This window comes from Pseudomonas sp. FSL W7-0098 (assembly GCF_005930585.1).
GTDB classification, from domain to species: domain Bacteria; phylum Pseudomonadota; class Gammaproteobacteria; order Pseudomonadales; family Pseudomonadaceae; genus Aquipseudomonas; species Aquipseudomonas bubulae.
In genome coordinates, this window is sequence record NZ_RXHW01000017.1 from 1 (window position 1) to 50,720 (window position 50,720).

47 protein-coding genes, 1 tRNA gene and 1 pseudogene are annotated in these 50,720 nt (G+C 58.8%); 41 read left to right on the forward strand and 8 right to left on the reverse strand.

The window, feature by feature from the left end; genetic code table 11:
* The first annotated feature begins 21 nt into the window (after positions 1–21).
* The 8 genes from FHL07_RS22860 (at position 22) to FHL07_RS22895 (ending at position 10,258) form a co-directional block, all read left to right on the forward strand.
* Positions 22–97 (forward strand) — tRNA-Gly (locus FHL07_RS22860).
* A gap of 185 nt (positions 98–282) precedes the next feature.
* Positions 283–1,224 (forward strand): fatty acid desaturase, encoded by a 942-nt coding sequence (locus FHL07_RS22865; protein ID WP_095027219.1) that lies wholly within the window; start codon positions 283–285, stop codon positions 1,222–1,224.
* Between the two features lie 18 nt (positions 1,225–1,242).
* Positions 1,243–2,034: a phosphate/phosphite/phosphonate ABC transporter substrate-binding protein gene (locus FHL07_RS22870; RefSeq protein WP_130871948.1), complete on the forward strand. Its 792-nt coding sequence runs from the start codon at positions 1,243–1,245 to the stop codon at positions 2,032–2,034.
* A 130-nt stretch (positions 2,035–2,164) separates the two neighbouring features.
* Positions 2,165–2,713 (forward strand): sigma-70 family RNA polymerase sigma factor, encoded by a 549-nt coding sequence (locus FHL07_RS22875; protein WP_138738942.1) that lies wholly within the window; start codon positions 2,165–2,167, stop codon positions 2,711–2,713.
* The gene (locus tag FHL07_RS22880) at positions 2,710–3,729 is read left to right on the forward strand and encodes an ABC transporter substrate-binding protein (RefSeq protein ID WP_095003134.1); all 1,020 of its coding nucleotides are present in this window, start codon (positions 2,710–2,712) and stop codon (positions 3,727–3,729) included. Before FHL07_RS22875 ends, FHL07_RS22880 begins: the two co-directional genes overlap by 4 nt.
* 21 nt (positions 3,730–3,750) lie before the next feature.
* Positions 3,751–4,602 carry an ABC transporter permease gene (locus tag FHL07_RS22885; protein WP_095003135.1) on the forward strand — a complete coding sequence of 284 codons (852 nt, stop codon included), beginning with the start codon at positions 3,751–3,753 and terminating at the stop codon, positions 4,600–4,602.
* Complete coding sequence (locus FHL07_RS22890; protein ID WP_138738943.1) at positions 4,599–5,420, forward strand: quaternary amine ABC transporter ATP-binding protein; 822 nt, start codon at positions 4,599–4,601, stop codon at positions 5,418–5,420. Before FHL07_RS22885 ends, FHL07_RS22890 begins: the two co-directional genes overlap by 4 nt.
* Positions 5,421–5,533: 113 nt before the next feature.
* Positions 5,534–10,258: a dermonecrotic toxin domain-containing protein gene (locus FHL07_RS22895; RefSeq protein ID WP_138738944.1), complete on the forward strand. Its 4,725-nt coding sequence runs from the start codon at positions 5,534–5,536 to the stop codon at positions 10,256–10,258.
* 5 nt (positions 10,259–10,263) lie between these two features.
* Here the strand turns inward: FHL07_RS22895 and FHL07_RS22900 are convergent, their stop codons facing one another.
* Entirely contained in the window at positions 10,264–10,890 is a 627-nt protein-coding gene (locus tag FHL07_RS22900; protein ID WP_138738945.1) for an alanyl-tRNA editing protein, read from the reverse strand.
* 88 nt (positions 10,891–10,978) lie between these two features.
* On the opposite strand from FHL07_RS22900, the gene FHL07_RS22905 reads away from it, so the two are divergent.
* The gene (locus tag FHL07_RS22905; RefSeq protein ID WP_095003170.1) at positions 10,979–11,920 is read left to right on the forward strand and encodes a LysR family transcriptional regulator; all 942 of its coding nucleotides are present in this window, start codon (positions 10,979–10,981) and stop codon (positions 11,918–11,920) included.
* A gap of 211 nt (positions 11,921–12,131) precedes the next feature.
* Here FHL07_RS22905 and FHL07_RS22910 read toward each other — a convergent pair whose 3' ends face one another.
* Both FHL07_RS22910 and FHL07_RS22915 read right to left on the reverse strand, forming a co-directional pair.
* Positions 12,132–12,548, reverse strand: a complete 417-nt coding sequence (locus FHL07_RS22910; RefSeq protein WP_083369822.1) for a PA2817 family protein — start codon at positions 12,546–12,548, stop codon at positions 12,132–12,134.
* Between the two features lie 63 nt (positions 12,549–12,611).
* Positions 12,612–15,059, reverse strand: coding sequence for an acyl-CoA dehydrogenase (locus FHL07_RS22915; RefSeq protein ID WP_138738946.1), 2,448 nt, complete (start codon positions 15,057–15,059; stop codon positions 12,612–12,614).
* 151 nt (positions 15,060–15,210) lie between these two features.
* Here FHL07_RS22915 and FHL07_RS22920 point away from each other — a divergent pair, with 151 nt between their 5' ends.
* The 3 genes from FHL07_RS22920 (at position 15,211) to FHL07_RS22930 (ending at position 17,679) form a co-directional block, all read left to right on the forward strand.
* Positions 15,211–15,837: a glutathione S-transferase gene (locus tag FHL07_RS22920; protein ID WP_095003140.1), complete on the forward strand. Its 627-nt coding sequence runs from the start codon at positions 15,211–15,213 to the stop codon at positions 15,835–15,837.
* Between the two features lie 133 nt (positions 15,838–15,970).
* Positions 15,971–16,903 carry an ABC transporter ATP-binding protein gene (locus tag FHL07_RS22925; protein WP_095003141.1) on the forward strand — a complete coding sequence of 311 codons (933 nt, stop codon included), beginning with the start codon at positions 15,971–15,973 and terminating at the stop codon, positions 16,901–16,903.
* The gene (locus FHL07_RS22930; protein WP_095003142.1) at positions 16,900–17,679 is read left to right on the forward strand and encodes an ABC transporter permease; all 780 of its coding nucleotides are present in this window, start codon (positions 16,900–16,902) and stop codon (positions 17,677–17,679) included. The genes FHL07_RS22925 and FHL07_RS22930 overlap by 4 nt, the downstream gene beginning before the upstream one ends.
* Before the next feature lie 46 nt (positions 17,680–17,725).
* Here the strand turns inward: FHL07_RS22930 and FHL07_RS22935 are convergent, their stop codons facing one another.
* Positions 17,726–18,241 carry a DUF2062 domain-containing protein gene (locus tag FHL07_RS22935; protein ID WP_095003143.1) on the reverse strand — a complete coding sequence of 172 codons (516 nt, stop codon included), beginning with the start codon at positions 18,239–18,241 and terminating at the stop codon, positions 17,726–17,728.
* A gap of 133 nt (positions 18,242–18,374) precedes the next feature.
* Here FHL07_RS22935 and FHL07_RS22940 point away from each other — a divergent pair, with 133 nt between their 5' ends.
* The 8 genes from FHL07_RS22940 to FHL07_RS22975 are packed head-to-tail and all read left to right on the forward strand — an operon-like array spanning position 18,375 to position 25,321.
* Positions 18,375–20,591: a DNA internalization-related competence protein ComEC/Rec2 gene (locus FHL07_RS22940; RefSeq protein ID WP_178084406.1), complete on the forward strand. Its 2,217-nt coding sequence runs from the start codon at positions 18,375–18,377 to the stop codon at positions 20,589–20,591.
* A gap of 48 nt (positions 20,592–20,639) precedes the next feature.
* Positions 20,640–21,275, forward strand: coding sequence for a MotA/TolQ/ExbB proton channel family protein (locus FHL07_RS22945; RefSeq protein ID WP_095003171.1), 636 nt, complete (start codon positions 20,640–20,642; stop codon positions 21,273–21,275).
* Entirely contained in the window at positions 21,272–21,700 is a 429-nt protein-coding gene (locus FHL07_RS22950; protein WP_095003145.1) for an ExbD/TolR family protein, read from the forward strand. The genes FHL07_RS22945 and FHL07_RS22950 overlap by 4 nt, the downstream gene beginning before the upstream one ends.
* Entirely contained in the window at positions 21,700–22,710 is a 1,011-nt protein-coding gene (gene lpxK, locus FHL07_RS22955) for a tetraacyldisaccharide 4'-kinase (RefSeq protein WP_095039425.1), read from the forward strand. The genes FHL07_RS22950 and lpxK overlap by 1 nt, the downstream gene beginning before the upstream one ends.
* Positions 22,711–22,731: 21 nt before the next feature.
* Entirely contained in the window at positions 22,732–22,917 is a 186-nt protein-coding gene (locus FHL07_RS22960) for a Trm112 family protein (RefSeq protein ID WP_086796064.1), read from the forward strand.
* Positions 22,914–23,678: a 3-deoxy-manno-octulosonate cytidylyltransferase gene (kdsB, locus tag FHL07_RS22965; protein WP_095019638.1), complete on the forward strand. Its 765-nt coding sequence runs from the start codon at positions 22,914–22,916 to the stop codon at positions 23,676–23,678. Before FHL07_RS22960 ends, kdsB begins: the two co-directional genes overlap by 4 nt.
* The gene (murB, locus tag FHL07_RS22970; RefSeq protein WP_095003148.1) at positions 23,675–24,694 is read left to right on the forward strand and encodes a UDP-N-acetylmuramate dehydrogenase; all 1,020 of its coding nucleotides are present in this window, start codon (positions 23,675–23,677) and stop codon (positions 24,692–24,694) included. Before kdsB ends, murB begins: the two co-directional genes overlap by 4 nt.
* 15 nt (positions 24,695–24,709) lie before the next feature.
* Positions 24,710–25,321 (forward strand): transglycosylase SLT domain-containing protein, encoded by a 612-nt coding sequence (locus FHL07_RS22975; protein WP_169917138.1) that lies wholly within the window; start codon positions 24,710–24,712, stop codon positions 25,319–25,321.
* Between the two features lie 69 nt (positions 25,322–25,390).
* Here FHL07_RS22975 and rne read toward each other — a convergent pair whose 3' ends face one another.
* Positions 25,391–28,654, reverse strand: a complete 3,264-nt coding sequence (gene rne, locus FHL07_RS22980) for a ribonuclease E (RefSeq protein ID WP_138738947.1) — start codon at positions 28,652–28,654, stop codon at positions 25,391–25,393.
* A 720-nt stretch (positions 28,655–29,374) separates the two neighbouring features.
* Here rne and rluC point away from each other — a divergent pair.
* The 3 genes from rluC to FHL07_RS23000 are packed head-to-tail and all read left to right on the forward strand — an operon-like array spanning position 29,375 to position 31,999.
* Positions 29,375–30,337: a 23S rRNA pseudouridine(955/2504/2580) synthase RluC gene (gene rluC / locus FHL07_RS22990; RefSeq protein WP_095003150.1), complete on the forward strand. Its 963-nt coding sequence runs from the start codon at positions 29,375–29,377 to the stop codon at positions 30,335–30,337.
* Entirely contained in the window at positions 30,324–30,989 is a 666-nt protein-coding gene (locus tag FHL07_RS22995; protein ID WP_095003151.1) for an HAD-IA family hydrolase, read from the forward strand. Before rluC ends, FHL07_RS22995 begins: the two co-directional genes overlap by 14 nt.
* Before the next feature lie 20 nt (positions 30,990–31,009).
* On the forward strand, positions 31,010–31,999 hold the full coding sequence (locus FHL07_RS23000) for a S49 family peptidase (protein ID WP_095003152.1): 990 nt from the start codon (positions 31,010–31,012) through the stop codon (positions 31,997–31,999).
* Positions 32,000–32,141: 142 nt separating this feature from the next.
* Here FHL07_RS23000 and FHL07_RS23005 read toward each other — a convergent pair whose 3' ends face one another.
* A complete protein-coding gene (locus FHL07_RS23005) occupies positions 32,142–32,720 on the reverse strand; it encodes a Maf family protein (protein WP_095019640.1) in 579 nt (192 codons plus the stop codon).
* A 105-nt stretch (positions 32,721–32,825) separates the two neighbouring features.
* Between FHL07_RS23005 and FHL07_RS23010 the strand changes: the two genes are divergently transcribed.
* The 16 genes from FHL07_RS23010 (at position 32,826) to FHL07_RS23085 (ending at position 46,069) form a co-directional block, all read left to right on the forward strand.
* Positions 32,826–33,353, forward strand: a complete 528-nt coding sequence (locus FHL07_RS23010; protein WP_016779948.1) for a YceD family protein — start codon at positions 32,826–32,828, stop codon at positions 33,351–33,353.
* A gap of 13 nt (positions 33,354–33,366) precedes the next feature.
* Complete coding sequence (rpmF, locus tag FHL07_RS23015; protein WP_003442519.1) at positions 33,367–33,549, forward strand: 50S ribosomal protein L32; 183 nt, start codon at positions 33,367–33,369, stop codon at positions 33,547–33,549.
* 4 nt (positions 33,550–33,553) lie between these two features.
* Positions 33,554–34,564: a phosphate acyltransferase PlsX gene (gene plsX, locus FHL07_RS23020; RefSeq protein WP_095003155.1), complete on the forward strand. Its 1,011-nt coding sequence runs from the start codon at positions 33,554–33,556 to the stop codon at positions 34,562–34,564.
* Between the two features lie 126 nt (positions 34,565–34,690).
* Positions 34,691–35,629: an ACP S-malonyltransferase gene (fabD, locus tag FHL07_RS23025; protein WP_095019641.1), complete on the forward strand. Its 939-nt coding sequence runs from the start codon at positions 34,691–34,693 to the stop codon at positions 35,627–35,629.
* A gap of 16 nt (positions 35,630–35,645) precedes the next feature.
* Complete coding sequence (fabG, locus tag FHL07_RS23030) at positions 35,646–36,389, forward strand: 3-oxoacyl-ACP reductase FabG (protein ID WP_016779951.1); 744 nt, start codon at positions 35,646–35,648, stop codon at positions 36,387–36,389.
* A 191-nt stretch (positions 36,390–36,580) separates the two neighbouring features.
* On the forward strand, positions 36,581–36,817 hold the full coding sequence (gene acpP, locus FHL07_RS23035; protein WP_016779952.1) for an acyl carrier protein: 237 nt from the start codon (positions 36,581–36,583) through the stop codon (positions 36,815–36,817).
* 111 nt (positions 36,818–36,928) lie between these two features.
* Positions 36,929–38,173 (forward strand): beta-ketoacyl-ACP synthase II, encoded by a 1,245-nt coding sequence (gene fabF / locus FHL07_RS23040; RefSeq protein WP_029611296.1) that lies wholly within the window; start codon positions 36,929–36,931, stop codon positions 38,171–38,173.
* On the forward strand, positions 38,173–38,991 hold the full coding sequence (pabC, locus tag FHL07_RS23045) for an aminodeoxychorismate lyase (RefSeq protein WP_138738948.1): 819 nt from the start codon (positions 38,173–38,175) through the stop codon (positions 38,989–38,991). Before fabF ends, pabC begins: the two co-directional genes overlap by 1 nt.
* Before the next feature lie 3 nt (positions 38,992–38,994).
* On the forward strand, positions 38,995–40,089 hold the full coding sequence (gene mltG, locus FHL07_RS23050; RefSeq protein ID WP_095024456.1) for an endolytic transglycosylase MltG: 1,095 nt from the start codon (positions 38,995–38,997) through the stop codon (positions 40,087–40,089).
* A gap of 12 nt (positions 40,090–40,101) precedes the next feature.
* Entirely contained in the window at positions 40,102–40,734 is a 633-nt protein-coding gene (gene tmk, locus FHL07_RS23055) for a dTMP kinase (protein ID WP_095024457.1), read from the forward strand.
* Positions 40,727–41,713, forward strand: a complete 987-nt coding sequence (locus tag FHL07_RS23060) for a DNA polymerase III subunit delta' (RefSeq protein ID WP_138738949.1) — start codon at positions 40,727–40,729, stop codon at positions 41,711–41,713. Before tmk ends, FHL07_RS23060 begins: the two co-directional genes overlap by 8 nt.
* 33 nt (positions 41,714–41,746) lie before the next feature.
* Positions 41,747–42,529, forward strand: coding sequence for a TatD family hydrolase (locus FHL07_RS23065; RefSeq protein WP_095039428.1), 783 nt, complete (start codon positions 41,747–41,749; stop codon positions 42,527–42,529).
* Positions 42,530–42,975: 446 nt separating this feature from the next.
* On the forward strand, positions 42,976–43,617 hold the full coding sequence (locus FHL07_RS23070; RefSeq protein WP_019827947.1) for a TetR/AcrR family transcriptional regulator: 642 nt from the start codon (positions 42,976–42,978) through the stop codon (positions 43,615–43,617).
* 125 nt (positions 43,618–43,742) lie between these two features.
* Positions 43,743–44,711: a GTP 3',8-cyclase MoaA gene (locus FHL07_RS23075; protein WP_138738950.1), complete on the forward strand. Its 969-nt coding sequence runs from the start codon at positions 43,743–43,745 to the stop codon at positions 44,709–44,711.
* 173 nt (positions 44,712–44,884) lie between these two features.
* A complete protein-coding gene (locus FHL07_RS23080) occupies positions 44,885–45,490 on the forward strand; it encodes a DUF4823 domain-containing protein (RefSeq protein WP_095019647.1) in 606 nt (201 codons plus the stop codon).
* A 15-nt stretch (positions 45,491–45,505) separates the two neighbouring features.
* Complete coding sequence (locus FHL07_RS23085) at positions 45,506–46,069, forward strand: DUF1285 domain-containing protein (RefSeq protein WP_095003164.1); 564 nt, start codon at positions 45,506–45,508, stop codon at positions 46,067–46,069.
* A gap of 46 nt (positions 46,070–46,115) precedes the next feature.
* Here the strand turns inward: FHL07_RS23085 and FHL07_RS23090 are convergent, their stop codons facing one another.
* Entirely contained in the window at positions 46,116–47,180 is a 1,065-nt protein-coding gene (locus FHL07_RS23090) for an NAD(P)-dependent alcohol dehydrogenase (protein WP_095003165.1), read from the reverse strand.
* Between the two features lie 179 nt (positions 47,181–47,359).
* On the opposite strand from FHL07_RS23090, the gene FHL07_RS23095 reads away from it, so the two are divergent.
* On the forward strand, positions 47,360–48,253 hold the full coding sequence (locus tag FHL07_RS23095) for an AraC family transcriptional regulator (protein WP_138738951.1): 894 nt from the start codon (positions 47,360–47,362) through the stop codon (positions 48,251–48,253).
* Between the two features lie 155 nt (positions 48,254–48,408).
* On the opposite strand, the gene FHL07_RS23100 is transcribed toward FHL07_RS23095, so the two are convergent.
* On the reverse strand, positions 48,409–50,073 hold the full coding sequence (locus FHL07_RS23100) for an electron transfer flavoprotein-ubiquinone oxidoreductase (protein WP_095019830.1): 1,665 nt from the start codon (positions 50,071–50,073) through the stop codon (positions 48,409–48,411).
* Positions 50,074–50,619: 546 nt separating this feature from the next.
* Between FHL07_RS23100 and FHL07_RS23105 the strand changes: the two are divergent.
* A pseudogene (locus FHL07_RS23105) lies at positions 50,620–50,720 on the forward strand (electron transfer flavoprotein subunit beta/FixA family protein); the annotation flags it as partial.

Genomic DNA, 50,720 nt, shown 5'->3' on the forward strand with positions numbered 1-50,720 from the left:
CCCCTAGGGGACGCCATTATTGCGGGAATAGCTCAGTTGGTAGAGCACGACCTTGCCAAGGTCGGGGTCGCGAGTTCGAGTCTCGTTTCCCGCTCCAAATTTTGTTTTTTGGAGCAACGCAGTTTCAAAAAACACACAGAAAGCAGCCTTCGGGCTGCTTTTTGCGTTTCCGGGGTTTGCTTTTCGACCCGTACGCAAACACCTCTAAGCTCATAACCAATCGATCTGCAAGAAAACTGCGACTGGCGCAACAAGGATTCAAACCTGTTTTGAGTTCATCAGATGTCGCATTATTTCGATAGCGCCCAACAACGGGACATCCAGGCCTTGTCCCGTACCTTCACCGGTCGAACCCAGTGGCCTACCTGGTTATTGCTGCTTGCCGTTCCCACCGCCTGGTTTGCGTTGCTGCTGGGCAGCCCGGTGCTTGGCGCTGGCTGGACGATTGTGCTGCTGATCCCGGTGGTGGTGCTGTGGATGTCGGTGCAGCACGAACTGCTGCACGGCCACCCCACAGGTTCCAGCAACCTTAACAAGGTGCTGGGCTACGCACCTTTTGCGCTGTGGTACCCCTATACCCTCTATCGCGACAGCCATTTGCAGCATCACCGCGATCATGACCTGACCTTGCCCGGCATTGACCCCGAAAGCCGCTATTTAAGCCAGGCTCACTGGCAGGGCAGTTCCAGTCTGCTGCGTGGTTTGCTCTGGCTGAACAAAACGGTGCCCGGACGCCTGCTGCTGGGCCCGCCCCTGGCATTGTTTGGCATGGCCAGGGAGGAGTTGCATCGCCTGCGCAGCGGCGAGCGGAAAGCCTGGTGCATGTGGCTGACCCACGGTTTTTTCACGATGCTGATGTTTGCCTTCATCGCGTACTGCAGCGAACTGGCTGTTTGGCAGTATGTATTTCTGGTTACCGTGCCGGTTTTGTCAGTGGGCATGGTTCGTTCCTTTTATGAGCACCGTCCCGCATCCCGGCCGGAACAGCGAACGGTACTCAATGAAGCCGGTTGGCCCTGGACCTGGCTGTTCCTGAACCTCAACTTGCATCTGGTGCACCATGATTTACCGGGTTTGCCGTGGTTTTACATGCCCAGGGTCTACCGTGCGCGACGAGAGCAGTGGCAGCAGCGCAGCGGCGGTTTTCTGGTGCAAGGCTACGGTGAACTGATTCGCCGTCACGCGGTGCAGGCGATTGATAGCCCGCAGCATCCGTTCAGTTAATTTCACAAGGTGCCTTCCATGTCTGGCCGTTATGCCGAATTGGCAATGTATGTAGCCCCCCAGCAGGTCAGCGAAGCCAATGAACGCTGGTTGACCCGTGTTCTCGAGCTTTTGCAGCATACCCGTGGCGATGCCCGGGGCCTTGGCCTGCTGGAGTTGTTCAGGGCCCCCGAGTTGTTGCTGAGCCAGACCTGCGGTTATCCGCTGTTGACCCAGTTGCGCGGTCAGGTGCAATTGGTCGGTCGCCCGCATTACGAATGGCCCGACAGCAATGGGGGGGAGCATTGCAGTGTGATTGTCAGCCGTGATGCAGATCCGCGCCGCGATCTGGGCGCTTTCGAGGGCAGCCGCGGGGTGATCAATGATCAGCACTCCAACAGCGGCATGAATCTATTGCGCCATCGCCTTGCGCCCCTGCAGCGCGGTGGGCGCTTTTTTGCCTCCGTGGCCGTCAGCGGCGCGCACCGGCAAAGCCTGCGCTGGGTGCGCGAAGGTTGGGCCGACCTTGCCGCCATCGACAGCGTGACCTATGCCTACCTGGCCCGCTATGCGCCGGCAGAAGTTGCCGGGCTGCGGATTGTGGCGCGTACGGCCTCCAGCCCGACCTTGCCTTACATCACTGCGCTCAGTGCCGGACGTGACGGCGCAGGGCAGATTCGCCAGGCAATGAATACGGCCTTGGAGCAATTACCCGAAGTAGCTCTAACCTTGGGGCTGCGGGAAGTTTTACCAGCCAGTGAAGCGGATTATCAGATGGTTCTCGATTATCGGCAGGAAGCGGCTGAGTTCGGGTATGACGTGTTGCAGTAGTGGAGCCATACTTAATAGCTGAAACGAATAAACAAATGTTTTTTTAGTATTTAAATTGCATAAAACCATTTGCTAGGATCACCGCACCGGATCACCGGACATACCGTTCTGTTTAATTCCTGGAGCCCCTATGTCCGGCGCCGACATCGCTCACCGCGACCATGTGAGCCAGCTTTATCGCACCCACTATTTGTGGCTGCATGCACGTTTGTGCCGTTACCTCGATTCCAGCAGCTACGCTGAAGACATCGCGGCCGACACGTTTGCCCAGCTTTTAAGCGCACCTCAGGGGCAGGTCATCCGCGAGCCGCGTGCGTTGTTGACGACTATCGCCCGGCGTCTGATCTTTCAACTGTGGCGTCGCCGGGATGTGGAACGGGCCTATCTGATGAGCGTGCAACAGCAAGAACCCCTTCATTTCCCCTCGCCAGAGACCCTGGCCCAGGCAATTCAAGCCTTGCAGATGATTGATGCCCGGCTCGATGGTTTGCCCGACAAGGCAAGGGAAACCTTCGTTCTATCACGGGTCAATGGCCTGACGTATCCCGAAATCGCACAACAGCTGGGCATATCCCGGCGCAGCGTGAGTGACTACATGGTTCGCGCCCTCAAGCGTTGCGCCATGCACGCCACCGCGCAACCCACCTACCGCCCCTCCATAACAAGAGAATCCGCATGAATAACTTGAAAAAATGGCTCGGTGGTCCGCTGCTGGCCTGTGCATTGATCACCCAACCGGTGCTGGCCGAGCAGAAGGCACCGGTTCACTTTGGTGATATCACCTGGGAAAGCGGCAGCCTGATTACCGAAGTGCTGCGCCTGATTACAGAGAAAGGCTACGACGTGGCGACGGACACATTGCCCGGCAGCACAGTCAGTCTGGAAGCCGCACTGGCCAAAAATGATATTCAAGTGATTGGTGAAGAGTGGGCAGGGCGCAGCCCGGTGTGGATCAAGGCCGAAGCCGAGGGCAAGGTGCTGGGGCTGGGCGATATCGTCAAGAACGCCAGCGAGGGCTGGTGGGTGCCGGAGTATGTGATCAAGGGCGACCCTGAAAAAGGCATCAAGGCGCTGGCCCCGGACTTGAAGTCGGTCAACGATCTGGCACGCTACAAAGATGTTTTCCGCGATCAGGAAGACCCTTCTCGCGGTCGCTTTCTAAATAGCCCTACCGGCTGGACCTCTGAAATCGTCAACAGCCAAAAGCTCAAGGCCTACGGGCTGGACAAGGACTTCGTGAACTTTCGTACAGGCTCCGGCGCGGCGCTGGATGCCGAGGTCAGCTCATCGATCAAGCGTGGCAAACCGGTGTTGTTTTACTACTGGTCTCCAACCCCGCTGATTGGCCGCTACAAACTGATAAAACTCGAAGAGCCTGCCTTCGATGCCGAAGCCTGGAAAACCCTGGCCGACGCCAACAATCCCAACCCCAAGGGCACCCGCTCCTTGCCGGCGAAACTGGCGATCGGCGTGTCGACCCCGTTCAGCAAGCAATACCCGCAACTGGTCGAGTTCTACCAGAAGGTCGATTTTCCGATCGATTTGCTGAACACAACCCTGGCGCAAATGAGCGAAAAACGCACCGAACCGCGTAAGGCGGCGCAGGCCTTTTTGCGCGAGCAACCGCAGATCTGGCATGCCTGGGTTACTCCTGAAGCGGCGGCCAAGGTCGATGCGGCGCTTAAAGCGAATTAATTCCTTGAACAAGAGCACCGCATGTTTCCTGAAAATCTGACGTTTTCCATCGCAGGATGGGTCAATGATGGCGTTGATGCGCTGGTGAGCAACTACGGCGATGTGTTTCGGCACATCTCCGACACGCTGCTGTGGGCCATCATCCACCTCGAAAACCTGCTGCGCCTGACCCCGTGGTGGCTGATGCTGATCATCGTCGGCGCCATTGCCTGGCATGCCACGCGCAAAATTTTCAGCACCTTGCTGATTGTCGGCCTGTTGTTCCTGGTAGGTGCTGTTGGCCTGTGGGACAAGCTGATGCAGACCCTGGCGCTGATGCTGGTGGCCACAGTGATTGCTGTGCTGCTGGGCATCCCGCTGGGGATTCTGGCCGCCCGCAGCAACCGTCTGCGTTCGGTGCTGATGCCGCTGCTGGATATCATGCAAACCATGCCCAGCTTCGTGTACCTGATCCCGGTGCTGATGCTGTTTGGCCTGGGCAAGGTGCCAGCGATTTTTGCCACTGTGATTTATGCCGTACCACCGCTGATCCGTCTGACCGATCTGGGCCTGCGCCAGGTCGACCGCGAGGTGATGGAGGCGATCAATGCCTTTGGTGCCACGCCGATGCAACAGTTGTTCGGTGTGCAATTGCCGCTGGCCATGCCCAGCATCATGGCCGGTATCAACCAGACCACCATGATGGCCCTGTCGATGGTGGTGATTGCCTCGATGATCGGTGCACGCGGTCTTGGCGAAGACGTGCTGGTAGGCATTCAGACCCTCAACGTCGGTAAAGGGCTGGAAGCCGGGCTGGCTATCGTGATTCTGGCGGTGGTCATCGACCGCATTACCCAGGCTTATGGCCGACCTCGGCATGGGGATCAGAAATGACCGTCAACAAAATTGAAGTACGCAACGTTTACAAGGTGTTCGGCAATCGCGAAAAGGCCGTGCTGGCGATGATCCGCGCGGGCAAGAGTAAAGACCAAGTGCTGGCCGAAACAGGCTGCGTGGTGGGCATCAATGACATTTCGCTATCGATCAGGGCGGGAGAGGTTTTTGTCATCATGGGCTTGTCCGGGTCAGGCAAGTCCACGCTGGTGCGTCATCTCAATCGGCTGATCGACCCCAGCAGTGGTCAGATCCTGGTCGACGGAGAAGACATTCTGGATTACGACATGCCTGCCTTGCGCCATTTTCGTCGGCACAAGATCAGCATGGTGTTTCAGAATTTTGGCCTGCTGCCTCACCGCAACGTACTGGATAACGTCGCCTATGGCCTGAAAGTCCGGGGCGAGAGCGTCGCGCAATGCCAGCAGCGGGCCCTCCACTGGATTTCCGTGGTCGGCCTGCAAGGTTACGAGCAGGTGTTCATTCATCAGCTGTCGGGCGGCATGCGTCAGCGCGTCGGCCTGGCACGGGCATTGGCCACCGACACCGACATCATCCTGATGGACGAAGCTTTCAGTGCCCTGGATCCTTTGATCCGTGCAGAGATGCAAGATCAGTTGCTGGAATTGCAGCGCACTTTGCAAAAAACCATCGTGTTTATCACCCATGACCTGGACGAAGCGTTGCGCATTGGCAATCGTATTGCCGTACTCAAGGACGGGCAGTTGATCCAGGTCGGCAGCCCGCAAGAGATTCTGCAGGCTCCGGCAGATGACTACGTCGGTCGTTTCGTCCAGCGCCAGCGCACCAGTGCCTGATCCTGTACATATCCAGATACCGCCTGTAATGCGGATTCATTGCGTTTAATCAGCCGATCCGGTTCTGCCTCTCGCGGGCGTAACCCTCGTCTAATTCAACGCGATGAACTGTCATGAAAACACTTTCGACCACCCCTGATGCCATGATCCGCTACTCGGCCCTGAGTAGCTTTGCGGGTCACAGTTTTGCCCTGCGCCCGACGTTTCAAGGTGTCGTTGCCAGCTGGTTCAAGCAAGCGCTACAGGATAAATACCCGGCCCTGAACGTGGATTTTACGCAGCTCGCTATCGCTGAGCCATTGAGCCATGAGAACTCACCGGGCATGCCCAGGCGCTATCGTTTCATGGCCGTTGCGGATGTGATGATTCAGTGCTTTATCGACTCAACGCCGGTGGTGCTTATCCAGGGGTTTCACCGCCTGAGCGTCGATAAAAACGAACTGTCTGCGCATCCATTGGCGGTGAACATGGCGGAGCTGCAAAGCATCATCAACGACCATTCGGGGTTATTGATTGCGGCCTATCAACAGGCGTTGGCCGAATTCTGGAGTGACAGGCAAAACGGCTCATTGGCCCCGCTTCAATGGTTGAGCGAAGTGTTACGGATGGCCCTGGGGGGTGCCGCCCTGATGCAAAACCGCGTGCCTGCCTTGCCTGCCGATCAGGCAGTCGTGCTGGCGGTGGTTGCATCCTTCCCTGACAGGGACAATCGGGCCAGAGGAACCCTCGAAACCCCGGTGCACGCCTATCTGGTCAATATCGACGGTACAGAGAACAACGTTCGGCGGCGCTTTCAACTGCCGGGTGTGGTGCTGATCACCCGGCAAATGCCCGATCACCTGATTGTGCTCGGTTATTCACTGGAGCACGGGGTTGAGTCCTTCAGCTCGGTACAGGCGTTCGCTACCTGCATGCTGACTCGTGTGTTGCAGGTTGCCCCCGTTCGGTTGTTGAGCTGGAGTCTGCATGAGCCCGAGGGGGACTTTATCACCGGCCTGGCCCGCACCTTGCTCGACCAGCAGTTGCGCAACATGGTGCGTGTGGGGCAAGCCGCTCAGGCAGGCAAATGGAGCGTCGGGCGACTGGAGCAGGTGCTGGACGAAGCGGCTGCGATGTTCCCGTTTTTCAGCGAGCAGGAACGCCCGCACCTGGAGAATGTGATCTCCGTATTGCCCGAGTGGCTCAAGCAGGCCAGCTCCGTGGATCAACTGGACTACAGCAGGTTGATGAGCGCAGAAGTGATCTGGCAGCGCCAGACCCGGGGCCGCACCTTTCTGGACGGTATTGATGCATTGCCGGTGTACGCCGAGAAAATGATCAGGCAACGCATCGAGCGCGATCATCCGCGGTCAGGCCTCGATATCTCGCACATTGAGATACATGACGTGGGGGTCGAAAACTTGCAGCTGCCTGTTTTCAGCGACGATGTGCTGTCTTTTGTCGAGTTTGTCCTTGGCTACAGAGGCGGCTGGCCAGTCGGCCTGATCGCGGTCAAGGATCGCACAGGCGCCCCAGTACCTGACTGGTTGACCAGTGGCTACGTGAAAAGCCTTGTGGATGAGCTGGATGTGGGAGTGGGCTATATCGCGCTACTCAAGGGTTACCTGGTGGACGACGACAAGCAAGTCATGCAGCGCGAGGCGTTATATGCGGCCCAACTGAGAATTCAATTGCCGCTGTTGGCCCTGGAGAAAAAAATCAGGGGGCAAGCCGGTTTTACCCCGCAGGGCTTGCATGTGGTCACCCAGGTCATGCGCCACGACGCGCAACGGTCGGTCAGCCATGACTATGTGTGCGTGCGGCCCCTGGGCTTTTACGCCTATGAAGGGGCCAGAGTTGATACGGCGGCGAACATGTTTGTCTTCGGCTCGCTGAATATCCAGACAGGGCCCTTTATCCTGTACCGGCCTTTTGCCCCTGAACCCTTGTTGGAGTATGCCAGCTGGCCCGCATTGTTTGACGCCATCAAGCATCCGGGTGAGCTGCAAGAAAGCATATTGACCTGGCTGGACGATGACGCCCGTGGTTATTACGCCGACGGCGGTTTTGCGCGACCGCATCTGGAGAATGTACTGCTGGAGGGTTTTTTGGCCCTGTTGCCACGTCGCCCGGCGACCTTGAGTACGCGTAGCCTGGTGGGCAACTACTACGGGGCGATGTTTGACGCCAACGTCAGTGCGTTGATGAGCATGGCGGACAACCAGACGGTGACGACCTCTGAGCGTCGCTGGATGCTGCTCAAGCACTATGGCTGGAGCCTGTTTAACGGGTTGACGTTTTTCCTCAGTGGGCCCTTGCAGAAAGCCGCCTGGCTTTTTCAGACCCTGTTGAGCCTTGATAGCGGTTTGCAGGCGCGAATTGATGGCGATAAAGAGGCGGGGCAACAAACGGTTATCGATCTTTTATTCAATATCAGCCTGGCACTTCTGCACGAAGGTCTGAGATTCAAGGCAAAAGCCAATGCCCGGTTACGCTTGAGTGCCCCTGTCGATGAACCGTTGTTTACGATCTACAAACCTGAGGCCCTCCCGGCGGTTGAGCCAGTCTCCGCTAGCGTTATCGCGCAAAAGAAACAGCCCGATATTGAACCCCGTGCTGCCAGCCAATATTCGTCCCTGGACTTCTCATGGTTCAGTGCTCAGCCCCGTTTGACAGAGCTGCAGCAGGCAAGCCTGGACACTTTTGTGCTGGATCTGGACTTGAGCCAGGGCACGCGCATCGAAGTAGGCCCCTTAAAAGGTGTTATCAACCATGAGGGCAAGTCATATGTGCAGATCGGTGCCAAAACCTATCGCGTTGGCCGTGACGCGGATGGGCTGGTGATCCAGGACGACAGGCAGCCTGAAAGATTTGGCCCGCGCCTGAGAAGGGATGAGGCCGGGCAGTGGCAACTCGATCTGCGTTTGGGATTGCGCGGCGGCGGTCCCAAAAAAACCATTCAGGCATTGCGCGAGAAAAAGACCCAGAAAGTGGCTGCGTTGCAGCAAGAGGCCGAACGCCTGGACGAAGAGCTTCTGAGGCGCGACCGAGTGCTGAAACTGACTGAAGAGTTGCTGACTAAATTTCCCGATCGGCGAGCGACGTTTGTTGATCGCTACGAAGCTGAGCTGGAAGCGTGGCGCGCGGGTGTGCTGGACATGATCAACGTCAAAACCAGGTCGAACCAAATTATCCCCCTGGAGGGCTTTGAGGCCAGAACACAGGAGACTTGGGTACAGCTGACCTTGAGGCTGTTCAAATTACAGAACTACCTGGAAGAAGCGCTCCGTGAACTGCCGGTATCCAACTCCAGGGTCTCTTATACCGCTTCGCTGCTGGAGGTTCTGGCAGAGATAAACAATGGCTCGAGTGCTCCCTATGAGCGCTGGATTACCAACTTGAAACAGGCCGAACGGCTAGAGGCGCGGTTATATAAAAACTCGCTGCGCGAGTGCGATGCCCTTGATGAGGTAAGAACCAGGCCGTTGCCCAGATACAGCGCACTGGAAGAGATAATCAATCAACCCAATCGGGATTATTTCGACCGCCACTGGTCCGCCGCCTACCTGGAAACCCTGTGCGAACTGGTGATCCGCCGTGATGCGGTCAACCTCATACCTGAAGAGCAATATGCATTTGATCTGTTCGGGCAAGGAACATTGATTGATACCGCTTGGTCGCAATTAAGCTTGCGCCGTGAAGAGACGAAGTATCCCGGAGAGCATCTCGATTTCTTCGATAAGACCATCGAAAAATACGACGCAGCGGAAGGCGTTTGCCAGAACCTTGTCAGTCTTGGCTCCGAGCATTTCCGTAATGAATATCTGCCCGACATTATTGAGGTTCTAAGCAGCCTGAGAACGTTTGCAGAAGCCCAGATGCAGAATGTTATCCGTGAGTCCGAAAGCTCCTCTTCTGAAGCAGAAGAGCCCCGACCAGGCCCCAGTCGCCTGATCAATGAGCCAGGAGCCGGGGCAGGATCGTCCCGCGGGACTCAGCAAGTAATCAAGACTACAAAAAACCTGACGCTGGTAGGGCAGCGTCGTCCTCCGTCCTCGGGGTCTGAAGATGAAATCGTCGATGTGACTGAGGGCATCGATCAAATGAATATCCGCTCCTATCGCAAAACAGAGGCGGGAGAATGGGAAGAAATCGGTAGCAGCAGACCACCCACTCTTCAGGCTTCACAAGCCAAGTCGTTATCCCGACTCCAGGCTGACGCCCGCACGTTGCTGGAGCGAATTTCGGGAGTAATTGCACAGAACAGGGCAAGCGCTGCCACATCCAGAATACCGATCGAAATAGAAGAGATTCTGAGCTTCAAGGCCAGCTCACTCGACGAAGTGGCGCAGAAGATCGAGCGGATTGTGCTCACATCCAGCCCTGAGGTTGAGCCCCTGAATCAAGAGCGCAGAACTGGCGCTTTGGCATTAATTACCGACCTGAAGGCGGCGGCCGGCAGGTTACGCGCCGAGGGCCGAAGCCTGCGCATCAGCATTATCAAGCGGTTGCCGCCAACGGGGGCCAACGTCGAGTATTTAAAGGCCCAGGGCGAGGTAAACATTACCCGCGTGGGGAGGCGGCGATTTTTGTCCAAAGGCCAGCGCAAGGATTATCTTGAGGAATACGCCATTAGCACTTTGGATGGTAATGAGTTGTGGTTTGCACATTTTCATTACAAGGCAATGGACACACTCGCCGCCGACTTTGACGTGGCCCACTTGAAAACGGCCCAACAGCGCACCCTGAGTGAGCAGGCGTTGTACGCCCGGGCACAGAGTTCCCATGACTATATCGCGGTGTATCGCGCCAAACTGGATCGGGCCATGGCGCAGCGGCTTTTTTTATCCCTTCCTTGATTGCGTCAGTCCAGAGCGTAGCGTACTGAGAGCACGCCCTTTTTCTGACTTACGGACAACACGTTGACTGTGCCCAGTTCAGCCAGGGATTGCACATGGGTGCCGCCACAAGGATAGCCCGGCAGCTCGCCAAAACGGATGGCGCGCTGCTCCGAGTCCAGGCAGGTATGCCTTTGCAGGTCGGCAGCGATCCATTGTGCCAGGGTGTGCTGTACGGCCTCGGCCTCAAGGGGTTGCGGATTGTCGCCGGCTACAAAGCTTACCCGGCATTCGCCTGGCCAGTGATGGGCTTTGGTGGGTACCCAGCCCAGTTGCTCGCCGCATACACCAATCAAATGCCCGGCCGAATGCAGGCGGGCATGCAACCGACGGCGGGTTTCGTCGACCTTAGCCTGTGCCCGGCCTGTCGGTACGGGCACGCTGACGTGGTGCACGATAGCATCCTGTCCCTGCACAACCTTGATGACCTGGCTGTCGCCGATCCAGCCCGTGTCGCTGGGTTGCCCGCCGCCCTGGGGATGAAAGGGGGTGGCGCAGAGGATGACGGCAAACCCGTCTTCTTGGGGCGCGCAGTGGATGACTTCGACCTCGCAGCTCACGGCGTCGTCATTGAAAAACAGGCGTTGGGTCATGGAGGTGTTCCTGAGCGGGTTTCGTTTTTAGTATAGGGGGGAGCCAGGAGTGTGATAATCCATCAAATTTTCAATGGACCTGTGCGCTGTGAGCATAAATCTCCCGTTGTCATTACTGGCTGAAATGGTCGTGTTTGTGAAAGTGGTCGAGGCAGGCAGCTTCTCTGAAGCCGCTCGTCAGCTTGGCACATCGCCTTCGGCGGTCAGTCGCAGTGTTGCCCGACTGGAAAAAGCCCTGGCCATTCGCTTGCTGCAACGCACAACCCGCAAGCTCGGCCTGACCGATGCAGGTGAAGAGGTTTTCAAACGTTGCGATGAAATGGCCTGTTCGGCTCAGGCGGTGATGGACCTGAGCGGGCGTTTTACCCGGGAGGCCGAGGGGCTCATTCGCCTGAGCGTGCCCAAGGCCGTGGGGCGGTACGTGATACATCCCCATATGCCCGAATTTCTGCGCCGTTACCCCAAGGTTGATGTGCAATTGATCCTCGAGGATCGTTATGTCGATTTGATCGATGACAACATTGACTTGAGCATTCGCATTACCGACCAGCCGCCACCGGGGCTGGTGGGGCGCCAACTGTTCCCGATCGAGCATTTACTCTGTGCCACGCCGCAGTATCTGGCCGGGCACGGGGTACCGCAGCAGCCTGAGGACTTGCGTGACCATAGTTGCATTTACCTGGGGGAAACCCCGGCTGATGCGCGCTGGAAATTCAGGCAGGGTGGCAGGTCGGTAACGGTGGGGGTGCGCGGACGTTATGCGGCCAATCATACGGGCGTGCGCCTGGATGCGGTGTTGCAGCATATCGGGATCGGCAGCTTGCCGTACTTTACGGCACGCCAGGCGCTGGAGGAGGGGGTGGTGGTGCAGGTGCTGCCCGAGTGGAATTTTATTGCTTCCTACCATGGCGGCGTGTGGTTGCTACAAACGCCCACCCGGTATTTGCCGCCCAAGCTGCGAGTGTTTATCGACTTTCTGGTGGAGCGGATGGCGCAGGAACCGACGCTGGAGATGTGGCGTAATCTGTAGATACTCTGTTGCAGGTCAAGCCCTATTGTGGGAGCGAGCCTGCTCGCGAACGACCTTCGCGAGCAGGCTCGCTCCCACAGTTGCAGTGTTCCTGTAGCAGCTGCCGAGGGCTGCGCCGCCGAACGCAGCCGTTGGAACGGCTACAGAGCTTTTGCTTCTTAAAAAAAAGCCCGCCAGGCAAAACCGGGCGGGCTTTTGGGTCGGACTGCGATCAGTGCTGCGGGCTGTCTTGTGTCGTGGGCAGCGCCATCAGTTGTTTTTCCTGATTCCAGTCAAACGGCTCATCGTTCAGTTCGGCTTCGTGGCGGCGCTCTTCCAGGGCCTGATACATGTCCAGCTCTTCATCCGACAGGAAGTTGAAGCAGGCGCCGCCGAAGTACCACAGCAGGTCGCGCGGGACCAGGTGGGCGATCTGCGGATAGCGCTCGATTACCTGGCACATGATGTCCTGGCCTAGGTACTGGCTGTTGATCGGGTCAACCGGCAACGAGCTGCGCATGTCGTCAAAACGCTCCAGGAACAGCGCGTGGCTTTCCTCGGGGATCTGCTCAGCGTCACCGACAGCAACCAGGATGCTGCGCAGAATGTCGAGCAGGACAAGGTTGTGGTTCAGATCGTTGGTGGCCATTGCGGGTGTCCTCTAGGGTAAAACGGGCGCGAGAGTATAAAGCTCATCGCGCTCGCTGTCCTGTTATCGAATCTTTCCTTCTGTGTGGCTGAGTTCTTCCTTGCTGAAGTCATCCACGTCGATGACCTTGCGTCGTGCGGCTTCGGCGGTGCGCAAGGTTTCAGCTTCGGCCGGTTGCAGTACCCCGGCTTGCAGCGCGGCATCGATGGACGGTTCTCCAGCTGCGGGTTTTACCTGGCCACTTTTCAGCGCTTCGTGGAGTTTTTTGTGCAGGGGGCGCGCTTCGCTCAGCAGGTTGCTGGCATGTTGCAGGGCGCCCACAGCGTCATCCGGCGATTGCGGGCGGTAGCAGCCAGCGAGCACGGCTTCAAGTGCCGGATCCCCTTTGGCGCGGCCCAATACTGCAGCGACCTCGGCATCCAGTGCGTCCGACGGACCGGTATGCCGGCGCCCAAACGGAAATACAACGCCGCGCAACAGAAAGCCCAGCGTTCGGCTCGGGAAGTTTTTCAACAGTTCATCCAGTGCGCGCTCAGCGTGGCCCAGGCTTTCTTCCATAGCCCATTTGAACAGCGGATCAAGGTATTGCGGCGAGTCGAGGTCGTGATAACGCTTGAGTGCGGCCGACGCCAGATACAAATGGCTCAGCACATCGCCCAGGCGCGCAGACAAGCGCTCGCGGCGCTTGAGCTCACCGCCCAGCAGCATCATGCTCAGGTCCGCGAGCAGGGCGAACGCCGCCGCCTGACGGTTCAGGGCCCGGAAGTAACCCTGGCTCAACGGGTTGCCGGGCGCAGCTTCGAAACGGCCAATGCCCAGGTTCAACACCAGCGTGCTGGAAGCGTTGCTGATGGCAAAACCAATGTGTTTGAGCAGCAGGGCGTCAAACTCCAGCATGGCTTGATCTTTATCTTCCCGTCCGGCCAAGGCCATTTCCTTCAGCACAAAGGGATGGCAACGGATGGCGCCCTGACCAAAGATCATCAGGTTGCGCGACAGGATATTTGCGCCCTCTACAGTGATGAAGATCGGAGCCCCTTGCCAGTTACGCCCCAGGTAGTTGTTGGGGCCCATGATGATGCCTTTGCCACCGTGCACGTCCATCGCATGGCTGATGCACTCGCGGCCGCGTTCGGTAAGGTGGTACTTGAGAATGGCCGAAAGAACCGAGGGTTTTTCCCCCAGATCCACCGCGTTGGCGGTCAGCATGCGGGCGCTGTCCATCAGCCAGGCATTGCCGCCGATACGCGCCAGCGCCTCCTGAATGCCCTCGAAGGCGGCCAGTGGCACATTGAACTGTTCGCGTACCTGAGCATATTGGCCGGTCACCAGGCTGGTGAACTTGGCCGCGCCGGTGCCCACTGCCGGCAACGAAATCGACCGTCCCACCGACAGGCAATTCATCAGCATCATCCAGCCTTTGCCGAGCATTTCCTGGCCGCCGATCAGGTAGTCGAGCGGGATAAACACATCTTTGCCCGAATTCGGGCCGTTCATGAAGGCAGCGCCCAGGGGGAGATGGCGACGGCCGATCTCGACGCCGGGGGTGTCGGTTGGGATCAATGCCAGGCTGATGCCCAGGTCCTCTTTGTCGCCCAGCAGATGGTCCGGGTCATGGGCCTTGAACGCCAGGCCCAGCAGCGTGGCGACGGGGCCGAGAGTGATATAGCGTTTCTCCCATTTCAGGCGCAGGCCGATAACTTCCTCACCTTGCCATTGGCCTTTGCAAATGATCCCGGTGTCGGGCATTGCCCCGGCATCTGAGCCTGCCAGTGGCCCGGTCAGGGCAAAGCAGGGGATGTCATCACCACGGGCCAGGCGTGGCAGATAGTGGTCGCGTTGTTCATCGGTACCGTAATGCAGCAGCAGTTCAGCGGGGCCCAGGGAATTGGGCACCATTACGGTGGAAGCCAGATCGCCACTGCGGGTGGCCAGTTTCATGGCGACCTGGGAATGGGCGTAGGCCGAGAACCCTTTACCGCCGTAGGCTTTGGGGATGATCAGGGCGAAGAAGCCATGCTCCTTGATGTGCGCCCAGGCCTGCGGTGGCAAGTCCATGGCCTGGCCGATTTCCCAGTCGCTGACCATTGCGCACAACTCTTCGGTGGGGCCGTCAATAAATGCCTGTTCTTCTTCGGTCAGCCGGGCCTTGGGGTAGGCCAGCAGCTGGTTCCAGTCGGGGCGGCCACTAAACAACTGGCCGTCCCACCACACGGTGCCGGCATCAATGGCATCGCGTTCGGTTTGCGACATCGGCGGCAGGGTCTTCTGGAACCAGTTGAACAGGGGGGCGGTAAAGATTTTGCGACGAAGTTCGGGCAATAGCAGCAGGGCCGTGGGCGCGGCCAGCAGCAGCCAGAGGATTGCCAGCAACCCGCCAGGTACATGGCCGATAACCCCCATGGCCAGTAAATACACCGCGACCACGGCAATGATCGTCAGGGGGGCGATGCGGCGATGGGCCATATAGGCGATGCCAACAATCAGAACCAGTATCCACAACAACAGCATATTCAATCCTCCATGAAATCAGGGGCGTGCACCCTTGTGAGCTTAGTCGCAACTTTCGATCAGGGTTGTAGGGATAGTGACCTCGCGCTGGAGACGGAGTTCGTCATCCCGGCGTAGACTCCTTCGGCGTCTATCAATCAGGAGCCAGATCATGCTGAAAGTGTGGGGTCGCAAGAATTCGTCAAACGTGCGCAAGGCGTTGTGGTGTGTTGAAGAGCTGGCGTTGCCGTATAGCCGGGTAGAGGCGGGCGGCGCCTTTGGGGTGGTCAACAGCCCTGAGTACCGGGCGTTGAACCCTAATGGCCAGGTGCCTGTGATTGAAGAGGACGACGGCTTCGTGCTGTGGGAGTCAAACACCATCGTGCGTTACCTCTCTGCCAGATATGGCTCGGATACGTCATGGTACCCAACCGATGCACGTGTGCGGGCGCAGGCGGACAAGTGGATGGACTGGACCAGCACTTCCTTTGCCGGGGTGTTTCGCACGGTGTTCTGGGGTGTCTTGCGCACGCCGGCCGAGCAGCAGGACTGGGTGGCAATCAACGCCGCAATCAAGGCCAGCGGCGAATTGCTTGCCGTGGCCGATCGGGCCCTGGCTGAAAAACCCTACTTGTCCGGTGATGAAATCGGCATGGGTGATATCCCGCTGGGTAGCTTCATTTACGCCTGGTTTGAAATGCCCATCGAACGCCCGCCCCTGCCGCACCTGAGTGCCTGGTATGAGCGCTTGAAGCAGCGTCCGGCCTATCGAAATGCCGTCATGACCGCGTTGACTTAATAGCCACTATTAATACGGGCGACTGTACTTGTGCGGCGAGGCCAAGCACCATAGGGTCTTGTCGGACTTGTCCTACAGGCTGTTCGCCCTTATTTACAAATCCCCTTTCCCCCATCTTGGTGCGTAATCCGATATGAGTTCCGCTCTGTCCATACGGCAGCTAACCAAAACCTACGGCAACGGTTTCCAGGCCCTGAGTGGTATCGATCTGGATGTCGCCGAAGGTGACTTTTTTGCCTTGCTGGGCCCTAACGGTGCCGGCAAATCCACCACCATCGGCATTCTCTCGACCCTGGTCAACAAGACCGGCGGCACGGTGAATATCTTTGGCCATGATCTTGATCGCAATCCCGCAGCCCTCAAGCGTTCGATTGGTGTGGTTCCGCAGGAATTCAACTTCAACCAGTTTGAAAAGACCTTCGATATCGTCGTGACCCAGGCGGGGTACTACGGTATTCCGGCGAAAATCGCCAAGGAACGAGCCGAAAAATACCTGACGCAGTTAGGGCTCTGGGACAAGCGCGACACGCCATCGCGTTCGTTGTCCGGTGGCATGAAGCGCCGCCTGATGATTGCCCGGGCTTTGGTGCATGAGCCGCGTCTGTTGATCCTCGATGAGCCTACAGCCGGTGTCGACATTGAGCTGCGCCGCTCGATGTGGTCCTTCCTCACCGGGCTGAACGAGCAGGGCACCACCATCATCCTCACCACCCACTATCTGGAAGAGGCTGAGCAGCTGTGCCGCAATATCGGGATCATCGATCACGGCACCATTGTCGAAAACACCAGCATGCGCCAACTGCTTGGACAGTTGCATGTCGAGACCTTTTTGCTCGACTTGAAGCAACCGCTGCAGGCTGCCCCTCAGTTGATCGGCTACCCGAGCCAGTTGCTCGATGCCGCGACCCTGGAGGTCCAGGTCGACAAGGTGGTGGGCATTACCGGTCTGTTCACTCAATTGGCCGCGCAAAATATTGAAGTGGTGAGCTTGCGCAACAAAACCAATCGCCTTGAGGAGTTGTTTGTGTCGTTGGTCGAGAAAAACCTGGCAAAGGTGGCGGTATGAGCTCGGAGCTGCGTCCCAACCTGATTGCGTTGAACACCATTATTTACCGTGAGGTCCGCCGCTTTATGCGGATCTGGCCGCAAACCCTGCTGCCACCTGCGATCACCATGGTTTTGTACTTTGTGATCTTCGGTAACCTGATTGGTCGGCAAATCGGCGATATGGGTGGCTTCACCTATATGGAGTACATTGTGCCGGGTCTGATCATGATGTCGGTGATCACCAACTCCTACGGTAACGTGGTGTCGAGCTTCTTTGGCGCCAAGTTCCAGCGTTCGATTGAAGAGCTGATGGTCTCGCCGGTGTCGCCCCATACGATCCTGATCGGTTTTACCGTGGGCGGGATCTTGCGCGGCCTGATCGTGGGCCTGATCGTGACCCTGCTGTCGCTGTTCTTTACCCATCTGCAGGTGCATCACCTGGGCCTGACCATTGTGGTGGTGGTGCTGACCGCTACGATTTTCTCGTTGCTGGGGTTTATCAACGCCGTTTTTGCACGCAATTTCGACGATATTTCGATTATTCCGACCTTCGTACTGACGCCGCTGACGTATCTGGGCGGGGTTTTCTACTCCATCACCCTGCTGCCGCCGTTCTGGCAGAGCGTGTCGCTGGCCAACCCGGTGCTGCATATGGTCAACGCCTTTCGCTACGGCATCCTGGGCGTTTCGGACATAAAGATCAGTGTCGCGCTGACCTTTATGGTGGTGGCGACCATCGTGCTCTACTTCGGCTGCGCCAGGCTGCTGGTCAGCGGGCGCGGGATGCGTCAGTAGTTGTTGTGACATGCGGATAAAAAAAGGCCCCTGTTCGGGGCCTTCTTTATGGGTGCCTGTTTTTGCGGGCTTTCCATTTATGGCTGACCCACCAGCGCCAATAGAGCATGGTCAGGCAATAGGCCAATGCGCCGAGCACCACGCCGCAGACCACCGAGCCCAGCAAGAATGGCTGCCACACAGTAGAGAGCTGGCCGCTGATCCATTCCCAGGTCAGTTCGTCGGGCAGGGTGCGCGCCGGCACGTTCATCAGCCAGGCGCCCAGCTGGTAGGTGCAATAAAACACCGGGGGCATGGTGATGGGGTTGGTCAGCCATACCAGGCCCACGGAGATCGGCATATTGCTGCGAACCCTTATTGCCAGAAAGGCCGCCAGAAGCATCTGGAACGGCATGGGTATAAAGGCCGCGAAAATGCCCACCGCCATTGCCCGGGCCACGGAGTGACGGTTGAGGTGCCAGAGGTTGGGATCATGGAGCAAGGTGCCCAAAAATCGTAAGGACTTGTGTTCCCTGATCAGGGCCGGATCTGGCATGAAACGTTTGATCAAACGCCGTGGCATGGGCCTCTCCCTAGGTCAAGGGGGCAGTATGCCCAAATTCGACAGGATGCCTATTTAGACTTTGTGACAATTTCTTAAGCGCGGCCCCGGGATTCCAGCTAATCCGAGTCAAAGGGATAAGTTGAGTATAGGCATGTACACAGGGATGTTTGCGCTGGCAGCGGGCCTGATCACGCTGCGGTTTTTACCTGGTTTACCGTCTGCCGGGTGGTTGCTGCTGATGGTGACGGCGGGGGGGTTGCTATTGGCCTGCAGGGGCTGGCCGGTGGGGCTTTATGTGCTTGCGCTGTGCTGGGCCTGCTTTCAGGGGCAAAGGGCACTGGATAACCGTCTGGCTGACTCATTCGACGGGCGTACGCTCTGGGTCGAGGGGCGTGTGATCGGCTTGCCGCAGCAGTCTGGAACATCCGTCCGCTTTGAATTGCAGGGGGCAAAGTCGCGCCACGGTGCTTTGCCCGCGACTATCAGGCTGAGCTGGTATGGCGGCCCTGCGGTGAACAGCGGCGAGCGCTGGCGGCTGGCGGTCAAACTCAAGAAACCCAAAGGCTTGCTCAATCCTCAGGGGTTTGATTTTGAGGCCTGGTTACTGGCGCAGCGCATCGGTGCGACCGGTACGGTCAAGCAGGGGCATTTACAGGAGGCTGCCAGTCACGCCTGGCGTGACGGCTTGCGTCAGCGTCTGCTGCGCATTGATGCCCAGGGCCGGGCTTCGTGGTTGGCGGCGCTGGTACTGGGTGATGGATCGGGTCTGAGTCGCGATGACTGGACGTTGTTGCAAGCGACCGGCACGGTGCATCTGCTGGTGATCTCGGGCCAGCATATTGGCCTGTTTGCCGGTTTGATCTATGGATTTATCGCCTTGCTGGCGCGTTATGGGCTGTGGCCACGTCGTTTGCCGTGGCTACCCTGGGCTTGTGCCCTGGCGTTTATTGGCGCCACGGGTTACGGCGTGCTGGCGGGCTTTGAAGTGCCGGTGCAGCGCGCGTGCATGATGCTCGGACTGGTGCTGGCATGGCGTTTGTGGTTTCGGCAACTGGGCGTGTGGCTGCCTTTTTTGCTGGCGCTCAATGCCGTGCTGATCGTCGAGCCGCTGGCGAGTTTACGGGCTGGGTTCTGGTTGTCATTCAGCGCCGTGGCGGTGCTTCTCTTTACCTTCAGTGGCCGCTTGGGGGCGTGGGGGTGGCGGGCCATGTGGTTGCGCCCTCACGGCCTGATCGCCCTGGGCTTGTTCCCGATGCTGTGGATACTCGATCTGCCCATCAGCCTGACCGGGCCGCTGGCCAATCTGATAGCCGTCCCCTGGATCAGCCTGGCAGTGCTGCCAACAGCTTTGCTGGGGACCTTGCTGTTGTCTGTGCCCTGGCTGGGGGAAAACCTGCTGTGGCTGTCAGGTGGCCTGATCGATGGGTTGGTCCAGGGCTTGAGCCTGCTGGCCGATGTGTTTACGCCGTGGTTGCCCGTATCCGTGCCGATTTACATTTGGCTGTTGAGTGCGGCCGGAGTGCTGATCCTGTTGTTGCCTGCGGGGATGGTCTTGCGGCCGCTGGGTTGGCCGCTGGTGCTGCTGGCGCTGTTTGCGCCCCGTGAACAGATCCCCCGCGGTCAGGTCGAGGTGCTGCAGCTGGATGTTGGTCAGGGTCTGGCGATTGCCTTGCGTACCCGCAATCACACTCTGTTGTACGACGCAGGCCCCAAGTCAGGGAATCTGGATCAGGGCGAGCGGGTGGTGGTGCCGGTTTTGCGTTCATTGGGGGTGGCCGAGCTGGATTTGATGCTGCTCAGTCACGCCGATTCGGATCATGCCGGTGGGGCGCTGGCGGTGCAGCGGGGCGTCAGCGTGAAACGGGTGATTAGCGGCGATGTGCCGGGGCTGGCGGAGCCGTTGCGGGCGCAACCCTGTGTCAGTGGGGAAACTTGGGAATGGGATGGTGTGAGTTTTTCACTCTGGCAGTGGGCGGGGGCCAGCGACAGTAATCAAAAGTCCTGCGTGTTGCAGGTGCAGGCCGGTGATGAGCGGTTGCTGCTGACCGGGGATATCGATGCCAGGGCCGAGCGTGCCTTGCTGCAAAGCCCGCTGGGCGTGCCTACCCGCTGGTTGCAGGCTCCTCATCACGGCAGCAAGACCTCGTCGTCGATGGTGTTTCTCAAGGCCCTGGCGCCTGAAATCGTGCTGATCTCCCGGGGGCATGGCAATAGCTTCGGTCATCCCCATCCACAGGTGATGGCCCGGTATCTGGCGCTGGGGGTGCAGGTACTGGACAGCGCCGAGCAGGGTGCGGTGAAGTTTCGCCTGGGGGCGTCGGGCAAGGCTGAAAGCATGCGCGACCAACGCCGGTTCTGGCGCGATTGACGCTGCCCCTGTGGTAGAGTGGCACACTTTTTCGAGGGGATTGTCACTGTGTGGGAACTGGTCAAATCCGGCGGCTGGATGATGTTGCCGATCATTCTGAGCTCTGTTGCCGCGCTGGGCATTATTGTCGAGCGTCTGTGGACCCTGCGTGCCAGTCGCGTGACCCCGGAGCATCTGCTCGGTCAGGTCTGGGTCTGGATCAAAGACAAGCAAATGGACAAGGAAAAACTCAAGCAATTGCGTGCCGATTCGCCTCTGGGTGAGATTCTTGCCGCGGGCCTGGCCAACTCCCGTCATGGTCGCGAAATCATGAAAGAGTGCATTGAAGAGGCCGCCGCGCGCGTTATTCATGAGCTTGAGCGCTACCTCAATACCCTGGGCACCATTGCCGCAATGGCACCCTTGCTGGGGCTGCTGGGTACGGTGCTGGGCATGATCGATATTTTCAGCTCGTTCATGGGCTCGGGAATGACCTCCAATGCTGCGGTGCTGGCGGGTGGTATTTCCAAGGCGCTGATCACCACGGCCGCAGGCCTGATGGTGGGTATCCCGGCCGTATTCTTCCATCGTTTCCTGCAGCGTCGTGTTGACGACCTGGTGGTTGGCATGGAGCAGGAGGCAATCAAGCTGGTTGAAGTGGTTCAGGGCGACCGTGAAGTCGATATGGTCGGGAGTAAAGCGTGAAATTTCGCCGCAAGCCACGGGAAACAGTTGATATCAACCTCGCGTCATTGATTGACGTGGTGTTTATCCTGTTGCTGTTTTTTGTCGTGACCACCACCTTCACCCGCGAAACCCAGTTGCGCGTCGATCTGCCGGAGGCTGTCAGCGGTTCACCCAGCGATGAGCAGAATGGCAAGCAACTGGATATCGCCATCAGCGCAGACGGGGTTTTCTCGGTGAATAACCAGTTGTTGCCCAAGAATGATCTGGCCAGCCTGATGGAGGCCCTGCAGAAAGAGTCCGGTGGCGATACCCGTTTGCCGCTGTCGATCAGCGCCGATGGCAAAACGCAACATCAGGCGGTCATCACCGCGATGGACGCGGCCGGCAAGCTCGGCTTTAGCCATTTGCGCATGACCACGGTTGAGGCGCAGACGACTCCCTGATGGCCATGTCCGATCGTTTACTGCGTGCCTGGTATGCCGGGCATCCGCTGCTGACCCTGTTGCGACCACTCGAATGCCTCTACCGACGGGTGGTTGAGCGCAAGCGGGCACGTTTTGTCGCCGGTGAGGGCGAGATCTATCGCCCGCCGGTGCCGTTGATCGTGGTGGGGAACATCACGGTCGGCGGCACCGGCAAAACGCCATTAATCCTGTGGCTGATAGAGCACTGTCAGCGCCAGGGACTGCGCGTTGGCGTGGTCAGTCGCGGCTATGGCGCGACCCCGCCGCAACTGCCGTGGCGTGTACGCGCCGAGCAAAGTGCTGTGCAGGCGGGGGATGAACCTTTGCTGATCGTGCAGCGCACCGGTGTGCCCCTGATGATCGATCCCGACCGCAGTCGGGCGATCAAGGCGCTACTGGCCAGCGAGCCGCTGGACCTGATCCTGTCGGATGACGGGTTGCAGCACTACCGTATGGCGCGGGATCTGGAGCTGGTGTTGATCGACAATGCCAGAGGCCTGGGTAATGGCCGTTGCCTGCCTGCCGGGCCGCTGCGCGAACCGGTCGAGCGCCTGCAGAGCGTTGACGCGGTGCTCTATAACGGCGCTGCCAGCGACCCGCAGGGCGGTTTTGCCTTTGCGTTGCAACCCACCGCACTGGTGAATCTGGTGAGTGGGGAGCGCAAGGCGCTGGACTTTTTTCCTGCGCAGCAGGCTCTGCATGCGGTCGCCGGTATCGGCAACCCGCAGCGTTTCTTCACCACCCTTGAAACGCTACACTGGCGGCCAATTGCTCATGCGTTTGCTGATCACGCGCCTTATAGCGCCGAAATATTGAATTTCTCGCCATCATTACCCGTGGTCATGACCGAAAAGGACGCGGTGAAGTGCCGTGACTTCGCGTCATCCGACTGGTGGTATCTGGCTGTTGATGCAGTGCCTTCCGAGGCCTTTGTGTTGTGGTTTGACCAACAATTGCTGCGTCTTTTACCTGATCGTCTTTTACCCTAACTCATCTCAAGGGGAACATTTATGGACACCAAGCTGCTCGATATCCTCGCCTGCCCTGTTTGCAAAGGCCCGCTCAAGCTCAGCGCCGACAAGACCGAGCTGATCAGCAAGGGCGCAGGCCTGGCTTACCCGATCCGTGATGGCATTCCGGTAATGCTCGAAACCGAAGCCCGCACCCTCACTGCCGAAGAGCGTCTGGATAAATGATCCCGGTTTTTACCGTCGTTATCCCGTCGCGCTATGCCTCGACCCGTTTACCGGGCAAGCCGCTGCAAATGATCGCCGGCAAGCCGATGGTCCAGCATGTCTGGGAGCAGGCCTGCAAAAGCAGCGCGCAACGTGTGGTCGTTGCCACTGACGATATGCGTATTGTCGAGGCCTGCAAGGCGTTCGGCGCCGAGGTGCTGCTGACCCGTGCCGACCATGAATCCGGCACTGATCGCCTGGCCGAAGTGGCTACGCAACTGGGTCTGGCCAGCGATGCCATCGTGGTTAACGTGCAGGGCGATGAGCCGATGATCCCGCCACAGGTGATCGATCAGGTTGCGCTCAACCTGGCGGCCCATGGCGAGGCGAGCATGGCGACCCTGGCCGAGCCTATTGATGATGTCGAGACGCTGTTCAATCCCAATGTGGTCAAGGTGGTCAGTGATATCAACGGGCTGGCGCTGACCTTCAGCCGGGCCACGTTGCCCTGGGCGCGGGATGACTTTGCACTGCACCCGGACGCACTGCCAGCAGGCGTGCCTTACCGTCGACATATCGGCATCTACGCCTATCGAGCGGGCTTCCTGCATGACTTCGTCAGCTGGGGGCCTTGCTGGCTCGAAAACACCGAGCGCCTCGAGCAACTGCGGGCGCTGTGGCATGGTGTGCGTATTCACGTGGCCGATGTGCTTGAAGCTCCACCTGCCGGGGTAGATACCGTGGAAGATCTTGAGCGCGTTCGGCGTTTGCTGGAGTCATGAGTTTGGACATGCAGGTCAATGCGTCGCTCAAGCCCTTCAATAGCTTTGGTGTTGATGTGAAGGCCAGCCTGTTTGCCCAGGCGCACAACGATGATGATGTGCGCCAGGCCTTGCTGTGTGCGGCTGAGCACAAGTTGCCGTTGCTGGTGATTGGCGGCGGCAGCAACCTGCTGTTGACCGGCGATGTGCCAGCTCTGGTTTTGCGCATGGCCAGTCGCGGTATCCGCTTGCTGGAAGATGATGGCGAGCGGGTAGTGGTGGAGGCTGAAGCGGGGGAGGTCTGGCATGCCTTCGTGCTGTGGACCCTTGAGCAGGGCTTGTCGGGCCTGGAAAACCTCAGCCTGATCCCTGGCACCGTGGGTGCCGCGCCGATGCAGAATATCGGCGCCTATGGGGTCGAGATCAAGGATGTATTCGCAGGCCTTACAGCGCTCGACCGGCAAACCGGCGAGTTGCGTGAGTTCAGTCTGGCCGAATGCAACTTTGCCTATCGTGACAGTCTGTTCAAGCAGCAGGCCGGGCGCTGGTTGATTTTGCGTGTGCGCTTTGCCCTGAGCAGGGCCATGCATCTGCATCTGGAGTACGGCCCTGTGCGTCAGCGCCTGGCCGAGCAGGGCATTGAGCAGCCGACGGCCTGTGATGTAAGTCGGGCTATCTGCAGTATCCGCAGCGAAAAACTGCCTGACCCTGCGGTGTTGGGCAATGCCGGCAGCTTCTTCAAGAATCCGCTGGTATCGGCAAGCCTGGCGGCGGAATTGAAATTGGCCCACCCCGGCCTGATTGGTTACCCACAAGCCGATGGCCAGGTAAAGCTGGCGGCGGGCTGGCTGATCGAAACTGCAGGCTGGAAGGGCTTTCGTGAGGCGGATGCCGGAGTGCATCGCCTGCAGTCGTTGGTGCTGGTCAACTATGGGTCGGCTACCGGTTTGCAGTTGCTGGCCCTTGCGCAGCGTATTCAGGCAGATATCGAGCAGCGCTTTGCGGTGCAGCTGGAGATGGAGCCCAACCTGTATTAGCGGTCTGGACTATCAATGAAGCACATACCGGCAGGGGCGCTGGCGTTGGCACTGGTGACGTTGACCGGTTGTGTCACTGCTCCGCCCAAAGATCAAAACAACCTGTGCAGTATCTATAGGCAATATCCGGCCTGGTACAAAGACTCGGTAGCGATGCAGGAGCGCTGGGGCACGCCTGTGCATGTTGCGATGGCAATCATGAAGCAGGAAAGCAGCTTCGTTGCCGATGCGCTTCCGCCTCGTGCTTACCTTTTGTGGGTCATCCCGTGGGGCCGGGTCAGCCCGTCCTACGGCTATGCACAGGCTCAGCCTCCGGCATGGCGTGACTTTGAAAACAGCATGGGCAGTTCCGGGTCGCGCGACAATTTCGCTGACGCCATCATGTTTATCGGTTGGTACACCGCGGGTACCCAGCGGCAATTGGGGATCTCCAAGTGGGATACCTATAACCAGTACCTGGCGTATCACGAGGGCAGGGGGGGTTACAGTCGCAATACCTATCGCGCCAAACCCTGGTTGATGCAGGTGGCGCGTAAAGTCGAGCAGCAGTCCAAAACCTATGGTGCACAGCTTGGCCAATGTCGCGGTGAGCTGGAGAGAGGTCGTCGCTCGTTCTGGCCTTTTTGATTTACCTCACAGGCATAAAAAAAGCCCCGCCAGTTCAGAACTGGCGGGGCTTTTTAATGGCCTTTGGAATTAGGCGAGGGGTTTATCCTCGTGTGCCTTTTCCTGGGCTACGCCTTCATGCGCAGTTGCCTGAGCGGCCGCTGCAGCAGCTGCCTCTTCACGCTTGCGACGACGTACTTCACGCGGGTCGTTAGGTGCGCGACCGTTGCTTGGGGCGCTGACAACCGGAGTTGCTGCAACCACTACCTCAACCACTTCAGTTGTCACAACAGTCTCAACGGGGGCCGGCTCTACGGCTACTATCGTTTCGACCGCGGCTTCAACGGTTACCACTTCAGGTGCGGCAACAGGCTCTGCTACGGCTTCAGTAACGGCAGGCTCTGCTACTGGCGCGCGCACAACGCGGGCTTCGCGGGCATGCGGTGCTTTTTCGATAACCGGAGTTTCGACCGCTGGTGCTTCCACCACGGCTTCAACCACTGGCTCTGGAGTCGCTGCAACCGGCTGGGCAACGGCCTGGACTTCAGGCTGTGCTTCTTGAGCTGGTGCAACTTCAACTTCAGGCGCCTTGACGGCTTCGATCGGCGTCACTGCTTCTACTGTTGGCGCTTCTGCTACCGGTGCTTCTACTACTGGAGTTTCAACAACAGGCGTTTCAGTGGTCGGTGCCTGGGCAGCGACTGCTTCTACTTTGGTTGCTGCTTCGCCAGCGGTTTCAACAGCTGGGGCCTGGGCCGCAGGTGTTTCGACAGCCACAATTTCCTTGTCAGCTTCAACGACGGCCACGGTTTCAACCGGGGCCGATTCCTGGGCCACTTCTGTTGCGCGTTCTGCCTGCTGGTGCGCCTGGGCTTCAGCAGGAGCGCTGACGACCTGGCTGGCAACGGTTTCAGTCACGGCCACGACGGCTGCTTCAGAGGTGGTTGCAGGAGCGTTCTGGCTGTTGCCTTCTTCGCTGTTCTCTTCCGAGCCTTCAATCACGTTGCCGTTGGCGTCACGCTGACGCTCGCGGCGGTTGCTGCGACGACGCTGGCCACGGGAGCGACGACGTGGACGATCGCCTTCGGCGTTGTCCTGGGTCTCGTCCTGGGACTGCTCTTCACCGTTCAGCACTTCTTCGTCTTCAGCGGCAGCTACAACCTGCTCTTCGCGTGGCGCACGTTCTTCGCGAGGTGCGCGCGGCTGGCGCTCTTCACGCGGCTGACGGGCTGGGCGCTCTTCAGCTACAGCAGTGGTAGCGGCCACAGCGGCTACGGCTGGTGCTGCATCCAGAGGCTCGCGCAGTTCACGTACGCGCTCTTCGCGTTCGCCACGCGGCTTGCGGTCTTCACGTGGTGCACGCGGCGCACGTTCTTCGCGCGGTGGACGCGGTGCGCGCTCTTCGCGAGGGGCTTGAGCCACAACCGGAGTTTCTTCGCGAGGGCTGCGCTCTTCGCGTGGTTCGCGAGCGGCACGCTCTTCACGTGGAGCACGCTCTTCGCGCGGTTTACGTTCTTCGTCACGACGACCGTTGCGGTTACGGCTCTGCTGGCGACCGTTGCGACGTTCTTCGTTGCGTGCAGGGCGCTCAGGGGTTGCCGGCTTCTCAACTACGGTCGGTGCTGCAGGCTCTTCCTTGGAGGCAAACAGGCTTACCAGCGACTTGACCAGGCCCTTGAACAGGCTTGGCTCGGCGATGGTGGCCGCCGGTGCAGGAGCAGGTGCGGCAGCAGCAGCGGCTTCGGTCGGAACCGGTGCCGAGGTGCGTGGCGGTGCTGTTTTAACGGCGGCTTCCTGGCGAACCAGGGTGCGGGTGGCAGCAGCCGGTTGAACTTCTTCCACTTCAGCGGCAGCGGCAGCGATTTCATAGCTGGACTGGTTGGTGTGGGCTTCCGGGCTGTCATCACGCAGGCGCTGAACTTCGAAGTGCGGCGTTTCGAGGTGGTCGTTCGGCAGTATGACGATGCGGGCACGGGTACGCAGTTCGATCTTGGTGATCGAGTTGCGTTTTTCGTTGAGCAGGAACGCTGCAACCGGGATTGGCACCTGGGCGCGGACTTCGGCAGTGCGGTCCTTCAGGGCTTCTTCTTCGATCAGGCGCAGGATCGCCAGCGACAGCGATTCAACATCACGGATGATGCCGGTGCCGTTGCAGCGCGGGCAAACGATGCCGCTGCTTTCACCCAGGGATGGGCGCAGACGCTGACGGGACATTTCCAGCAGGCCGAAGCGCGAGATACGACCCACTTGTACGCGGGCGCGGTCGGCTTCCAGGCATTCGCGGACTTTTTCTTCCACGGCGCGCTGGTTTTTGGCCGGGGTCATGTCGATGAAGTCGATGACGATCAGGCCGCCGATGTCGCGCAGGCGCAACTGGCGGGCGATTTCTTCCGCCGCTTCAAGGTTGGTTTGCAGTGCGGTTTCTTCGATATCGCTGCCTTTGGTGGCGCGGGCCGAGTTGATGTCGATGGACACCAGGGCTTCGGTCGGGTCGATAACGATGGAGCCGCCGGAAGGCAGTTCAACGACGCGCTGGAAAGCGGTCTCGATCTGGCTTTCGATCTGGAAACGGTTGAACAGCGGAACGCTGTCTTCGTAGAGTTTGATTTTGCTGGCGTACTGCGGCATCACCTGGCGGATAAAGGTCAGGGCTTCGTCCTGGGCTTCAACGCTGTCGATCAGCACTTCGCCGATGTCCTGGCGCAGGTAGTCGCGGATGGCGCGGATGATCACGTTGCTTTCCTGGTAGATCAGGAAGGGTGCGGCGCGATCCAGCGAGGCTTCTTTGATGGCGGTCCACAGTTGCAGCAGGTAATCGAGGTCCCACTGCATTTCTTCACTGCTGCGGCCAAGGCCGGCAGTGCGAACGATCAGGCCCATGTCGGCAGGAGCGATCAGGCCGTTCAGCGCTTCACGCAGTTCGTTGCGCTCTTCACCTTCGATGCGGCGGGAGATACCGCCTGCACGCGGGTTGTTTGGCATCAGGACCAGGTAGCGGCCGGCGAGGCTGATAAACGTGGTCAGGGCTGCGCCCTTGTTGCCGCGTTCTTCTTTTTCGACCTGCACGATGACTTCCTGGCCTTCGCTCAGGACGTCCTTGATGTTGACGCGGCCTTCAGGGGCTTTCTTGAAGTACTCGCGGGAGATTTCTTTGAGGGGCAGGAAGCCGTGGCGCTCGGAGCCGAAATCGACAAAGGCAGCCTCAAGGCTTGGTTCGATGCGAGTAATACGGCCTTTATAGATGTTGGCTTTCTTCTGCTCGCGAGCACCCGACTCGATGTCCAGGTCGTAGAGGCGTTGGCCATCTACCAGTGCAACGCGCAACTCTTCAGGTTGAGTTGCGTTAATCAGCATTCTTTTCATGTTGTACCGTCGGTTTCCGGGCTACCGGAAACGGCGTTCGGCACACACGACTTCTCATGGTCGGTGTCAGGTGCGTCAGGAGTTGTTGGCCACTCCTGTGTACAGCGAGGTTCGACCCTTGGGGGCGAAGTCGCGACTTACGCTTCCTGCTTGCTGTGGTGCTAATGCACCTCTTAAGCAAAAGTCTGGTCAGGAGGAGGAATCAACCGGCGGCTGTGGACGAGATGAAGCGTCTTGATAAAGCCTATTGCTACACAGTCCGGCGGTTGTGCATCTCCACCCTACACGTATCCCTGATAATTCGGGTGCTGCCGCGCGCAGAATCCGCAGCGGGTTGGCATTTACCGTGTTCTCCAAAGGGGAGTTCACGCATCATGGCTAATAAAGGCGTTGTTTCCGAAGCATTCGCTCGAAATTCCCGAGGCTGACTGCACTTTGTGAACTGGCCGTGAATATCGGCGTAAAAGGCGAGTTTGCACTCTGCTTTCCAGGCTCGCTTCAGGCCTCATGTCACCTGCGCTTGTTACAACTCCAGGTCTTGCGTATCCAGCAAAAGCCCCGTAGGACGGCCTCGCGTCCTGATCAAGAGCGTTGGTCAGGGCCGGTTGTTCACCGTTAATCCTCTGTCCAGGCCGCTTTTGGCGGCGTTCGCGACTATAGCAGCAATGATTAAGTGCTTCAATTCCATAAAAAATTGTTATCATTCACGGCATGACGACGACTACCCCCCCGACCCCCAGCGTCCAGCTGCTTGAGGTCTCGCCGGAATATGCCGGCCAACGCATCGACAACTTCCTTCTTGCTCGGCTCAAGGGTGTTCCCAAGACCTTGATTTACCGCATTTTGCGTAAAGGCGAAGTGCGTGTGAACAAGGGCCGGATCAAGCCCGAGTACAAGCTGCAGGCCGGCGATATCGTGCGCGTGCCGCCGGTTCGCGTGCCTGAGCGCGACGAGCCGGTGCCTGTGGCTCAGGGTTTGTTGCTGCGCCTTGAAGCGGCCATTGTCTATGAAGACAAGGCCCTGATTATATTGAACAAGCCAGCAGGCATCGCCGTGCACGGCGGCAGCGGCCTGACCTTTGGCGTGATTGAAGCCTTTCGTCAGATGCGCCCGGACGTTAAGGAGCTGGAGCTGGTGCATCGCCTGGACCGTGACACGTCCGGCCTGCTGATGATTGCCAAAAAACGCAGCATGCTGCGTCACCTGCACGAAGCCCTGCGCGGCGACGGTATCGACAAGCGTTATATGGCTCTGGTGCGTGGCAACTGGGCGGCGTCCATCAAGCAGGTGCGTGCGCCGCTGATGAAGAGCAACTTGCGTTCGGGTGAGCGCATGGTTGAAGTCAACGAAGACGAAGGCAAAGAGTCGGTCACTGTGTTCAAGGTGCTGCGCCGCTTTGGTGATTTTGCAACCATGGTCGAAGCGCGACCGATTACCGGGCGTACTCACCAGATCCGTGTGCATACCCTGCATGCCGGGCATTGCATTGCCGGCGACAGCAAGTACGGTGATGAGGGGTTCTCCAAGGAAATCCGCGACCTGGGCGGCAAGCGCCTGTTTCTGCATGCCTACATGCTGACCGTGCCGATGCCCGATGGGACTGAAATGAAATTCCAGGCCCCGGTCGATGAAATGTGGGCCAAAACCGTGGAGCGTCTGAGTGCCCCTTACTGAGTACAAGCTGCTCATTTTTGACTGGGATGGCACGCTGGCTGATTCCATTGGTCGGATTGTCACGGCGATGCAGGGTGCGGCGCAACGTGCGGGGCGTCCGGTACGTGATGCGCAGGCGGTCAAGGGGATTATCGGTCTGGGGTTGCCTGAGGCGATCCTGACCCTTTACCCCGACATGCCCCCGGAGCAGGTGATTGCCTTCCGCCAGCACTATGCCGATATTTATATCGCCATGGATGCCGAGCCTTCGCCGTTGTTTGCGGGAGTCCGGGAATCGCTGGAAGCATTCCGTGCCCAGGGCTATCGTCTGGCGGTGGCCACGGGCAAGGCCCGTCGTGGCCTTGATCGTGTGCTCAAGGCCCACGGCTGGGAGGATTTCTTCGATATCACCCGTGCTGCAGACGAGACCGCCAGCAAGCCTGATCCGTTGATGCTCAATCAGATCCTGGCTCATTGCGATGTGTGTCCGCAGCAGGCGTTGATGGTGGGTGATGCGTCCTTTGATTTGCTGATGGCGCGCAATGCGGGTATCGACTCGGTTGCGGTAGGCTATGGTGCTCAATCGATGGAGCGCTTGCTGACGTTCGAGCCCCGGTTGGCAATTGACAGTTTTCCCGAGTTGCGTGCCTGGCTTGATCGCCAGGCTAATTAAGATCTTTGCTGGGGTAGTGCATGGTCGATCAATGGAAGGCGCCCTCTGCGGCTGAAAACACTGTCGGTGGTGACAAAAGCTGGCAGTTGCTGGAAAAAACCCTGTTGGCGGGCATTCAGGAGCAGCGCCGCTCGCGGCGCTGGGGCATTTTCTTCAAGGTGTTGATGTTCTGCTACCTGATTGCGGTGTTGTTGCTGTTTACCCCGTTGGTGAGTATGGAGCGCAGCGCTGTCGGCGGTTCCAGCTACACCGCGCTGATCGATGTGCGTGGTCCGATTGCCGATAAGGAGCCGGCCAGTGCCGACAATCTGGTCACCAGCCTGCAGGCTGCGTTTGACGATCCGCGGGTCAAGGGGGTGGTGCTGCGCATCAACAGCCCGGGCGGCAGTCCTGTGCAGTCGGGTTATGTCTACGATGAAATCCGTCGCCTGCGTGGGCTGCATCCCGATACCAAGGTGTATGCGGTGATTTCCGATCTGGGGGCATCCGGGGCTTATTACATTGCCAGTGCTGCTGATGAGATCTACGCCGACAAGGCCAGTCTCGTCGGGTCGATTGGCGTGACGGCGGCAGGCTTCGGTTTCGTCGGTGCGATGGACAAGCTGGGTATTCAGCGTCGTGCTTACACGTCGGGCGACCACAAGGCGTTCCTGGATCCGTTTGAGCCGGAAAAGCCGGATGAGACCAAGTTCTGGCAGGGTGTGTTGAATGTGACGCACCAGCAGTTCATTGACAGCGTCAAGCAGGGGCGTGGCGATCGCCTGAAAGACAAGGAGCACCCGGAGCTGTTCTCGGGCCTGGTCTGGACGGGGCAGCAGGCGCTGCCGCTGGGGTTGATTGACGGGCTGGGCAATACCAGTTCGGTTGCCCGTGACGTGATCGGCGCCAAGGAGCTGGTGGACTTCACGGTGCAGGAATCGGCTTTCGACCGCTTCTCGAAAAAGCTCGGTGCCAGCGTGGCTGAGCAATTGGCCATGTGGATGGGCTTTCAGGGGCCGACGCTGCGCTGATTGTTGAGTGCTTCAAACAAGCCGGCCTGAAAGAGGGCCGGTTTTTTTATGGCTGGCAAAAAGTTTAGAGGCTCTATGTCGCGTAGCAGCTGCCGAACGCAGCCTTCGTTCCTCGGCAGCTGCTACAGATTGCCCGGCTTATTCATGGCAGGTGTATGCCCTCGGCAAGCAGCATGTCCACCAGTCGGATCAGTGGCAGGCCGACCAGGCTGGTGGCGTCATCGCCTTCGGTGCGCTGAAACAGGCTCACGCCAAGCCCTTCGGCTTTAAAGCTGCCTGCGCAGTCGTAGGGCTGCTCGGCGCGCAGATAACGCTCGATCTGCTCTGCGCTCAGGCTGCGCATGTGTACGGTAAACGGCACGCAATCGGTCTGATAATGGCCGGTCTGGCTGTTGAGCAGGGTCAGGCCGGTCAGGAAGCTGACGCTGGCACCGCTTGCCGTGGTCAATTGCTGGTGCGCTTTTTCGTAAGTGTGGGGTTTGCCGATGATCCGTCCGTCGAGTACGGCAACCTGGTCCGAGCCGATAATCAGATGATTCGGATGGCTGGCAGCCAGCGCGCGGGCTTTTTCCAGTGACAGGCGCTTGACCAGTTCGATGGCGGTCTCGCCTTGATGATGGCCTTCGTCGATATCCGGCGAGCTGCACGTGAAGGGCAGACGCAGGCGAGACAATAAATCGCGGCGATAAACCGAGCTTGAAGCGAGTAATAAAGGTAGCATGCGCGACTCCTGTAGGCAGTTGACGATTCTAATGCTCGTACGCAATGTCGCACAGACACAATTTCCTTTGACACGTGAAGGGGTCCTCCCTAGAATGCTGCGCCTATGTTGAATGACCCGATTCCACCTCACGTTGACCCGCGCAAATTGGCTGATCGTGGCACTACCCTTCAAGGTGAAGTGTTGCTGGCTGATTTGGAGAGACTCTGCGATCCGCTTTCCGACGATGTCGGTACGGTCCAGGCTAAATTTGTTTTTGAGCGCGACGAACGTAGATCTGTGGTAATACACAGCTCCATCGACGTCGAGGTCAAGATGGTTTGCCAGCGTTGTCTTGAGCTGGTCACCCTGCCGATCCACAGCGAATGCAGTTACGCCGTGGTGAAAGAGGGTGCGAATACCCAGTCGTTACCGAAAGGTTATGACGTGCTGGAACTGGGCGAAGATCCATTGGATCTGCATGCACTGATCGAGGAGGAGCTTTTGCTCGCCTTGCCCATTGTGCCTGCTCATCATCCGGAAGAATGCCAGCAGCCGGCGGGTCTCGATGAGCCCGAACCAGGCGAGGACGAGGTAACGCGGTCCAACCCGTTCAGTGTATTGGCGCAGTTAAAGCGTGACCCAAACGTTTAGGAGTTAATCAATTATGGCTGTTCAGCAGAACAAAAAATCCCGCTCTGCCCGTGACATGCGTCGTTCGCACGATGCTCTTTCGGCTAGCACTCTGTCTGTAGAAAAAACCACCGGTGAAATTCACCTGCGTCACCACGTATCGCCAGAAGGCGTATACCGTGGTCGTAAAGTGATCGACAAGGGCGCTGACGAGTAATCACTTGTCCGCTCAGGTCATCGCGATCGACGCAATGGGCGGGGACTTCGGTCCCCGCAGCATTGTTCAGGCCTGTATTGCCTGCCTGTCTGCTACTCCCTCGCTGCATCTGACCCTCGTTGGTCAACCTTCCCTACTTGAATCCCTGATCGCTGGCCATTCGGCTGTGGATCGCTCGCGCCTGTCTATTGTCCCGGCTTCAGAAGTCATTGCCATGAATGAGCGGCCTTCCCATGCCCTGCGCAGCAAGCCGGACTCGTCCATGCGCGTTGCTCTGGAGTTGCTCCGTGATGGCAAGGTGCAAGCTTGTGTCAGTTCCGGTAACACGGGGGCGCTGATGGCCTTGTCCCGGCATGTGCTCAAGACCTTGCCGGGCATCGACCGTCCAGCGATGGTGGCGGCAGTTCCGACCCAGACCGGCTACTGTCAGTTGCTGGATCTGGGGGCGAATGTCGATTGCACGGCCAGTCAGTTGTTCCAGTTTGCGGTGATGGGCTCGGTGGCGGCGCAGGCGCTTGGTGTGCCTCGTCCGCGGGTCGCCTTGCTCAATATCGGTACCGAGGACGTCAAGGGCAATCAGCAGGTCAAGGAGGCGGCGGCATTGTTGCAGGCGGCGCCGGGGTTGCACTACATCGGTTTTGTCGAAGGCGACGGGGTGTATCGGGGCGAAGCTGATGTGGTGGTGTGTGACGGGTTTGTCGGCAACATCATGCTCAAGTCCAGCGAAGGCCTGGCAACGATGATTTCGAGCCGGCTTGAGGCGGTGTTCAGGCGCAACCTGTTCAGTCGCTTCGTGGGCGTGCTGGCATTGCCGTTGATGCGGCGCTTGCAGGCGGATCTGGCGCCGGCGCGGCATAATGGTGCGAGCTTTCTCGGCTTGCAGGGCATTGTGGTCAAGAGTCACGGTTCGGCAGGTGCTCAGGGCTTTCAAAGTGCAATTGAACGTGCGCTGATTGAAATCCATGAAGACCTGCCAAAGCGTTTGTATGGGCGCCTTGAAGGGTTGTTGCCGTAGGCGTTTTAGCGGTCGGGCGCTTAAATGTGACCGCCCGGTCCAATCAGCCATCCAACTGTCAGTTTCTTGCGTCCGCCACGGCAGGACGTCAATTCTCCGACGACAAGATCATTAGGGGCTTGTTACATGTCTACATCCCTCGCATTCGTCTTTCCAGGGCAGGGTTCGCAGTCCCTCGGCATGTTGGCCGAGCTGGGCGCGGCACATCCGCTGGTCCTGGAAACATTTAAAGAAGCGTCTGACGCCCTGGGTTACGACCTGTGGGCGCTGACCCAGGAAGGTCCTGCCGAGAAGCTGAACCAGACTGATATCACCCAGCCTGCCATCCTTGCGGCCTCGATTGCCCTTTGGCGTCTGTGGCTGGCTGAAGGCGGCAAGCGTCCTGACTTCGTTGCCGGCCACAGCCTGGGCGAGTACAGCGCGCTGGTGGCCGCCGAATGCCTGACCCTGGCCGAGGCGGTCAAGCTGGTCGAGCGTCGTGGTCAGTTGATGCAAGAGGCCGTACCGGCCGGGCAGGGCGCCATGGCGGCGATCCTGGGTCTGGAAGATGCCGATGTACTGGCTGCCTGTGCTGAAGCTGCGCAAGGCGAAGTGGTCAGCGCGGTCAACTTCAACTCGCCGGGTCAGGTCGTGATTGCCGGGGCCAAGGCCGCTGTCGAGCGCGCCATGGAACTGTGCAAGGCCAAGGGCGCCAAGCGTGCCTTGCCGTTGCCGGTAAGCGTACCGTCGCACTGCGAACTGATGCGTCCAGCTGCCGAGCGTTTTGCCGAGTCCATTGAAGCGATCGACTGGAAAATGCCGGCCATTGCCCTGGTGCAGAATGTCAGCGCCGCGGTGGCAGCCGATTTGCCAACCCTCAAGCGCGATTTGCTTGAGCAGCTGTACAAGCCTGTGCGCTGGGTTGAATCGGTTCAGGCCCTGGCGGCCGATGGCCCGGTTGACCTGGTCGAATGCGGGCCGGGCAAGGTCCTGGTGGGCATCAGCAAGCGCTGTGCCGAAGGCGTTACCACTCACAATTTGAATACCCCGGATGCCTTCGCCGCTGCGCGCTTGGCTCTGGTCTGAATCAGGAGAAGCCTGCATGAGCTTGCAAGGTAAAGTTGCACTGGTAACAGGCGCAAGCCGTGGCATTGGCCAGGCTATCGCGTTGGAGTTGGGTCGTCAGGGCGCCATTGTCATTGGTACGGCGACTTCCGCATCCGGTGCCGAGCGCATCGCTGCCACCCTGAAAGAAAACGGTGTTCAGGGCACTGGCATGGAACTCAACGTGACCAGCAATGAATCGGTTGCTGCGGTACTGGCGAGCATTCAGGAGCAGTTCGGCGCGCCGGCGATCCTGGTCAATAATGCCGGTATCACCCGTGATAACCTGATGATGCGCATGAAAGATGACGAATGGCATGATGTCATCGACACCAACCTGAACAGTCTGTATCGCCTGTCCAAAGGTGTTTTGCGCGGCATGACCAAGGCCCGTTGGGGACGAATTATCAATATTGGCTCTGTTGTGGGTGCCATGGGCAACGCTGGCCAAGTAAACTACGCCGCCGCCAAGGCAGGCCTTGAAGGTTTCGGTCGTGCTCTGGCACGTGAAGTGGGCTCTCGCTCGATCACTGTCAACTCGGTCGCTCCAGGTTTTATCGACACCGATATGACCCGTGAGCTGCCAGAAGCACAGCGCGAAGCCTTGCAGACGCAGATTCCGCTGGGCCGTCTGGGCCAGGCTCAAGAGATCGCAAACGTGGTCGCTTTCCTGGCATCCGACGGTGCAGCCTACGTGACCGGGGCTACAATTCCGGTCAACGGCGGGATGTACATGAGTTAAATGTGACGGATTGCTTCAAAAAAATGTCATACGAGCTGTCTAAAATCCGTTATAAAGCTGCAATCTTTTTATAGGTGGCCGGTTGTTGCGGGGTGAGTGCAAAGCTTTCAGTTGAAAAACCGAAAAGGCTTTCGATACACTTGCCCACTGGCCAGCTGCCTGAATTTGTCCATTAGGAGTGAAAACAAGGTATGAGCACCATCGAAGAGCGCGTCAAGAAAATCGTTGCCGAGCAACTGGGCGTTAAAGAAGAAGAAGTGACCAATGCCGCTTCCTTCGTTGAAGACCTGGGTGCCGACTCCCTTGACACCGTTGAGCTTGTGATGGCTCTGGAAGAGGAATTCGAGACTGAGATTCCTGACGAAGAAGCTGAAAAGATCACTACTGTACAAGCAGCAATCGACTACGTTACTAGCCACCAGGCGTAATAGTTTGTAATCGTTGCTCGCTGTCATGGAAAAACCGCACTGCCGCTCTGGCGTGCGGTTTTTTCTTTAGGTGTGATGCAAAGTGTCGTCAATAGAATAAAGGAGAGTGCTGTGTCGCGTAGACGCGTCGTAGTCACCGGTATGGGGATGTTGTCGCCACTGGGTGCGGATGTTCCGAGCACCTGGCAAGGCATTCTGGCAGGCCGTAGTGGCATTGGTCTGATCGAACACACGGATCTTTCTGCCTATTCCACCCGTTTTGGCGGCTCGGTACAGGGCTTTAACGTTGAGGACTACCTCTCCGTCAAAGAAGCCCGAAAACTTGACCTGTTTATTCAATACGGTCTGGCAGCCGGGTTTCAGGCTGTGCGCAATTCCGGCCTGGAAGTTACCGACGCCAATCGTGAGCGCATCGGTGTGGCAATGGGTTCGGGTATTGGCGGTCTGACCAATATCGAAGAAACCAGCCGTACCCTGCACGAGCAAGGCCCGCGACGGATTTCTCCGTTTTTTGTGCCGGGCTCGATCATCAACATGATTTCCGGCTTTCTGTCTATCCACCTGGGTACACAGGGGCCTAACTACGCCATCGCCACAGCCTGTACCACCGGTACGCACTGTATTGGCATGGCGGCGCGCAACATTGCCTACGGCGAAGCCGATGTGATGATTGCAGGTGGCGCAGAAATGGCTGCTTGCGGTCTGGGCATGGGCGGCTTTGGTGCTTCCCGTGCGCTGTCGACCCGCAACGACGACCCGACCCGGGCCAGCCGTCCGTGGGACAAGGGCCGTGACGGTTTTGTGCTGTCCGACGGTGCCGGCGCGCTGGTGCTCGAAGAGCTCGAGCATGCCAAGGCGCGTGGCGCGACCATCTACGCCGAGCTGATCGGTTTTGGTATGAGCGGTGACGCTTTCCACATGACCTCGCCTCCGGCTGACGGTGCGGGTGCGGCACGCTGCATCACCAATGCCTTGCGTGATGCCCGGGTCAACCCTGATCAGGTGCAGTACATCAACGCCCACGGCACCTCGACGCCTGCCGGTGACCTGGCAGAAGTTTCGGCGATCAAGTCGGTGTTCGGCGATCACGCCTACAACCTGGCCGTGAGTTCGACCAAGTCCATGACCGGTCACCTGTTGGGTGCCGCCGGTGCAGTCGAGGCGATTTTCAGCGTACTGGCCATCAACAGCCAGATTGCGCCGCCGACCATCAACCTCGACGAGCCTGATGAAGGCTGCGACCTGGATTTCGTGCCGCACACGCCGCGCGAAATGCCGATCGATGTGGTGCTGTCCAACTCGTTCGGTTTTGGTGGCACCAACGGCTCGCTGGTGTTCCGCCGGTACGCCGAGTAATGCAAAGCTGGGTCGACGGTCAACCGGCGAGCGCCCTGGCGTCGCTTAAAGACCGTGGGCTGGCCTATGGCGATGGACTGTTCGAGACCATCGCCGTCAAGGCTGGCACGCCGTTGCTGCTGGAGCTGCACCTGCAGCGCCTGGCGCAAGGGTGTTCCCGGCTGGCGATTGTTGCGGATCAATCACTGATCCGCAGCGAATTGCTGGCTTACGCCCGCGCGATGGGCGAGGGCGTCCTCAAGCTCATCCTGACCCGCGGCGACAGCCGGCGCGGTTATGGTATATCCCCCGGGGCCATGCCTCGAAGAATTCTGCAAGCCAGCCCGGCGGCTGCCTGGCCTGAAGCGCACGCGCTGCAGGGTGTCCGGCTGTTCGACTGTGCCACCCGTCTGGCCGAGCAACCGCTATTGGCCGGGCTCAAACACCTCAATCGACTCGAACAGGTCATTGCGCGCTCCGAATGGCAAGACCCGGCCTGTGCCGAGGGCTTGATGCGCGATACCTCGGGGCGGGTGATTGAAGGTGTGTTCAGCAATCTGTTTATTGTGCGTGACGGCGTTTTGCTGACTGCCGACCTGCGCCGCTGCGGTGTGGCTGGCGTGATGCGGGCTGCACTGCTGGCCGAGGCCGGGCGCCTGGGCATCCCTTGCCATGTTACCGATATCAGCCTTGCGCAGTTGCAACAGGCCGATGAACTCTTTCTCTGCAACAGCGTATATGGCATTTGGCCGGTGCGCGCTTTTGCAGACCTTAGCTGGCCGGTGGGGCCGCTGACCCGTAAACTGCAAGGTATTGCTCGCACCTTACTGGATGTCTGATTCGTGAAACGTAAAATCTTGGTGCTGCTGGAGACAGGTCTGGTGCTGGCGGGCTTGCTGCTGGGCGTCAGTGCCTGGAAGCTCAACTCGGCGCTCGACCAGCCGCTGAACCTGACGCAAGAGCAATTGCTCGATGTCCCGGCCGGCGCCACGCCGACCGGCACCTTCAATCGACTGGAAGCTGACGGTAACCTGCAAGACGCATTCTGGCTGCGTCTTTACTGGCGCTTTAACCTTGAAGGCCAGCCTTTGCACAGCGGCGAATATCGCATGACTCCGGGCATGACCGCCCAGGAGTTGATCGGTGTGTGGCAGCGTGGTGAGGTGGTGCAATACAGCCTGACCCTGGTTGAAGGCTGGAACTTTCGCCAGGTGCGTAGCGCCCTGGCCAAACACGAAAAAATCGAACAGACCCTCGACGGCCTGAGCGACAGCGAAGTCATGGCCAAACTCGGGCACGAAGGGGTATTCCCGGAAGGGCGGTTTTTCCCTGATACCTACCGTTTTGTGCGTGGCATGACCGATGCCCAGTTGCTGGAAAAGGCCTACGACCGTCTGGATAAAGTGCTGGCCCAGGAATGGGAACAGCGTGACCCGGGCGTACCCTATACAACGCCATACCAGGCGCTGATCATGGCTTCCCTGGTGGAAAAAGAAACCGGTGTGCCACAAGAGCGTGGGCAAATTGCCGGAGTATTTGTGCGTCGGATGAAAATCGGCATGCCACTGCAAACCGATCCTACGGTGATCTACGGTCTGGGTGAGCGATACAACGGCAAACTGACCCGCGCCCATTTGCGCGAGCCTACGCCGTACAACACCTACACCATTCCCGGTCTGCCGCCGACACCGATTGCCATGGTCGGGCGTGAGGCCATTTATGCCGCACTGCACCCGGCGGATGGCACCAGCCTGTACTTTGTGGCCAAGGGCGATGGCAGCCACACGTTTTCCGATGACCTGGATGCGCACAACTCTGCTGTGCGTGAATTCCAGATCAAACGTCGGGCCGATTATCGTTCGAGCCCTGCGCCGACCCCCGCTGCTGAACCGGCAAGCGCCCCGGTCGAGCCGCAAAGTCCGAAAGACACTGATTAAGGATTGCCGCCTGTGACTGGCTTGTTTATTACCCTGGAAGGCCCCGAAGGCGCGGGCAAAAGTACCAATCGCGAGTACCTGGCAGAGCGTTTGCGCGCCGCAGGCATCGACGTGGTGCTGACCCGCGAACCCGGCGGCACGCCGCTGGCTGAGCGCATCCGCGAGCTGCTGCTTACGCCCAGCGACGACGCCATGTGTGCCGACACCGAGCTGCTGCTGGTATTCGCCGCCCGCGCCCAGCATCTGGCCGAAGTGATTCGTCCGGCACTGGCCCGTGGCGCGGTGGTGCTGTGTGATCGCTTTACCGATGCTACCTATGCCTATCAGGGCGGCGGCCGGGGCTTGTCCCATGAGCGCATCGCCACCCTGGAGACCTTTGTTCAGGGGGCTCTGCGCCCGGATCTGACCCTGGTGTTCGATCTGCCCATCGAAGTCGGCATGGCCCGTGCCAGTGCCCGCGGTCGCCTCGACCGCTTTGAGCAGGAAGGCCGCACCTTCTTTGACGCCGTGCGCAGTACCTACCTTGAACGTGCCAGGCTTGAGCCCGGGCGCTACCGCCTGATCGATGCCGCACAAACCCTGGAGCAGGTGCAGGGCCAGCTCGACGCCCTGTTGCCGCAATTGCTGGGCATGCACCGTGGCTGAGGCTTATCCGTGGCAAGACGGCCTGTGGCAGCAGATGGCCGGGCGCGCGCAGCACGCTCATGCCTACCTGCTGCACGGCCCGGCGGGCATCGGTAAGCGGGCGCTGGCCGAGCGGCTGATGGCCAGCCTGCTGTGCAAACAGCCGGTCGGGCTTGAGGCTTGCGGTACGTGCAAGTCCTGTTCGTTGCTGGCGGCGGGCAGTCACCCCGACAACTACATTCTTGAGCCTGAAGAGGCTGGCAAGGCGATCAAGGTTGACCAGGTGCGTGATCTGGTCAGTTTTGTGGTGCAGACCGCCCAGTTGGGCGGGCGCAAGGTGGTGCTGGTCGAGCCGGTGGAGGCGATGAACATCAACGCCGCCAACGCCTTGCTCAAAAGCCTTGAAGAGCCCTCGGGCAACACTGTCTTGCTGTTGGTCAGTCATCAGTCCAGCCGGTTGCTGCCGACCATTCGCAGCCGCTGTGTGCAGCAGGCCTGCCCGTTGCCAAGTGAAGCGCTGAGCCTTGAATGGCTGGCCCATGCGCTGCCCGATATCCCTGAGGCCGAGCGGGTCGAATTACTGACTCTGGCAGCCGGTTCCCCCCTGGTGGCCGTCAAGCTGCAGGCCCAGGGTGTGCGCGAGCAGCGTGCGGCGGTGGTTGAGGGGGTTAAAAAACTGCTCAAGCGCGAGTTGTCGGCCAGTCAGTTGGCTGAAAGCTGGAAAGCCATCCCGCTGCTGTTGCTCTTTGACTGGTTTTGCGACTGGTCGAACCTGATCCTGCGCTATCAACTGACTCAGGACGAGGACGGTCTCGGGCTGGAGGACATGCGCAAAGTGCTGCAGTACCTGGCGCAGAAGACTGCGCAGGACAAAGTCCTGACTATTCAGGACTGGATTCTTGCCCAGCGCCAGAAGGTCTTGAGCAAGGCCAACCTCAACCGTGATCTGTTGCTTGAAGCGTTGCTGGTGCAGTGGGCAGGCCTGCCCGGCCAGCGCTGATCTGACTGAATTGATAAACAGGTAATTTTTTGTATGCTGGTTGACTCCCATTGCCATCTCGATCGTCTTGATCTGAGCGCCCATGACGGCTCGCTGGATGCCGCCCTTGAGGCTGCGCGCCAACGTGGTGTCGGGCATTTTCTATGCATTGGCGTAAGCGCCGACAACGCGGCCGATGTCAAAGCCCTGACTGAGCGCTATGCCGATGTGGACTGCTCGGTGGGCGTCCACCCGCTGGACGTACAACCCGGTGCCGCACCGGCGCTTGACTGGCTGTTGGGCGAGTTGAATCACCCACGGGTGGTGGCCATTGGTGAAACTGGCCTGGACTACCACTACGAGCCTGAAGCAGCCGATTTGCAGCAACTGTCGTTCAGGGTTCACCTGGAGGCGGCACAACAGACCGGCAAGCCGGTGGTGATCCACACCCGCGGTGCCCGCGCCGATACCCTGGACATGTTGCGTGAGGCAGCGTTGCCGCAGGCCGGTGTGCTGCATTGCTTTACCGAAGACTGGGACATGGCCAGGGCGGCGCTGGACATGGGTTACTACATCTCGCTGTCGGGGATTGTGACTTTTCGCAATGCTGATGCCCTGCGCGATGTGGCCCGTCAGGTGCCTGCCGACCGGCTGCTGGTGGAGACCGACTCGCCTTACCTCGCCCCGATCCCCCATCGTGGCAAGCCAAACCTGCCGCAATACGTGCGTGAAGTGGCTGAGTTTTTGGCGATGTTGCGCGGTGAGTCCTACGAACGCTTTGCAGAGCAAACCACCGAAAACTTCAAGCGCCTGTTCCCGCTGGCACGGGTCAGATGATTGCGTGGCTTTGAGGGGGCGGGCTTGCTCGCGATGGGATCGCTGCGGTGTGTCTGCTAAACCGAGTTGCCTGTGTCGCGAGCAAGCCCGTTCCTACAGGTTTGGCGTTTAACTGAACAGCAGGCAAAAAAAACCCGGGCTCTGGGGAATCCGGGTTAAGACCATTAGGAGTAAAACAAAGGCACACATTCCATTGCGGCCAATATCGGCGCAGCACTTTGGGGGGGATGTCACGCCGACATGATAAGTATTGGTCAGCTTTGTCGAACGTCCAGCCGTAGCTGATCGTTTTTTAAACAGATTTGGAATACCCCAGCTTCGCTTGAGTGCTCATCTAATCGTGGGTAAATCGTTTGGACCCATCGATATGCAGGATGATCCGTGCAATTTAGCGTGACTAATGCATAATACTCCGCTTCGATTTTGACCCGAACAGACCTTTTCTTATGCACAAAGAACCCCGTAAGGTCCGTGAGTTTCGTCGCCGTGAGCAAGAAATTCTCGATACCGCGCTCAAGCTGTTCCTCGACCTGGGTGAAGACAGTGTCACCGTCGAGATGATCGCTGATGCCGTGGGTATCGGCAAAGGCACGATCTACAAGCACTTCAAGTCCAAGGCCGAAATCTACCTGCGCCTGATGCTCGATTACGAGCGCGATTTGAACGAGCTGCTGCATTCCGCCGATGTGGATAAAGACAAGGAGGCGCTGTCCCGTGCCTACTTTGAGTTCCGCATGCGCGACCCGCAGCGCTACCGATTGTTTGATCGCCTTGAAGAGAAGGTGGTCAAGGGCAATCAGGTGCCTGAACTGGTCGAAGAGCTGCACAAGATCCGCGCTTCCAACTTTGAGCGCCTGACCCTGCTGATCAAGGGCCGCATCAGCGAAGGCAAGCTCGAAGACGTGCCGCCTTACTTCCATTATTGCGCGGCCTGGGCCCTGGTGCATGGTGCGGTGGCGCTGTATCACTCGCCGTTCTGGAGCAATGTGCTGGAAGATCAGGAGGGCTTTTTCCAGTTCCTGATGGACATCGGCGTGCGCATGGGCAACAAGCGCAAGCGTGACACCGACACCCCGGCAGTCGAGTAACCACAGCCTGTATTTGCCTTCATGGCTTATGGCCTTGAGGCTTATACTCAGGCTTGGGTCTTGCCAAAACCTGATTTATGAGTCAGGTTTTGCAGTGACCCATTTCCCCCGCGCCGGAGTCATTCATGATCGTTGATCGCCAAGGCAGACGTTTTCGCAATTTGCGGATCAGCCTGACTTCAGCCTGCAACTATGCCTGCACTTACTGTGTGCCCAACGGTAAACGGCTGGTGGCGGCACAGGATGAGCTGTCGGCCGAAGCCATGGTGCGCGGCGTGGCCTATCTGATCGAAGCTGCAGGCATCGAGCGCTTGCGCATCACCGGCGGTGAGCCGCTGATCAGCCCCAAGCTCGACACCTTTATGCGTGATGTCGGCCGGCTCGGCCTGGGTGATATCAGCCTGACTACAAATGGCCAATTGCTTGCGCGCAAACTGCCGTTGCTGCTGGACGCGGGCATCGCTCGCATCAACGTCTCCCTCGATACCCTTGACCCAGAAGCATTCCGCCGCATTGCCCGGGGCGGAGACCTGGCAACGGTGCTCGATGGCATGCAACAGGCGCGTGAGGCCGGGATCAAAATCAAGGTCAATATGGTGCCGCTGCGCGGGCAGAACCTGGATCAGGTCATACCGCTGCTGGAGTACTGCCTTGAGCGTGGTTACGAGCTGCGTTTTATCGAGCTTATGCGCATGGGGCACCTGGCCAGTGATGGCAATGCTTTCCTGCAGCAGTTCGTCAGCCTGCAGCAGTTGTTGGCGCTGATTGGCGAGCATCATGAATACCTGCAGGCTGATGCGCCCATCGACGCCACGGCGGTGCGTTACCAGATTCCCGGGCACGGGTATTTCGGCGTGATTGCCAACGAAAGCGTGCCGTTTTGCCGGACCTGCTCGCGGTTGCGGTTGTCGTCCACGGGGTGGCTGCATGGTTGCCTGTCATCGAGCAATCGCCACTATGTGGGTGATCTGCTGAACAAGCCGCGCCACGAGGCATTGCCAGCGCTGCAAGGTTTATTGATGAAAGCCCTGGGCGACAAACAGGACGTGGCTTTCTCGGGCGGCGCTACGGTGATGAAAATCATCGGCGGCTAACAATCTGTGTGGGAGCGTGCTTGCCTGCGATGCTGGCAAACCGGTCTTGCTGATACTCCGAGTTGATGCCAAAGCGGGTAAGCCCGCTCCCACAGGGGAGGAGGGTGTTGGCGCGTAATCTGCATCTCGGGGCTATTCGCCGGTTTTTTGTCATCGGCTTTCGGGAGAGCGGGATGCGTGGTCTGATTGTGTTGCTGGCTTTTTTGGCGCTGGGCGGCTGCATGAGCGTCAGTGATCTGGGCGAGGGCGCGCGCTATCAAATGAGCGACGCCGGTTTGCTCGATCACAGCAATACACGTCGCAGCAATTCGCTGCGCATTCAGCCTGATTCCTTTATTTATATCGCCCAGGGGCCTTTTGCACCGATCGGCGATCCGTATGTGCGGCCCAATATCGTTGCCGAAGAAGCTTTCAACGGTTTTGTCGAATACTTCCCCATGGTGCGCCGGGCCAAGGAGCCGGTGGGGCTCGATCAGGCCATGACCGAAGCGCGTAATTTTGGCGCCCACTACCTGTTGTACACCCGCTTTGCCCGGGCCGATGACCGCATCGGCAACAGCGACGAATGGCTCGATCAGGAAGAAATCAGCCGCCTGGGCATCGACAGTGGGGTGATTCAGGTGATGCTGATCGAAACCAGCACTCAGTACTTGATTGACACTGCCACCATTCGCAGCCGTGGCGGTTTGCTGACGTTCCATGACAACAAGCCCGCCGACCTGATCGGCCCGCCGCTCGCCAAGTACGCCCGCAGCTTGATAGGCTTGAGCGATCAATAAGTCGAGGAGAGCACCATGAGCGAGCCGGTAGACGTCAGCAATTTGCTGGCGCAAATCCCCAGGGCCGACAAGGGGCTGCCGCCCGTTCATTTGTGGGATACCGCCTTTTGCGGGGACATCGATATGCGTATCGCCCGTGATGGCACCTGGTATTACATGGGTACGCCGATCGGTCGCAAGCCAATGGTCAAATTGTTCTCGACCATCATTCGTCGCGATGGTGATGAATATTTTCTGATCACGCCGGTCGAAAAGGTCGGCATCAAAGTGGATGACGCGCCTTTTGTAGCGGTCGCTCTGGACGTGGAAGGGGCGGGGGAGCAGCAAGTGCTGCGCTTTACCACCAATGTCGATGAGTCGGTCAGCGCTGGCAGCGAGCACCCGCTGCGCTTCGTCATTAACCCCGAGACCCAGGAGCCTGCGCCTTACCTGCATGTACGGCGTAACCTTGAAGCGCTGATCCACCGCAATGTGTTCTATCAGTTGATAGAACTGGCGGTGGTTGCTGAAATCGATGGGCAAAACTGGCTGGGCGTGTGGAGCGCTGGCGAGTTTTTCCCGATAGGGCTTGAGCCCTAGGCCCAGTGATTGTGGGAGCGGGAAACCCGCTCCCACAAAGACGCATTTAGGCTTTCAGCGTTTTCATATCGATCACAAAGCGGTATTTCACATCGCCTTTCACCACGCGCTCAAAGGCTTCGTTGATGTTTTTGATGTCGAGCATTTCGATATCGCAGGTAATCCCGTGCTCGGCGCTGAAATCGAGCATTTCCTGGGTTTCGGCAATGCCGCCGATCAGCGAGCCGGCCAGTACGCGCCGCTTGAACACCAGGTTGAAGGCGTTCAGTGCCGGCTCAACCGGCTCGATCAGGCCCACCAGAATGTGTACGCCGTCAAAGGTCAGGGTTTCGAGGTACGGGTTCAGGTCGTGCGGCACCGGAATGGTGTCCAGCAGGAAGTCGAAGTGCCCGGCAGCGGCTTTCATCTGCTCGGCATCGGTGGACACGATCACATGGTCGGCGCCCTGGCGACGCGCTTCTTCAGCCTTGGCTTCGGAACGGGTGAACAGGGTCACTTCAGCGCCCAGAGCCTTGGCGAACTTGATGCCCATGTGGCCCAGGCCGCCCATACCCAGAATACCGACCTTGTCGCCCGCTTCCACGCCGTAGTGAACCAGAGGCGAGTAGGTGGTGATGCCGGCGCACAGCAGGGGTGCGGCGCTGGCCGGGTCGAGATTTTTCGGAATGCTCAGTACGAAGTGTTCGCTGACAACCATCTTGTCCGAGTAACCGCCCATGGTCAGGGTGCCGTCGATGCGGTCCGGGCTGGCGTAGGTTTGGGTCATGCCTTCCAGGCAGTATTGCTCCAGGTCTTCCTGGCAGGCCGAGCAGGTGCGGCACGAATCAACCATGCAGCCCACGCCGACCAGATCGCCGACCTTGTGTTTGGTAACTTTGTCGCCAACGGCGGTGACCTTGCCGATGATTTCATGGCCCGGCATCAGCGGGTAAGTCGCGAAGCCCCAGTCATTGCGCGCCTGGTGGATGTCGGAGTGACAGACACCGCAATACAGCACTTCGATCGAGACGTCGTCCGGTCGCGGTGCGCGACGGTTGAACGGCATGGGCGCCAGTGGGGCCTTGGCATTCTGGGCGGCATAACCGATAGCGTTATAAGTAACAGTGGACATGAGAACCTCGCGAAACGTTGACTGTGAACAGGGCGCAATTTTGCGCTTACATGTCTTTCAGGACTATGACGATTCCTCCGTCTGTCATGCCTAATACTCCGGATTGACGGGGTGGCTGCCATTTTATTGACCAATTCTGCGAAGATGCGGCTGTCTATTCCTCCTGCGAACCTTTCTCCATGCTTTTGACCCGTCACCGTGACGAGAACGCCACTCTGGTGTCTCTGATCGAACCGCTGGCGACACAAACCGGTTTTGTGTCGACCTTGTTGCCCGAAGTCCGGGTGGTTTCTGCCTGTCGGGTAGTAGCCCGAATGCCGCAGATTTATGAGCCTAGCCTAATGGTGATTGCTCAAGGCAGTAAGTTGGCCTATCTGGGCCAGCGCACCCTGGAATACGGTGCCGGACATTATCTGGTGCAGGCGCTGGCGGTGCCTTTTGAGTGTGAAACCTTCGCTTCGGAAGAAATGCCATTGCTGGGTGTTGCTATCAGCATCGACCGAGCGGTACTGGGCGAGTTGGTACTGGCCATGGGCCTGGCCCCTGACCGCAGTGCAGTTGCCCAAACTCCGGAGTCGATGACCTCGGCGGTGCTGGATGACGATATGCGCCAGGCGGTCGAGCGCCTGTTGCGTTGCCTGCACGACCCTCTGGAGTGCCGGATCATTGGGCAGGCGAGGTTGCGCGAGGTGCTGTTCGCGGCCTTGCGGGGGCCGCAGGCGGGTGTGTTGCGGGCTTTGGTTGAGCAGCAAGGGCAGTTTGCCCGGGTGGCGGCGTCATTGAGCTACTTGCATGAACACTTCGCACAGCCGCTGAATGTCGAGACATTGGCCCGTTGCGCGAATATGAGCGCGTCGACCTTTCATGAGCATTTCAAGCGCAGCACCTTGTTGTCGCCGGTGCAGTATCTCAAGCGGTTGCGGCTGTTGCGGGCGCAGCAGTTGCTATTGAGTGAGGGGCTGGGGGTGGCGCAGGTGGCGGAGCGGGTGGGCTATCAGAGTACGTCGCAGTTCAGTCGCGAGTACAAGCGCTACTTCGAACGCAGCCCCGGTCATGAAGGGGTGGGGTGCTAGCCAGCCGGTGTGACGGGCGTGGTGTGGGAGCGGGCTTGCTCGCGATGCGCACAGCGCAGTCTGTCAGGCAAACCTGGGCGATCCCATCGCGAGCAAGCCCGCTCCCACAAATCCGGGGGCAATAAAAAAGGCCCCCGAAGGAGCCTTTTTTAGACTTACATGTTCGGGTAAGTCGGCCCGCCGCCACCTTCCGGGGTTACCCAGGTGATGTTCTGTGACGGGTCCTTGATGTCACAGGTTTTGCAGTGCACGCAGTTTTGCGAGTTGATCTGGAAGCGCTTCTCGCCGCTTTCCTGGGTGATCACTTCGTACACACCCGCCGGGCAATAACGCTGAGCAGGCTCGTCGTAGAGCGGCAGGTTGACGCTGATCGGGATGCTCGCGTCGCGCAGCTTGAGATGGCAAGGCTGCTCTTCTTCGTGGTTGGTGCTGGAGATGAATACCGAGCTGAGCTTGTCGAAGCTGAGTTTGCCGTCCGGTTTCGGGTAGTCGATCTTTTTGCAGTCCTTGGCCTGTTTGAGGCAGGCGTAGTCAGGCTTGGTGTCGTGCAGGGTGAACGGCAGTTTGCCGCCGAAGATGTTCTGATCAAGCCAGTTGAAACCACCGCCCACGATAGGGCCGAACTTGTGCAGTGCCGGACCGAAGTTGCGGCTGGCGAACAGTTCGTCGAACAGCCAGCTGGCCTTGAAGGCCTCAACGTAGGTGTTCAGTGCATCACCGCCTTCGGAGTCGGCGAGCAACGAGTCAGCCACGGCCTCAGCTGCGAGCATGCCGGACTTCATCGCGGTGTGGCTGCCTTTGATCTTGGAGAAGTTCAGGGTGCCCAGATCGCAACCGATCAATGCGCCGCCGTTGAAGATCATTTTCGGCAGCGAGTTCAGGCCGCCTTTGCAGATGGCGCGAGCGCCATAGCTGATACGTTTGCCGCCTTCCAGGTACTGCTTGAGCACCGGGTGATGCTTGAGGCGCTGGAATTCGTCGAATGGCGACAGGAAGGTGTTGCTGTAGGACAGATCAACGATCAGGCCAACTACTACCTGGTTGTTTTCCAGGTGATACAGGAAAGAACCGCCGGTGTTTTCGCTGCTGATAATGTCCAGCGGCCAGCCTGCAGTGTGCACCACCAGGCCTGGCTGGTGTTTGGCCGGGTCGATTTCCCAGATTTCTTTCAGGCCGATACCGTAGTGTTGGGCATCTGCGTCGCTGTCGAGCTTGAAGCGCTCGATCAGTTGCTTGCCCAGGTGACCGCGGCAGCCTTCGGCGAACAGGGTGTACTTGCCACGCAGTTCCATGCCCGGGGTGTACAGGCCTTCCTTGGGGTTGCCTTCGCGGTCAACGCCCAGGTCGCCGGTGATGATCCCGCGAACCACATTGTTTTCGTCGAATAGCACTTCTTGAGCAGCGAAGCCCGGGTAGATTTCTACACCCAGGTTTTCGGCCTGCTGTGCCAGCCAGCGGCACAGGTTGCCCAGGGAGATGATGTAGTTGCCTTCGTTGTGCATGGTTTTCGGCACAAACAGGTCTGGCACCTTGGTCGCGGTGCTGTCGCTGCGCAGTACATAAATATCGTCGCGGGTAACGGGAGTGTTGAGCGGAGCGCCGAGCTCTTTCCAGTCCGGGAACAACTCGTTCAGGGCGCGAGGTTCAAAGACCGCACCGGACAGGATATGAGCACCGACTTCGGAGCCTTTTTCAACCACGCAGACGCTGATTTCTTTACCGGCTTCGGCGGCCTTCTGCTTCAGGCGGCAGGCGGCGGACAAACCGGCAGGGCCGGCGCCGACGATGACCACGTCGAATTCCATGTATTCGCGTTCCACAGGTTCTCTCCTACTCAAGGCTCAACGGTATTTTTCTAATTGGAGGTTTGGCGTTTCATCCATTATTCCCTCGACGCAGGCCAAGGACGCAATGGATGAGGCGCCGCTCTCTCTATGCGGTCGGGCATTATATCTACACCACTGGCAGGGTCCAATACAAACGTTTGTTTGAATTCACTGCAACCCAGACAAATCAAAGACGCGCGGCTTAAAACTGGCCCATTTGCTGTATTGACCGCAAATGGTGTTCCGGTCAAGATACGGTCGGTTTTGCGCTCGCCGTAGGCTGATTGTCGGTTTCAAGAGCACCTCTAAAGACAGGGCACAGGCATGAGCCAGTGGGAGCCTGCCATTTTTGCAGCGGAGTTTACACGTCCTTTTGGTGGATGACTTGTTAGTCACATCGGACAGACGGTCGCAGGGGCAGTCGCTGGTACCCGTCTATTAATAAGGCAACGATCTTTGGAGGTGCCCTTGTGCTGACGAGCATCAACCGCCAGGTTCGCCTAGGCGACTTTCTTTTCACCGGAGAGTAACGAGGAATCCATGAAGGTTCTTGTAGCTGTCAAACGAGTGGTCGATTACAACGTTAAAGTGCGCGTCAAAGCGGACAACTCCGGCGTTGACCTCGCCAACGTCAAGATGTC

Bases quoted from the DNA above. Each gene is read 5' to 3' on its own strand.
- FHL07_RS22865 (WP_095027219.1), top strand. From the start codon at position 283: ATGTCGCATTATTTCGATAGCGCCCAACAACGGGACATCCAGGCCTTG.
- FHL07_RS22870 (WP_130871948.1), top strand. From the start codon at position 1,243: ATGTCTGGCCGTTATGCCGAATTGGCAATGTATGTAGCCCCCCAGCAG.
- FHL07_RS22875 (WP_138738942.1), top strand. From the start codon at position 2,165: ATGTCCGGCGCCGACATCGCTCACCGCGACCATGTGAGCCAGCTTTAT.
- FHL07_RS22880 (WP_095003134.1), top strand. From the start codon at position 2,710: ATGAATAACTTGAAAAAATGGCTCGGTGGTCCGCTGCTGGCCTGTGCA.
- FHL07_RS22885 (WP_095003135.1), top strand. From the start codon at position 3,751: ATGTTTCCTGAAAATCTGACGTTTTCCATCGCAGGATGGGTCAATGAT.
- FHL07_RS22890 (WP_138738943.1), top strand. From the start codon at position 4,599: ATGACCGTCAACAAAATTGAAGTACGCAACGTTTACAAGGTGTTCGGC.
- FHL07_RS22895 (WP_138738944.1), top strand. From the start codon at position 5,534: ATGAAAACACTTTCGACCACCCCTGATGCCATGATCCGCTACTCGGCC.
- FHL07_RS22900 (WP_138738945.1), bottom strand. From the start codon at position 10,890: ATGACCCAACGCCTGTTTTTCAATGACGACGCCGTGAGCTGCGAGGTC.
- FHL07_RS22910 (WP_083369822.1), bottom strand. From the start codon at position 12,548: ATGGCCACCAACGATCTGAACCACAACCTTGTCCTGCTCGACATTCTG.
- FHL07_RS22915 (WP_138738946.1), bottom strand. From the start codon at position 15,059: ATGCTGTTGTTGTGGATACTGGTTCTGATTGTTGGCATCGCCTATATG.
- FHL07_RS22920 (WP_095003140.1), top strand. From the start codon at position 15,211: ATGCTGAAAGTGTGGGGTCGCAAGAATTCGTCAAACGTGCGCAAGGCG.
- FHL07_RS22925 (WP_095003141.1), top strand. From the start codon at position 15,971: ATGAGTTCCGCTCTGTCCATACGGCAGCTAACCAAAACCTACGGCAAC.
- FHL07_RS22930 (WP_095003142.1), top strand. From the start codon at position 16,900: ATGAGCTCGGAGCTGCGTCCCAACCTGATTGCGTTGAACACCATTATT.
- FHL07_RS22935 (WP_095003143.1), bottom strand. From the start codon at position 18,241: ATGCCACGGCGTTTGATCAAACGTTTCATGCCAGATCCGGCCCTGATC.
- FHL07_RS22940 (WP_178084406.1), top strand. From the start codon at position 18,375: ATGTACACAGGGATGTTTGCGCTGGCAGCGGGCCTGATCACGCTGCGG.
- lpxK (WP_095039425.1), top strand. From the start codon at position 21,700: ATGGCCATGTCCGATCGTTTACTGCGTGCCTGGTATGCCGGGCATCCG.
- FHL07_RS22960 (WP_086796064.1), top strand. From the start codon at position 22,732: ATGGACACCAAGCTGCTCGATATCCTCGCCTGCCCTGTTTGCAAAGGC.
- kdsB (WP_095019638.1), top strand. From the start codon at position 22,914: ATGATCCCGGTTTTTACCGTCGTTATCCCGTCGCGCTATGCCTCGACC.
- murB (WP_095003148.1), top strand. From the start codon at position 23,675: ATGAGTTTGGACATGCAGGTCAATGCGTCGCTCAAGCCCTTCAATAGC.
- FHL07_RS22975 (WP_169917138.1), top strand. From the start codon at position 24,710: ATGAAGCACATACCGGCAGGGGCGCTGGCGTTGGCACTGGTGACGTTG.
- rne (WP_138738947.1), bottom strand. From the start codon at position 28,654: ATGCTGATTAACGCAACTCAACCTGAAGAGTTGCGCGTTGCACTGGTA.
- rluC (WP_095003150.1), top strand. From the start codon at position 29,375: ATGACGACGACTACCCCCCCGACCCCCAGCGTCCAGCTGCTTGAGGTC.
- FHL07_RS23000 (WP_095003152.1), top strand. From the start codon at position 31,010: ATGGTCGATCAATGGAAGGCGCCCTCTGCGGCTGAAAACACTGTCGGT.
- FHL07_RS23005 (WP_095019640.1), bottom strand. From the start codon at position 32,720: ATGCTACCTTTATTACTCGCTTCAAGCTCGGTTTATCGCCGCGATTTA.
- FHL07_RS23010 (WP_016779948.1), top strand. From the start codon at position 32,826: ATGTTGAATGACCCGATTCCACCTCACGTTGACCCGCGCAAATTGGCT.
- rpmF (WP_003442519.1), top strand. From the start codon at position 33,367: ATGGCTGTTCAGCAGAACAAAAAATCCCGCTCTGCCCGTGACATGCGT.
- fabD (WP_095019641.1), top strand. From the start codon at position 34,691: ATGTCTACATCCCTCGCATTCGTCTTTCCAGGGCAGGGTTCGCAGTCC.
- fabG (WP_016779951.1), top strand. From the start codon at position 35,646: ATGAGCTTGCAAGGTAAAGTTGCACTGGTAACAGGCGCAAGCCGTGGC.
- acpP (WP_016779952.1), top strand. From the start codon at position 36,581: ATGAGCACCATCGAAGAGCGCGTCAAGAAAATCGTTGCCGAGCAACTG.
- pabC (WP_138738948.1), top strand. From the start codon at position 38,173: ATGCAAAGCTGGGTCGACGGTCAACCGGCGAGCGCCCTGGCGTCGCTT.
- FHL07_RS23065 (WP_095039428.1), top strand. From the start codon at position 41,747: ATGCTGGTTGACTCCCATTGCCATCTCGATCGTCTTGATCTGAGCGCC.
- FHL07_RS23070 (WP_019827947.1), top strand. From the start codon at position 42,976: ATGCACAAAGAACCCCGTAAGGTCCGTGAGTTTCGTCGCCGTGAGCAA.
- FHL07_RS23075 (WP_138738950.1), top strand. From the start codon at position 43,743: ATGATCGTTGATCGCCAAGGCAGACGTTTTCGCAATTTGCGGATCAGC.
- FHL07_RS23080 (WP_095019647.1), top strand. From the start codon at position 44,885: ATGCGTGGTCTGATTGTGTTGCTGGCTTTTTTGGCGCTGGGCGGCTGC.
- FHL07_RS23085 (WP_095003164.1), top strand. From the start codon at position 45,506: ATGAGCGAGCCGGTAGACGTCAGCAATTTGCTGGCGCAAATCCCCAGG.
- FHL07_RS23090 (WP_095003165.1), bottom strand. From the start codon at position 47,180: ATGTCCACTGTTACTTATAACGCTATCGGTTATGCCGCCCAGAATGCC.
- FHL07_RS23095 (WP_138738951.1), top strand. From the start codon at position 47,360: ATGCTTTTGACCCGTCACCGTGACGAGAACGCCACTCTGGTGTCTCTG.